General features: G+C 71.6%; 57 protein-coding genes, 2 pseudogenes and 2 riboswitches (2 of these 61 only partly in view). Of the genes and pseudogenes, 36 read left to right on the forward strand and 23 right to left on the reverse strand.

Annotation, left to right across the window (positions count from 1 at the left end):
- The 3 genes in view from D0Z08_RS23300 to D0Z08_RS23310 are tightly spaced (at most 13 nt apart) and all read right to left on the reverse strand, a layout consistent with a single transcriptional unit that may run on beyond the window.
- On the reverse strand, positions 1-35 hold the 5' portion of the coding sequence (locus D0Z08_RS23300; RefSeq protein ID WP_118927674.1) for a bifunctional RNase H/acid phosphatase. 1183 nt of this gene lie to the left of the window's left edge; 35 of the gene's 1218 nt are visible here — the first part of the coding sequence; it begins with the start codon at positions 33-35; the stop codon falls past the left edge of the window.
- A gap of 1 nt (position 36) precedes the next feature.
- Positions 37-780, reverse strand: a complete 744-nt coding sequence (locus D0Z08_RS23305) for a zinc ribbon domain-containing protein (RefSeq protein ID WP_118927675.1) — start codon at positions 778-780, stop codon at positions 37-39.
- Between the two features lie 13 nt (positions 781-793).
- Positions 794-1912, reverse strand: coding sequence for a Nif3-like dinuclear metal center hexameric protein (locus tag D0Z08_RS23310; RefSeq protein ID WP_118927676.1), 1119 nt, complete (start codon positions 1910-1912; stop codon positions 794-796).
- A 40-nt stretch (positions 1913-1952) separates the two neighbouring features.
- Positions 1953-2147, forward strand: a riboswitch (cobalamin riboswitch).
- A gap of 54 nt (positions 2148-2201) precedes the next feature.
- Between D0Z08_RS23310 and D0Z08_RS23315 the strand changes: the two genes are divergently transcribed.
- The 9 genes and pseudogenes from D0Z08_RS23315 to cobBC all read left to right on the forward strand — a co-directional run bounded on the left by D0Z08_RS23315 (position 2202) and on the right by cobBC (position 12827).
- Positions 2202-3071: a nitrite reductase gene (locus D0Z08_RS23315; protein ID WP_118927677.1), complete on the forward strand. Its 870-nt coding sequence runs from the start codon at positions 2202-2204 to the stop codon at positions 3069-3071.
- On the forward strand, positions 3050-3760 hold the full coding sequence (locus D0Z08_RS23320; protein ID WP_118927678.1) for a precorrin-8X methylmutase: 711 nt from the start codon (positions 3050-3052) through the stop codon (positions 3758-3760). The genes D0Z08_RS23315 and D0Z08_RS23320 overlap by 22 nt, the downstream gene beginning before the upstream one ends.
- Positions 3757-5307, forward strand: coding sequence for a precorrin-3B C(17)-methyltransferase (gene cobJ / locus D0Z08_RS23325; RefSeq protein ID WP_118927679.1), 1551 nt, complete (start codon positions 3757-3759; stop codon positions 5305-5307). Before D0Z08_RS23320 ends, cobJ begins: the two co-directional genes overlap by 4 nt.
- A complete protein-coding gene (cbiE, locus tag D0Z08_RS23330; protein ID WP_118927732.1) occupies positions 5304-6524 on the forward strand; it encodes a precorrin-6y C5,15-methyltransferase (decarboxylating) subunit CbiE in 1221 nt (406 codons plus the stop codon). Before cobJ ends, cbiE begins: the two co-directional genes overlap by 4 nt.
- Positions 6521-7270 carry a cobalt-precorrin-4/precorrin-4 C(11)-methyltransferase gene (locus D0Z08_RS23335; RefSeq protein WP_220454316.1) on the forward strand — a complete coding sequence of 250 codons (750 nt, stop codon included), beginning with the start codon at positions 6521-6523 and terminating at the stop codon, positions 7268-7270. Before cbiE ends, D0Z08_RS23335 begins: the two co-directional genes overlap by 4 nt.
- Positions 7267-9189, forward strand: a complete 1923-nt coding sequence (locus tag D0Z08_RS23340; protein WP_118927680.1) for a VWA domain-containing protein — start codon at positions 7267-7269, stop codon at positions 9187-9189. The genes D0Z08_RS23335 and D0Z08_RS23340 overlap by 4 nt, the downstream gene beginning before the upstream one ends.
- A complete protein-coding gene (gene bluB / locus D0Z08_RS23345; RefSeq protein ID WP_245994337.1) occupies positions 9182-9853 on the forward strand; it encodes a 5,6-dimethylbenzimidazole synthase in 672 nt (223 codons plus the stop codon). The genes D0Z08_RS23340 and bluB overlap by 8 nt, the downstream gene beginning before the upstream one ends.
- Entirely contained in the window at positions 9853-10449 is a 597-nt protein-coding gene (gene cobO / locus D0Z08_RS23350) for a cob(I)yrinic acid a,c-diamide adenosyltransferase (protein WP_118927681.1), read from the forward strand. The genes bluB and cobO overlap by 1 nt, the downstream gene beginning before the upstream one ends.
- Before the next feature lies 1 nt (position 10450).
- A pseudogene (gene cobBC / locus D0Z08_RS33830) lies at positions 10451-12827 on the forward strand (bifunctional hydrogenobyrinic acid a,c-diamide synthase/histidinol phosphate aminotransferase CobBC).
- On the opposite strand, the gene D0Z08_RS23360 reads toward cobBC, so the two are convergent.
- Positions 12811-14049, reverse strand: a complete 1239-nt coding sequence (locus D0Z08_RS23360) for an MFS transporter (RefSeq protein WP_245994343.1) — start codon at positions 14047-14049, stop codon at positions 12811-12813. The pseudogene cobBC and the gene D0Z08_RS23360 overlap by 17 nt on opposite strands.
- 71 nt (positions 14050-14120) lie before the next feature.
- Between D0Z08_RS23360 and D0Z08_RS23365 the strand changes: the two genes are divergently transcribed.
- The 6 genes from D0Z08_RS23365 to D0Z08_RS23390 all read left to right on the forward strand — a co-directional run bounded on the left by D0Z08_RS23365 (position 14121) and on the right by D0Z08_RS23390 (position 18542).
- The gene (locus D0Z08_RS23365; RefSeq protein WP_118927682.1) at positions 14121-14990 is read left to right on the forward strand and encodes a LysR family transcriptional regulator; all 870 of its coding nucleotides are present in this window, start codon (positions 14121-14123) and stop codon (positions 14988-14990) included.
- Positions 14991-15182: 192 nt separating this feature from the next.
- Entirely contained in the window at positions 15183-15401 is a 219-nt protein-coding gene (locus tag D0Z08_RS23370) for a CbtB domain-containing protein (RefSeq protein ID WP_118927683.1), read from the forward strand.
- Between the two features lie 15 nt (positions 15402-15416).
- Positions 15417-16232: a CbtA family protein gene (locus D0Z08_RS23375; protein ID WP_245994346.1), complete on the forward strand. Its 816-nt coding sequence runs from the start codon at positions 15417-15419 to the stop codon at positions 16230-16232.
- On the forward strand, positions 16229-17155 hold the full coding sequence (locus D0Z08_RS23380) for a cobalamin biosynthesis protein (RefSeq protein ID WP_245994347.1): 927 nt from the start codon (positions 16229-16231) through the stop codon (positions 17153-17155). Before D0Z08_RS23375 ends, D0Z08_RS23380 begins: the two co-directional genes overlap by 4 nt.
- An 81-nt stretch (positions 17156-17236) precedes the next feature.
- On the forward strand, positions 17237-18085 hold the full coding sequence (locus D0Z08_RS23385) for an NmrA family NAD(P)-binding protein (RefSeq protein ID WP_118927684.1): 849 nt from the start codon (positions 17237-17239) through the stop codon (positions 18083-18085).
- Between the two features lie 16 nt (positions 18086-18101).
- Positions 18102-18542: a hypothetical protein gene (locus D0Z08_RS23390; RefSeq protein ID WP_147381517.1), complete on the forward strand. Its 441-nt coding sequence runs from the start codon at positions 18102-18104 to the stop codon at positions 18540-18542.
- Between the two features lie 15 nt (positions 18543-18557).
- Here the strand turns inward: D0Z08_RS23390 and D0Z08_RS23395 are convergent, their stop codons facing one another.
- From D0Z08_RS23395 to D0Z08_RS32300, 3 genes are all read right to left on the reverse strand, one after another.
- Positions 18558-20225, reverse strand: coding sequence for a hypothetical protein (locus tag D0Z08_RS23395; protein WP_118927686.1), 1668 nt, complete (start codon positions 20223-20225; stop codon positions 18558-18560).
- Positions 20226-20271: 46 nt separating this feature from the next.
- Positions 20272-20910 (reverse strand): TetR/AcrR family transcriptional regulator, encoded by a 639-nt coding sequence (locus D0Z08_RS23400; protein WP_118927687.1) that lies wholly within the window; start codon positions 20908-20910, stop codon positions 20272-20274.
- 111 nt (positions 20911-21021) lie between these two features.
- The gene (locus D0Z08_RS32300; protein ID WP_182481450.1) at positions 21022-21195 is read right to left on the reverse strand and encodes a hypothetical protein; all 174 of its coding nucleotides are present in this window, start codon (positions 21193-21195) and stop codon (positions 21022-21024) included.
- Between the two features lie 125 nt (positions 21196-21320).
- Between D0Z08_RS32300 and D0Z08_RS23405 the strand changes: the two genes are divergently transcribed.
- The 6 genes from D0Z08_RS23405 to D0Z08_RS23430 all read left to right on the forward strand — a co-directional run bounded on the left by D0Z08_RS23405 (position 21321) and on the right by D0Z08_RS23430 (position 26396).
- On the forward strand, positions 21321-21662 hold the full coding sequence (locus D0Z08_RS23405) for an ArsR/SmtB family transcription factor (RefSeq protein ID WP_118927738.1): 342 nt from the start codon (positions 21321-21323) through the stop codon (positions 21660-21662).
- Between the two features lie 39 nt (positions 21663-21701).
- Positions 21702-22172, forward strand: a complete 471-nt coding sequence (locus tag D0Z08_RS23410; protein WP_220454318.1) for an SRPBCC family protein — start codon at positions 21702-21704, stop codon at positions 22170-22172.
- Complete coding sequence (locus D0Z08_RS23415) at positions 22172-22792, forward strand: dihydrofolate reductase family protein (protein ID WP_118927689.1); 621 nt, start codon at positions 22172-22174, stop codon at positions 22790-22792. The genes D0Z08_RS23410 and D0Z08_RS23415 overlap by 1 nt, the downstream gene beginning before the upstream one ends.
- Before the next feature lie 82 nt (positions 22793-22874).
- On the forward strand, positions 22875-24431 hold the full coding sequence (locus D0Z08_RS23420) for an HD domain-containing phosphohydrolase (RefSeq protein ID WP_182481451.1): 1557 nt from the start codon (positions 22875-22877) through the stop codon (positions 24429-24431).
- Positions 24432-24558: 127 nt separating this feature from the next.
- A complete protein-coding gene (locus tag D0Z08_RS23425) occupies positions 24559-24975 on the forward strand; it encodes a hypothetical protein (RefSeq protein ID WP_147381518.1) in 417 nt (138 codons plus the stop codon).
- Positions 24976-25124: 149 nt separating this feature from the next.
- A complete protein-coding gene (locus tag D0Z08_RS23430; protein WP_118927692.1) occupies positions 25125-26396 on the forward strand; it encodes a methyltransferase in 1272 nt (423 codons plus the stop codon).
- Positions 26397-26432: 36 nt separating this feature from the next.
- Here the strand turns inward: D0Z08_RS23430 and amrS are convergent, their stop codons facing one another.
- Positions 26433-27536 (reverse strand): AmmeMemoRadiSam system radical SAM enzyme, encoded by a 1104-nt coding sequence (amrS, locus tag D0Z08_RS23435; RefSeq protein ID WP_245994350.1) that lies wholly within the window; start codon positions 27534-27536, stop codon positions 26433-26435.
- A 52-nt stretch (positions 27537-27588) separates the two neighbouring features.
- Here amrS and D0Z08_RS23440 point away from each other — a divergent pair, with 52 nt between their 5' ends.
- Positions 27589-28281: an endonuclease V gene (locus D0Z08_RS23440; protein WP_118927693.1), complete on the forward strand. Its 693-nt coding sequence runs from the start codon at positions 27589-27591 to the stop codon at positions 28279-28281.
- Between the two features lie 58 nt (positions 28282-28339).
- Positions 28340-29023 carry a hypothetical protein gene (locus D0Z08_RS32305; protein WP_182481452.1) on the forward strand — a complete coding sequence of 228 codons (684 nt, stop codon included), beginning with the start codon at positions 28340-28342 and terminating at the stop codon, positions 29021-29023.
- On the opposite strand, the gene D0Z08_RS23450 is transcribed toward D0Z08_RS32305, so the two are convergent.
- On the reverse strand, positions 29024-29227 hold the full coding sequence (locus tag D0Z08_RS23450; protein WP_118927694.1) for a cold-shock protein: 204 nt from the start codon (positions 29225-29227) through the stop codon (positions 29024-29026).
- 194 nt (positions 29228-29421) lie between these two features.
- Positions 29422-29763 (reverse strand): cupin domain-containing protein, encoded by a 342-nt coding sequence (locus tag D0Z08_RS23455; RefSeq protein ID WP_118927695.1) that lies wholly within the window; start codon positions 29761-29763, stop codon positions 29422-29424.
- Between the two features lie 92 nt (positions 29764-29855).
- Between D0Z08_RS23455 and D0Z08_RS23460 the strand changes: the two genes are divergently transcribed.
- Complete coding sequence (locus tag D0Z08_RS23460; RefSeq protein WP_118927696.1) at positions 29856-30509, forward strand: hypothetical protein; 654 nt, start codon at positions 29856-29858, stop codon at positions 30507-30509.
- A 17-nt stretch (positions 30510-30526) separates the two neighbouring features.
- Here D0Z08_RS23460 and D0Z08_RS23465 read toward each other — a convergent pair.
- Positions 30527-31486: pseudogene (locus tag D0Z08_RS23465) on the reverse strand (acyl-ACP desaturase).
- 93 nt (positions 31487-31579) lie between these two features.
- Between D0Z08_RS23465 and D0Z08_RS23470 the strand changes: the two are divergent.
- Positions 31580-31960, forward strand: a complete 381-nt coding sequence (locus D0Z08_RS23470) for a Rieske (2Fe-2S) protein (protein ID WP_118927697.1) — start codon at positions 31580-31582, stop codon at positions 31958-31960.
- A 24-nt stretch (positions 31961-31984) separates the two neighbouring features.
- Here D0Z08_RS23470 and D0Z08_RS23475 read toward each other — a convergent pair whose 3' ends face one another.
- A complete protein-coding gene (locus D0Z08_RS23475; protein ID WP_118927698.1) occupies positions 31985-32440 on the reverse strand; it encodes a hypothetical protein in 456 nt (151 codons plus the stop codon).
- 93 nt (positions 32441-32533) lie between these two features.
- Here D0Z08_RS23475 and D0Z08_RS32715 point away from each other — a divergent pair, with 93 nt between their 5' ends.
- The gene (locus tag D0Z08_RS32715) at positions 32534-33316 is read left to right on the forward strand and encodes a DUF2510 domain-containing protein (protein WP_220454319.1); all 783 of its coding nucleotides are present in this window, start codon (positions 32534-32536) and stop codon (positions 33314-33316) included.
- Between the two features lie 16 nt (positions 33317-33332).
- Here the strand turns inward: D0Z08_RS32715 and D0Z08_RS23485 are convergent, their stop codons facing one another.
- Positions 33333-33767: an MmcQ/YjbR family DNA-binding protein gene (locus D0Z08_RS23485; protein WP_245994352.1), complete on the reverse strand. Its 435-nt coding sequence runs from the start codon at positions 33765-33767 to the stop codon at positions 33333-33335.
- A 75-nt stretch (positions 33768-33842) separates the two neighbouring features.
- On the opposite strand from D0Z08_RS23485, the gene D0Z08_RS23490 reads away from it, so the two are divergent.
- Both D0Z08_RS23490 and D0Z08_RS23495 read left to right on the forward strand, forming a co-directional pair.
- Entirely contained in the window at positions 33843-34577 is a 735-nt protein-coding gene (locus D0Z08_RS23490) for a DUF2278 family protein (RefSeq protein WP_118927699.1), read from the forward strand.
- A 52-nt stretch (positions 34578-34629) separates the two neighbouring features.
- On the forward strand, positions 34630-35025 hold the full coding sequence (locus tag D0Z08_RS23495; RefSeq protein ID WP_118927700.1) for a hypothetical protein: 396 nt from the start codon (positions 34630-34632) through the stop codon (positions 35023-35025).
- A gap of 20 nt (positions 35026-35045) precedes the next feature.
- On the opposite strand, the gene D0Z08_RS23500 is transcribed toward D0Z08_RS23495, so the two are convergent.
- Positions 35046-37130, reverse strand: coding sequence for a transglycosylase domain-containing protein (locus D0Z08_RS23500; RefSeq protein WP_147381519.1), 2085 nt, complete (start codon positions 37128-37130; stop codon positions 35046-35048).
- 73 nt (positions 37131-37203) lie between these two features.
- Between D0Z08_RS23500 and D0Z08_RS23505 the strand changes: the two genes are divergently transcribed.
- Together D0Z08_RS23505 and D0Z08_RS32315 are read left to right on the forward strand one after the other, a co-directional pair.
- A complete protein-coding gene (locus D0Z08_RS23505; protein WP_118927702.1) occupies positions 37204-37602 on the forward strand; it encodes a VOC family protein in 399 nt (132 codons plus the stop codon).
- A gap of 110 nt (positions 37603-37712) precedes the next feature.
- Positions 37713-37865: a hypothetical protein gene (locus D0Z08_RS32315; protein WP_182481453.1), complete on the forward strand. Its 153-nt coding sequence runs from the start codon at positions 37713-37715 to the stop codon at positions 37863-37865.
- Positions 37866-37896: 31 nt separating this feature from the next.
- Here D0Z08_RS32315 and D0Z08_RS23510 read toward each other — a convergent pair whose 3' ends face one another.
- Positions 37897-38217: a hypothetical protein gene (locus D0Z08_RS23510; RefSeq protein ID WP_118927703.1), complete on the reverse strand. Its 321-nt coding sequence runs from the start codon at positions 38215-38217 to the stop codon at positions 37897-37899.
- Between the two features lie 166 nt (positions 38218-38383).
- Between D0Z08_RS23510 and D0Z08_RS23515 the strand changes: the two genes are divergently transcribed.
- The gene (locus tag D0Z08_RS23515; protein ID WP_118927704.1) at positions 38384-41110 is read left to right on the forward strand and encodes an alpha/beta hydrolase; all 2727 of its coding nucleotides are present in this window, start codon (positions 38384-38386) and stop codon (positions 41108-41110) included.
- Between the two features lie 11 nt (positions 41111-41121).
- Here the strand turns inward: D0Z08_RS23515 and D0Z08_RS23520 are convergent, their stop codons facing one another.
- Entirely contained in the window at positions 41122-42192 is a 1071-nt protein-coding gene (locus tag D0Z08_RS23520; protein ID WP_118927705.1) for a class I SAM-dependent methyltransferase, read from the reverse strand.
- A 1-nt stretch (position 42193) separates the two neighbouring features.
- Positions 42194-42352: a DUF1059 domain-containing protein gene (locus tag D0Z08_RS23525; protein ID WP_118927706.1), complete on the reverse strand. Its 159-nt coding sequence runs from the start codon at positions 42350-42352 to the stop codon at positions 42194-42196.
- 95 nt (positions 42353-42447) lie between these two features.
- Here D0Z08_RS23525 and D0Z08_RS23530 point away from each other — a divergent pair, with 95 nt between their 5' ends.
- Positions 42448-43206 (forward strand): AfsR/SARP family transcriptional regulator, encoded by a 759-nt coding sequence (locus D0Z08_RS23530; protein ID WP_182481454.1) that lies wholly within the window; start codon positions 42448-42450, stop codon positions 43204-43206.
- 22 nt (positions 43207-43228) lie between these two features.
- Here D0Z08_RS23530 and D0Z08_RS23535 read toward each other — a convergent pair whose 3' ends face one another.
- The 5 genes from D0Z08_RS23535 to cobN all read right to left on the reverse strand — a co-directional run bounded on the left by D0Z08_RS23535 (position 43229) and on the right by cobN (position 50058).
- Entirely contained in the window at positions 43229-43387 is a 159-nt protein-coding gene (locus D0Z08_RS23535) for a DUF1059 domain-containing protein (protein ID WP_118927708.1), read from the reverse strand.
- Positions 43388-43432: 45 nt separating this feature from the next.
- Positions 43433-44167: a cobalt-precorrin-6A reductase gene (locus D0Z08_RS23540; protein WP_118927709.1), complete on the reverse strand. Its 735-nt coding sequence runs from the start codon at positions 44165-44167 to the stop codon at positions 43433-43435.
- Positions 44164-45543 carry a cobyric acid synthase gene (locus tag D0Z08_RS23545; RefSeq protein WP_118927710.1) on the reverse strand — a complete coding sequence of 460 codons (1380 nt, stop codon included), beginning with the start codon at positions 45541-45543 and terminating at the stop codon, positions 44164-44166. Before D0Z08_RS23545 ends, D0Z08_RS23540 begins: the two co-directional genes overlap by 4 nt.
- A gap of 109 nt (positions 45544-45652) precedes the next feature.
- The gene (cobF, locus tag D0Z08_RS23550; RefSeq protein ID WP_118927711.1) at positions 45653-46387 is read right to left on the reverse strand and encodes a precorrin-6A synthase (deacetylating); all 735 of its coding nucleotides are present in this window, start codon (positions 46385-46387) and stop codon (positions 45653-45655) included.
- A complete protein-coding gene (gene cobN, locus D0Z08_RS23555; protein ID WP_245994354.1) occupies positions 46384-50058 on the reverse strand; it encodes a cobaltochelatase subunit CobN in 3675 nt (1224 codons plus the stop codon). The genes cobF and cobN overlap by 4 nt, the downstream gene beginning before the upstream one ends.
- A riboswitch (cobalamin riboswitch) is annotated at positions 50058-50187 on the reverse strand. It overlaps the preceding gene by 1 nt.
- Here cobN and D0Z08_RS23560 point away from each other — a divergent pair.
- The gene (locus D0Z08_RS23560) at positions 50184-50570 is read left to right on the forward strand and encodes a hypothetical protein (RefSeq protein WP_147381520.1); all 387 of its coding nucleotides are present in this window, start codon (positions 50184-50186) and stop codon (positions 50568-50570) included. It overlaps the preceding riboswitch by 4 nt.
- A gap of 123 nt (positions 50571-50693) precedes the next feature.
- Here D0Z08_RS23560 and D0Z08_RS23565 read toward each other — a convergent pair whose 3' ends face one another.
- Positions 50694-52247 carry an AMP-binding protein gene (locus D0Z08_RS23565; RefSeq protein ID WP_118927713.1) on the reverse strand — a complete coding sequence of 518 codons (1554 nt, stop codon included), beginning with the start codon at positions 52245-52247 and terminating at the stop codon, positions 50694-50696.
- Between the two features lie 180 nt (positions 52248-52427).
- On the opposite strand from D0Z08_RS23565, the gene D0Z08_RS32320 reads away from it, so the two are divergent.
- The 3 genes in view from D0Z08_RS32320 to D0Z08_RS23580 are tightly spaced (each overlapping or abutting the next) and all read left to right on the forward strand, a layout consistent with a single transcriptional unit that may run on beyond the window.
- Entirely contained in the window at positions 52428-52760 is a 333-nt protein-coding gene (locus tag D0Z08_RS32320) for a hypothetical protein (RefSeq protein ID WP_182481455.1), read from the forward strand.
- On the forward strand, positions 52699-54210 hold the full coding sequence (locus D0Z08_RS23575) for a sensor histidine kinase (protein WP_245994357.1): 1512 nt from the start codon (positions 52699-52701) through the stop codon (positions 54208-54210). Before D0Z08_RS32320 ends, D0Z08_RS23575 begins: the two co-directional genes overlap by 62 nt.
- On the forward strand, positions 54195-54454 hold the 5' end (the start) of the coding sequence (locus D0Z08_RS23580) for a response regulator transcription factor (RefSeq protein ID WP_118927716.1). The gene runs 409 nt beyond the window's last position; only the first 260 of its 669 coding nucleotides appear in the window; the start codon lies at positions 54195-54197; the stop codon falls past the right edge of the window. Before D0Z08_RS23575 ends, D0Z08_RS23580 begins: the two co-directional genes overlap by 16 nt.

Here is a 54454-nt window from a genome sequence, read left to right on the forward strand (position 1 = left end):
GGACCGGTGCGGTCGCCGGTCGAGCCACCGGTCACGTCAGATTCCGCTCTCGCTGGTCCGGACCAGGATCCGCTGGCACTGCTCGCAGCGGATGACCTCGTCCTCGCCCTTGCGGCCGATGTCCGCGAGCTCGGCGGGATCGAGGCTCATCATGCAGCCGGTGCACTGACGGGCACGGAGCTCCGCCGCACCGACACCGTTCTTGTTGGTGCGCAGCCGTTCGTAGAGCGCCAGCAGGTCGGCCGGCAGCACCACGACGATCGGCTCCCGCTCACCCTCGAGCCGCTTCAGCTCGGCGTCGATGTCGGCGTACCTCTCGTCGCGGGTCGCGGTCAGGGTGGCGATCCGCTCGTCGGTCTCGTCCAGGTCGGCGCGCATGGTGGCCAGCTCGGTCTGCGCGGCCTCGAGGTCCTCCATGACCTCGAGCTCCTCGTCCTCGAGCGTCGTGATCCGGCGTTCGAGCGACTCGAGCTCGTGCTGCATGCGCTCCAGGTCCTTGGGGTTGGTGATCAGCCCCTGGTCCATCCGGTCGCGGTCGCGCTTGCGACGCGCCTTGACCTGCTCGACGTCGGCGTCGGCCTTCTCCTGCGCGGCCGTCAGGTCGTCGACGACGATCTGCTGGTCGCGGCTGCGGCCTAGCACGTCGGAACGCCGGACCGTCAGTGCGGTGATCTCGGCGTCCTCGGGCACGTTCGCCCGCTGGTGCCGCAGCTGGTCGGCGGCGGCGTCGAGCCGCTGGAGCTCGAGCAGCTTCAGCTGGGCGTCCGGGTCTGCCTTCATACAGCGCTGTCCTTCATATGCGTAGTGTCCAGGGGTCGGTGCACAGGGTGCTCACCCGGGTGTCCACGTCGTTGCCGAGCGACTCCGCCAGGCGGGCCGCGACCACCGGGAGCCAGGTCCACTCGGCCGCCCAGTGGGCGACGTCGACGAGCGCCGGGCCACCCTTCTCGATGAACTCCGCGGCCGGGTGGTGCCGCAGGTCGCTGGTGACGTAGACATCGACGTCCGAGGCCGCGACCCGGTCAAGGAGGAAGTCGCCGGCGCCACCGCAGACGGCGACCTTCTTGACGGCGCGCTCCGGGTCTCCGGCGACGCGGACGCCGTGCTGGGTGAGCGGCAGTACGGCGGCGACGGTCTCGGCGAACTCGGCGAGGGTCACGGTCGGCAGCGTGCCCACCCGGCCGATGCCGGTCGTGACCGTCCCGGGATCGGCGAGCTCGACGACGTCGTACGCCGGCTCCTCGTAGGGATGGGCGGCCAGCATCGCGGCGACCACCTCGCGGCGCAGGTGCCGGCCGAGGACCACCTCGATCCGGACCTCGGCGACGGTCTCGATCTCGCCGACCGTGCCGATCATCGGGTTGGCGCCGTCGAGCGGGCGGAACCGGCCCTCGCCGTGGCCGCTGAACGACGCGAAGTCGTAGTCCCCGATCTGGCCGGCACCCGCCTCGGCGAGCGCGGCCCGGACCGGCGGCGCGCCGTCCTCCGGCACGTAGACGGTGAGCTTGTCGACCGGCTCGCCGACTGCCGGGACCAGGGGCTCGAGATCGGTGAGGCCGAGCGCTGTGGCGAGCGCCTCCGAGACGCCGCCCGCGGCCTGGTCGGCGTTGGTGTGCGCGGTCAGCAGGGCGCAACCGGCACCGGCGAGGGTCGCCAGGGTGCGCCCCTTCGGCGTGGTCGCCGCGAACCCGTGCACCGGCTTGAGGAACAGCGGGTGGTGGACGACCAGCAGGTCGGCCTTCCACTCCGCGGCCTCCGCGGCCACCTCGGGCGACGGGTCGACGGCGAACATCACCTTCTTGACCGACTGCTCCGGGTCGCCGTACACGAGACCGACGGCGTCCCAGTCCTCCGCGGTGGCCGGTGGGTACCACCCGTGGATCAGGGACACGACCTCCTTGAGCGCTGGCATGTCCGCCAACCTACTGGGGCCGCGGACGCCCGGTCAGGGTTGGTACAGTCCTAGCGCCAGTCGACCTCCATGCATGTGGAGGTCAGGGAACCCGGTGAGAGTCCGGGACTGACGCGCAGCGGTGTGGGTGACGGGCGGAGCACATAGGTCACTGGGTCGTCTCGACGAGACCTGGGAAGACGCTCCGTTCCGGGTGATCCCGAGTCCGAAGACCTGCTGGCCCTTGCGGTAGCCGCCGCGAGGTCATCCGCGGGCGACGCGCAGAGCCCGAGACCTTGCGAGGATCTCGATGAGTGTCACGGTTTCGGGCACGACCCGGACTCGTCCTGACCGCTGTCCCGGCGTCCTCCGCCCCTGGCCGGGCGATGACGGCGCGCTGGTGCGGATCCGGGTGCCCGGCGGTCGGCTCCGCGCAGCCTCGCTGATGGCGCTGGCCGCCGTCGCCGAGGAGTACGGCGACGCGCGGGTCCACGTGACGGGTCGCGCCAACCTCCAGCTGCGCGGTCTGCCCCTCTCCGACGGCGTGCTCCCGGAGCGGGTGGTCACTGCGATCGAGGCGACCGGGCTGCTCCCGTCCCGCGCGCACGACCTGGCGCGCAACGTGCTCACCTCACCGCTGACCGGGCTGGTCGGCGGACGCGCCGACCTCCGGCAGGTCACGGCCGCGCTCGACGCGCTGCTCCTGTCCGAGCCGGCCCTCGCCGCGCTCCCCGGTCGCTTCCTCTTCACCCTCGACGACGGCCGCGGCGACCTCGCCGACCGGCACCGGGACCTCGGCCTGGTCGCTCTCGACGCCGAGACCGGTCGGCTCCGCATCGGTCAGCAGTGGGGCCGGGTCGTCCCGCTCACCGACGCGCCGACCGCGCTCGTCGGCTACGCCCTGCTCTTCCTCGACCGTCGCGGCGCCGGACCGGCTGCCGCCTGGCATGTCGATGAGCTCGAGCGCCCGCTCGTGCACGCCGAGCCCTCGCACGCCGAGCCCTCGCACGCCGAGCTTGTCGACGCGAGCGTTCCGCTCCCCTACGGCCCCGTCGCCGACCTGCCGAGCCTGACCCACTTCGCGGTGGGCGAGGACGGCATCGACCCCGCCACGGCCGTCGCCTGGGCGGCCCGGACCCCCGAGGTGGTGATCACGCCATGGCACGGCGTCCTGGTCTGAGTCCGACCCCGAGTCCGACCCTGAGTCCGAACCTGGGTCCCCCGCCGCGTCGGTACGAGTACGTCGCCGACGGGCCGGCCATCTACGTCGACTCGTTCGCGACGATCCGCCGCGAGGCGGACCTGTCCGGGATCCCGGCCGACGCCGAGAAGGTCGCCGTACGGATGATCCACGGCAGCGGCCAGACCGACCTCGCCCGCGACCTCGTCGTCCACCCCCGGCTCGGCACCGCGGGGAGGGAAGCGCTCGCGGCCGGTGCCCCGATCCTCTGCGACGCGCGGATGGTCGCGATGGGGATCACCGCCGGCCGGCTCCCGGCCGACAACGCGGTGCTCTGCTACCTCACCGACCCGGAGGTGCCCGACCTCGCCCGGGAGTGGCGGACCACCCGGACCGCCGCCGCCGTCTCGCTCTGGGAGCCCCACCTCGAGGGCGCCGTCGTCGCGATCGGCAACGCGCCGACCGCGTTGTTCCACCTGCTCGAGATGCTGATAGCGGGCGCACCTCGACCCGCCGCGATCATCGGCTGCCCGGTCGGCTTCATCGGCGCCCGCGAGTCGAAGGACGCACTCGCCGCGCTCGCCGACGAGCACGGCATCGACATCCCGTTCGTCACCGTCCGCGGCCGCCGAGGCGGCTCGGCGATGGCGTCGTCGGCGGTCAACGCACTGGCACAGGAGGCCGAATGAGCGACCAGGGCCAAGGCCGGTTCTTCGCCGTCGGCATCGGACCCGGTGACCCCGAGCTGATCACCATCAAGGCCGCGCGGGTCATCGGCGAGGCCGACGTCGTCGCGTTCCATGCGGGCGTCCGCAAGCAGTCCCACGCCCGCCGGATCGCGAGCGACCTGATCCCCGCGGACGTGATCGAGGAGGAGCTGCGCTACCCGGTCACGACCGGCACCACCGACCACCCCGGTGGCTACGTCGGCGCGCTCGCCGCCTTCTACGACGAGTGCGACGACCGGATCACCGCCCATCTCGAGGCCGGGCGGACCGTCGTACTCCTCGCCGAGGGCGACCCCCTCTTCTACGGCTCGTCCATGTACCTGGTCGACCGGATGAAGGCCCGGTTCGCGACCGAGGTCGTCCCGGGCATCCCGGCGTTCGCCGCGGCGACCGCCGGCCTCGGGCAGCCGCTCGTCCGGCAGACCGACGTCCTCACCGTGCTGGCCGGCACCCTGCCCGAGCCCGAGCTCGCGCGGCGGCTCGCCGACACCGACGGGGCGATCATCATGAAGCTCGGCCGCACCTTCCCCGCCGTCCGCTCCGCGCTCGCGCAGGCAGGGCGGCTCGAGGGTGCGATGTACGTCGAGCGCGCCTCCATGCCCGAGGAGCGCTGGCAGCCGGTCGTCGACGTCGACCCCGAGTCGGTCCCGTACTTCTCACTCATCGTCGTGCCGGGTGACTCACGCGCCGTCCCGACGGCGACACGGATGCGTGCGGTTTGGGACCAAACCGCATCGAGTTCGGCCCCAGCGGTGCGGTTGGGGACCAAACCGCAGCCCTCCGAGCTCCTCGTGGTCGGGCTCGGCCCGGGCCCGGCCGACTGGCTGACCCCCGAGGCGGCCGAGGCCCTGGCGACCGTCGACCACGTGGTGGGCTACGCGCCGTACGTCAACCGGGTCCCGCAGCGGGCCGGGCTCCAGCGGCATGCGTCGGGCAACACCGTGGAGTTGGACCGGGCCCGGTTCGCGCTCGACCTGGCGCTGGGCGGCGAGCGGGTCGCCGTGGTGTCCGGTGGGGATGCGGGCGTCTTCGGGATGGCATCGGCAGTCTACGAGGCGGCGGTGGACGAGAGGTACGCCGCCGTACCGGTCCGGGTGCTCCCCGGAGTGAGTGCCATCCAGGCCGTGGCAGCCCGGGCGGGAGCGCCGATCGGCGCGGACTTCGCCGTCCTGAGCCTCTCCGACCGGCTCAAGCCGTGGCCGGTGATCGAGCGCCGGCTCCGTGCGATCGCGGAAGCCGACCTGGTGCTCGGGATCTACAACCCGGCCTCGCGGTCGCGGCGCGACCAGGTCGTCGCCGCCCAGAAGCTGCTGCTCGAGCACCGCTCCCCCGACACCGTGGTGATCGTCGGCCGCGACGTCGGCCGCGAGGAGGAGTCCGTCGAGGTGACCACGCTGGCCGCGCTCGACGCCGACGCCATCGACATGAAGTGCCTGCTGCTCGTCGGCGCCTCGTCGACCCGGGTCACCACCGGTGGCGCGGTCTGGACACCGCGGTGGGTCGAGTGATCACCGTCGTCGGCATCGGCGCCGATGGCTGGGCCGGTCTCCCCGAGGCCGCCCGCGAGCGCGTGCTCGCGGCGGAGGTCCTGCTCGGTGGCGACCGCCATCTCGCGTACGTCCCTCCCGTCGCCGGCCAGGAGCGCCGCCCGTGGCCACGGCCGTTGGCCGGCCTGCCAGCCCTGCTCGAGGAGTACGGCGACCGCCCGCTCGTCGCGCTCGCGTCGGGTGACCCGCTGGTCAGCGGGATCGGCACCACGTTGATCGACCTGGTCGACGACGCGGTCCACATCGTTCCCGCCGTCTCCTCCGTCGCGCTGGCCCGCGCCCGGATGGGTTGGTCGGCCGAGTCGAGCGCGGTCGTCACGCTGGTCGGTCGCGACCCCGATGCGCTGCGACGCGAGCTCGCCCCGGGCCGCCGGCTGCTCGTGCTTTCCGCCGACGGGACGACGCCCGTGACCGTGGCCGACCTGCTGCAGGACGAGGGGTTCGGCCGCAGTCGGCTGGTCGTGCTCGGCGACCTCGGCTCGGCCCAGGAACGCCGGATCGAGGGCCGGGCCGACGAGGACCGCCGCTGGTCGGAGGAGATGCCGCGGCTGCACGTGCTGGCGATCGAGGTCGACGCCCATGCCGACGGTGGGGCCCGCAACTCGTGGGCGGGCGGGCTGCCCGACGACGCCTTCGCCCACGACGGTCAGCTGACCAAGCGCGACGTCCGGGCCGCCGCGCTGGCCCGGCTCCGCCCGCAGCCCGGACAGCTGCTCTGGGACGTCGGCGCCGGCGCCGGTTCGGTCGGCATCGAGTGGCTCCGGGCCCACCGGCTGTGCCAGGCGATCGCGATCGAGGCGCACCCGGAGCGGGCCGCACGGATCGTGAGCAACGCGGCAGCGCTCGGCGTCCCCTGCCTGCAGGTGGTGGAGGGCAAGGCGCCCGATGCGCTGGCGGACCTGCCGGAGCCGGACGCGGTCTTCGTCGGCGGCGGCGCGACCGCCGCGGGCCTGCTGGAGCTGTGCCGCGAGCGGCTCCGTCCCGGCGGTCGCATGGTCGTGCACGCGGTGACTCTCGAGACCGAGCAGGCGCTCCTCACGGCACACGAGGACCTCGGTGGCGAGCTGGTGCGGATCTCGGTCGAGCAGATCGAGCCGCTGGGCGGCCGGTTCCGCGGCTGGCGGCCGTCACGCGCGGTCGTCCAGTGGGCGTGGACCAAGCCCGAGGAGACCCCGTGACCGTTCACTTCGTGGGCGCCGGCCCCGGTGCCGCCGACCTGATCACGCTCCGCGCCGCAGGGCTGCTGGCCGCAGCCGACGTCGTCCTCTACCCGGGCACCTACATCGACCACGCGGTGCTCGGGCACTGCCGTCCCGGCACGCACCTGGTCGACACCCAGAAGCTCGACCTCGACCAGATCACCGCAGCCATGGTCGAGGCGCACGTGGCCGGCCGCGACGTCGTACGGATGACGTCGGGCGACCCGTCCCTCTACTCCGCCTTGCACGAGCAGGCCCGGCGGCTCGACGCCGCCGGGGTGCCGTGGGACGTCACGCCCGGGGTGCCGGCGTACGCCGCCGCCGCGGCCATCGTCGGCAACGAGCTCACCGTCCCCCTGGTCGCACAGTCGGTCGTGCTGACCCGGACCCAGGCGCGGTCGACGGCGATGCCCGAGCGCGAGTCGCTGGCCGCGTTCGCCGCCACGGGCGCCACGCTCGTGCTGCACCTCGCGATCACCCGTACCCGGGAGCTGATGGGCGAGCTCGATCCGCTCTACGGGGCCGACTGCCCGGTCGTCGTCGTGCACCGGGCGACCCAGCCCGGCGAGGTCGTGCTCCGCGGCACCGTCGGCGGCACCACCGCGATCGCCGACCTGGTCGACGAGGCCGGCCTGCGCCAGGCGGCGGTCATCCTCGTCGGCCCGGCGCTCGCCGGGACCGCCGCAGGTGAGTCGTGGCTCTACTCAACAGGAAGGCAGCGATGACCCAGCACAGGAGTTCCGCATTTCCCTTCAGCGCCGTGGTCGGCGCCGACATGGATGCGCCCGGCGGCCTCGACCCGATGGCCCTCGCCCTGATCCTGACGTCGATCTCGCCCGAGGTGGGCGGCGTCCTCGTCCGCGGCGAGAAGGGCACCGCGAAGTCGACCATCGTCCGCGCCCTGGCGGCGGTGCTGCCGCCCGTCGACGACCACCAGGCGCGGCTGGTCGAGCTGCCGATCGGCGCCACCGAGGACCGGGTGCTCGGCTCGATCGACCTCGAGAGCGCGCTTGCAGAGGGCCGCGCCGAGTACCAGCCCGGGCTGCTGGTGAAGGCGCACCGCGGGATCCTCTACGTCGACGAGGTCAACCTGCTCCACGACCACCTCGTCGACGTGCTGCTCGATGCGGCCGCGATGGGCCGGGTCACCGTCGAGCGCGACGGGGTCTCGGTCGAGCGGGACGCGCGGTTCGTCCTCGTCGGCACCATGAACCCCGAGGAGGGCGAGCTGCGCCCGCAGCTGCTCGACCGGTTCGGCCTCACCGTCGAGGTGGCCGCACCTCGCGAACCCGCGCTCCGCGCCGAGGTCGTACGACGACGCATGGCCCATGACGCCGACCCGGACCGGTTCGCCGCGGCCTACGCCGACGCCGAGGCCGCGCTGCAGGCGCGGATCGCGGACGCCCGCAAGCGGGTCGCCGAGGTCGAGCTCTCGGACCGGGCGCTGCTCCGGATCGCCGAGGTCTGCTCCGCGTTCGAGGTCGACGGTCTCCGCGCGGACATCGTCATGGCCCGAACCGCGTCGGCGCACGCCGCCTGGCAGGGCCGGGACAACGTCGTGCTCGAGGACATCGAGGTCGCCGCCCGGCTCGCGCTCCCCCACCGGCGCCGGCGCAACCCGTTCGACAGCCCCGGCCTCGACGACGACCAGCTGCAGAGCGCGCTCGGGGACGACGACCTCGACCCCGACGACGACCCCGAGCCGGATCCCGACCCCGGGCCGGGTCAGGACCCGGGGACGTCCGACGACCCGGTCCATCCGGAGCCCGCACCGCAGGACGTTGCGGACGAGGCTCCGACCGAGACTCCACGTGACCAAGGCACGACCACGACCGGCGCCGCGGCGCCGTACCGCACCCGGCTGTTCACGGTCCGCGGCACGGGCACCGGTACGGCGGGGCGGCGCAGCCGGGCCCGCACGGAGACCGGGCGTCGGGTGGCCGCCGAGCGACCCACCGGCACCGGGGGCTCCCTGCACCTGGTCGAGACGATCCGGGCTGCGGTGCCGCACCAGTACGGACGCGGCCGGGTCGAGGGCCGGCTGCTGCTGCGGGGTGAGGACCTCCGGGTTGCCGTGCGCGAGGGCCGCGAGTCGAACCTCGTCCTCTTCTGTGTCGACGCCTCCGGCTCGATGGCGGCGCGCAAGCGGATGGAGCAGGTCAAGACCGCGGTGCTGAGCCTGCTCCTCGACGCGTACCAGCGCCGCGACAAGGTCGGGCTGGTGACGTTCCGCGGCGACCGTGCCGAGCTCGCACTGCCGCCGACCAGCTCGGTGGATGTCGCCGCGGCCCGGCTCGAGGACCTGCCCGCCGGGGGCCGGACGCCGCTCGCCGAGGGCCTGCTCGAGGCCGCCAGGGTGCTGGACCTCGAGCGGATCCGCGACCCGCGCCGGCGGACTCTGCTCGTCGTGGTGACCGACGGGCGGGCGACCTCGGGTGCCGACGCGGTCGCCCGGTCGCGGACGATCGCCGCGGCGCTCGCTGCCACCGGCGTCGCCGCAGTCGTCGTCGACTGCGAGAGCGGCCCGATGCGGATGGGCCTCGCCCGCACCCTCGCCGACGACCTGGCTGCCGAGCACGTGCCGGTGGGAGAGGTCAGCGCCGAGGTGCTGGCCGACGTCGCCCGAGGAGGGTTGTGTGCCTGAGACCGCCGAACACGAGGTTCTGGGGCACACGACCCCGACCGCGAAGGCGCTCTACGACGTGATCGCCCGCCGGCGCGACGTCCGGGCCGAGTTCACGGGCGCACCGGTCGCCGACGACCGGCTGCAGCGCGTCCTCGGGGCTGCACACCGTGCGCCCAGCGTCGGCATGTCCCAGCCGTGGGACTTCGTGGTCGTCCGCGACCTCACCACGCGCCAGGCCTTCCGCGACCACGTCTCCGCCGAGCGGGACGCCTTCGCCGCATCGCTGCCGCCCGAGCGCCGCTCGACCTTCGACAAGATCAAGGTCGAGGGCATCTGCGAGTCCTCGATGGGCGTCGTCGTCACCCACGACCAGGAGCGCGGCGGCACCCACGTCCTCGGCCGGCACGCCATCGCCGACACCGGCCTGTTCTCCACGGTCCTCGCGATCCAGAACCTCTGGCTCGCCGCCACCGCCGAGGGCCTCGGCGTCGGCTGGGTCTCGTTCTACCGCGAGCCGTTCCTGCGCGGGCTGCTCGGCATCCCCGAGCAGGTGCGGCCGATCGCCTGGCTGTGCCTCGGCACCGTCTCGCACCTGGAGACCGTGCCCGACCTCGAGCGGCACGGCTGGCGCTCCCGCCGCCCGCTCGCCGACGCCATCCACCACGACACCTGGAGGGCCTGATGCCACAGGGACAGCCGATCGCCGTACCCGACGACGGGCTCACCACCCGCCAGCGCCGCAACCGGCCGCTGCTGATGGTGCACACCGGCGACGGCAAGGGGAAGTCGACTGCCGCTTTCGGCCTCGCCCTGCGCGGCTGGAACCAGGGGTGGAGCGTCGGGGTCTTCCAGTTCGTGAAGTCCGCGAAGTGGCGGCTCGGCGAGCAGACCGCCTTCGAGCAGCTCCCGCCGGGATTCGGCACGATCGAGTGGCACAAGATGGGCTCGGGCTGGTCCTGGTCGCGCAAGGCCGGTAGCGAGGACGACCACGCCCTCGCGGCTGCCGAGGGCTGGGCCGAGATCAAGCGGCGGATCGCCGCCGAGGAGCACGACCTGTACCTGCTCGACGAGTTCACCTACCCGATCAACTGGGGGTGGGTGGATCTCGACGACGTCCTGGAGACGCTCGCGAACCGGCCGGGCCGCCAGCACGTCCTGATCACGGGTCGCCGCGCCGACCCCCGGCTCGTCGAGGCCGCGGACCTGGTCACCGAGATGACGAAGGTCAAGCACCCGATGGACGCTGGCCAGAAGGGCCAGCGGGGCATCGAGTGGTGACGTGGTAGCCCTCCCCCGGCTCGTCGTCGCCGCCCCGGCCACCGGCCAGGGCAAGACCACCATCGCCACCGGGCTGATGGCGGCCCTGGCCCGCGCCGGGCACGAGGTGAGCGGTCACAAGGTCGGCCCCGACTACATCGACCCCGGCTACCACGCGTTGGCCTGCGGCCGGCCGGGCCGCAACCTGGACCCGCACCTGGTCGGCGAGGAACGCGTCGTACCGCTGCTGCTCCACGGCGCCCGCGACGCCGAGGTCGCGGTCATCGAGGGCGTGATGGGCCTGTACGACGGCCGCGTCGGCGGCCGTGGCTTCTCCTCGACCGCGCACGTGGCGGCCCTGACCCGCACGCCCGTCGTGCTCGTCGTCGACATCTCCCGGTCGTCCCGCTCGATCGGCGCGGTCGTGCACGGCATGGCCACCTGGGACCCCTCCGTCGAGGTCGCGGGCGTGATCCTCAACCAGGCCGGCTCGCCGCGCCACGCCACCGAGGTCCGCGAGTCGATCGACCTGCCGGTGCTCGGCGTCGTACCCCGCGACCCGGATCTCGCCACCCCGTCCCGCCACCTCGGCCTGGTGCCCGCCGCCGAGCGCGCTGAGGCCGCCGGCGTCGTCGACCGGCTCGCCGAGCGGATCGCCGAGACGGTCGACCTCGACGCCGTCCTCGCCCTCGCCCGCACCGCCCCCGACCTGGACGCCGCCCCCTGGACCCCCGAGTCGGCGCAAATCGCCCCCGAGATCCCACCGAGTCGGCGCATCTCAGAACGCGCCGACTCGGCGACTGTGGCGGTGGCGGGCGGGCGGGCCTTCACCTTCCGGTACGCCGAGACCGCCGAGCTGCTGGAGGCCGCCGGGTGCCGGGTCGTCACCTTCGACCCGGCGACCGACCCCGCGCTCCCGACCGGCGCGAGCGGGCTCTACCTCGGCGGCGGCTTCCCCGAGGTCCACGCTGCTGCGCTCAGCAACAACGCCTCCCTCCGGCAGGAGATCCGCGATGCCGTCCGCGACGGGCTGCCGACGGTCGCCGAGTGTGCCGGGCTCCTCTACCTGTGCCGCTCCCTCGACGGCGCGCCGATGGCCGGCGTCCTCGACGCCGACGCGGCGATGACGGAGCGGCTGACCATGCGCTACCCCGAGGCCATCGCGGTCACGGACTCGCTCCTCACCCGCGCCGGCGAGCGGGTCACCGGCCATGAGTTCCACCGCACCACGGTCACGCCCACCGCGGGTGCCAGCCCGGCCTGGACCGTCGACGACGAGCAGGTCGGCTTCGCGACCGGCACCCTGCACGCGTCGTACCTCCACACCCACTGGGCCGGCCACCCGCAGCTCGCGCAGCGGTTCGCAGCGGCGGTGCACGCCCGTGCCTGAGCTGCCCGACCCCCTCCGCCACCACGGCGACGTCGAGGTCGGTGACCTGCTCGACCTCGCGGTCAACGTGTACGACGGACCGCGGCCGGCCTGGCTCGACCACGCCCTCCGGGCGTCCCTCGATGACATCGGCGGCTACCCGTCCAGCCTCCGCGCGCGAGCCGCGGTCGCGCAGCACCACGGGCGTCCCGAGGACGAGGTGCTGGTGACCGCGGGTGCCGCCGAGGCGTTCACCCTGATCGCGCGGCTCGAACCGTGGCGGCGACCGGTGGTGGTGCATCCCCAGTTCACCGAGCCGCACGCGGCGCTGGAGCAGGCCGGACGCCGGGTGACGGAGGTCGTCCTCCCCGCCCCGTACCTCCTCGACCCCCGCCTGGTTCCCGACGACGCCGACCTGGTGGTGGTCGGCAATCCCACCAACCCGACCGGGGTCCTGCACCCACCGGAGGCGATCCAGGCGATGCTCCGCCCGGGCCGGCTGGTCGTTGTCGACGAGGCGTTCATGGACTGCGTCCCGGGCGAGCCCGCGTCCCTGGCCGGCGAGCAGGACCAGGGGCTGGTCGTCATCCGGTCGCTCACCAAGCACTGGAGCATCCCGGGCATCCGCGCGGGCTACCTGCTCGCTCCCGCCGCCGTCGTCGCCGGGCTGGAGCGCGGCCAGGTGCCGTGGTCGGTCTCGTCGCCCGCTGCCGCGGCCGTCGTGGCCTGCATGTCTCCCGAAGCCGATGAGGAGTCCCGCCGCCGGGCCGAGGAGATCGCCGACTGGCGGAAGACCCTCGAGGCCGGGCTGGCGGAGCTCGGCATCCCGTTCCTGGAGTCGGCGGCCTCGTTCGTGCTGGCCCGGGTCGGCGAAGGCGTGCACGGCCGGCTGCGCGAGGCCGGCGTCGCCGTACGCCGTGCGGACACGTTCCCCGGCCTCGACGCCTCGTGGGTGCGGATCGCCGTACGACCGCCGGAGACCATCGACCGCCTGCTCCGGGCTCTCGCGGCGGTCACCGAGCGGCGGTGACCACCAGCGCCGGCGTCCGTCGCAGCACCAGCGACAGGCTGCCCGCAGCGGTCAGCAGGACGGCCACCAGCGCGGCCGCGCCGGGCCAGCCGCCCGCCGTCCAGGCGACGCCGGCCAGGCTGCCGAACACCGACGACCCGAGGTAGTAGGCGAACAGGTAGAGCGACGCCGCCTGCGCCGTGCTCACCCCACCCGCGTGCGCCCGCGCCGGCACCCAGCCGCTGGCGACCCCATGGACGGCGAAGAACCCGATCGTGATCAGGGCCAGGCCCGCGACGACCAGCGCCAGCGAGTCCGGCAGCGTGACGACGACGCCGACGACGGCGACGAACGCACCGGCCGGCAGCACCGCCCGCCGCCCGAAGGCGTCGGCCAGCCGACCGAACAGGACCGAGCTCACGGTGCCGAGCGGGTAGACGAGGAAGACCAGGCTGGCCGCCGCCAGCCCGAGCCCGAAGGGTGGCCCCTCCAGCCGGAACCCGACGGCGTTGAACGCAGCGACCAGCGCGCCGACCGTGCACGCGCCGACGCCGTACAGCGCGAGCAGACCGGGGTCGGCCAGGGCGCGCCGGCCCATCCGCACCGCCGCTCGGACATCCGACGGACCGGCGACGAAGTTGCGAGAGGCCGGCAGCAGCAGCCGTACGGCGACCGCGCATCCGATGCCGAGCACCGCGGCTGCCACGAGCGCCCATCGCCACCCGGCGACCTCGCCCACCAGTCCGGTCACCACCCGGCCGGCCATCCCGCCGAGCGCGGTGCCGCCGATGTAGAGGCCCGCGGCGCGCGCGTGCGTCGACGGGTGCAGCTCCTCACGGAGGTAGGCGGTCGCGACCGCGGGGAGCCCGGCCAGGGCGACCCCTTCGAGGAACCGGAGGGCGAGGAACGCCTCCCAGCTCGGCGCGAGCGCGCAGGCCGCGGCGAGCACCGCGGACGTCATCAGGGACAGGTGGATCAGCTGGGTCCGCCCGATCGCGTCGGAGACCGGACCTGCGACCAGCAGGGCAACGCCGAGACCGAGGGTCGTCACCGACAGGGCCATCGTGCTGGCACCGCTCGACACCCCGAACTCCGCGACGAACTCCGGCAGCAGCGCCTGCGCGCTGTAGAGGAGCGCGAACGTCGCCAGCCCGGCCGCGAACAGGGCACCGACGACGCGTCGGTAGTCCGCGGTCCCCGGGCGGTAGCCGGGGTCCGCGCGGTCGGCGATCAGCGTGCTCACGGCACCGACTTTCCACGATCCCGACTCATACGTCCAATGCGCTCAGTTGCCCTTTTCGATACGCTGCACGCATGATGGTCCGCGACCTTTCCTGGCTTCTGGCGGTGGCCGAGCACGAGCACGTGACCGAGGCGTCGTACGCGCTCGGCGTCACCCAGCCGACGTTGTCGCGCACGCTCGCCCGGATGGAGGCAGAGCTCGGGGTCCGGGTGTTCGAGCGCGCGGCGGACGGCGTGCACGTGACCCCGACCGGCGACCTCGTCGTCGCGGCCGCCGCGGACATGGTCGCCCGTTACGACCAGCTGACCGACGACCTCGCCAGCGCCCTCGACCCGGAGGCCGGGGTGGTCCGGCTCGCGTTCCTCGACTCGATCGCCAGCTCCCTGGTGCCCCGCGTGCTGCGCGACTTCCACGAGCACGCCGAGCGGGTCCGGGTGCTGCTGAGCCAGGAGCACGCCCACAACATCACCGTCGACCTCGCCTCGGGGAACGCGGAGGTCGCGATCACCTCGAGCCAGCCGCCCGGCCCCTACGGCTGGCACCCGCTCCAGGAGGACCGGCTGGTGCTCGTCGTACCCCCGAGACACCGGCTGCGGGACCGCAAGCGGGTCCGGCTCGCCGACCTCGCCGACGAGGAGCTCGTCACCACGCCGGTCGGCTTCGGCTACCGGACCCTGGTCGACGGCCTGCTGCGCGCCGCCGACGTCGCCCCGGCCATCTCCTTCGAGAGCCAGGACCTCGGCACCATCGAGGGACTGGTCGCGGCGGGCCTCGGGGTGGCCATCGTCCCCGAGCAGTTCGCCGGTCTGTCGGGCACCGTCGGCATCCCGATCGCCAGCAGCGCGGCGCGCCGGACGATCGGCCTCACCTGGCGCACCGACCGGCCGCTCGCGGCGCCCGCCGCGCGGTTCCGGGACTTCGTCGTCGACACGCACCGCTGACGAAGCGGACAGGCTGTCGGCGTACTGCTCGGATGCCCTAGGCTTCCCCCTGCAGGCACGAGGAAGCCGGTGAGAACCCGGAACAGTCGCGCTACTGGGATGCCGCCCCCGACCAGGGGTGGACGAGTCAGACCCGAGTGCCGTGCAACTCCACCCCAACGAACAGGGACGCTGAATCCCTGAGGAGGACACATGTCGCAGTCGTCTGCCGCTCCCCTCGCCGGCCCGGTCGAGATCCCGACCGTCCCGCTCGCCAAGCTCGGCCCGTGGGTCGTCTTCTTCGGCCTGCTGGCGATGCTGGTCATCTTCTTCGTGAGCGCCGACCAGGGCGCGATCTCGCTCCCGGCCGGCAACGCCGTGCACGAGTGGGTGCACGACGCCCGCCACCTGCTCGGCTACCCCTGCCACTGAGCCGAGGCCGCACCCATGAGTGACACCACCTCGCCCTCCCCTGCCCTGACACCGGCGGCGTTCCTGGTCCGGGGCCTGCTCGTCGGCCTGGTCGCCGGGTTCCTCGCCTTCCTCGCGGGCTTCGCCTTCGGCGAGCCGTACGTCGACGACGCCATCGGTCTCGAGGAGGCCGCTGCCGCTCACCTGACCGAGGAGGAGGTCGCCGCCGAGGAGGCCGCCGCCGAAGAAGCCGGTGAGACCACCGAGGTCTCCCGTGACGCCCAGAAGACCTGGGGCCTGGCCACCGGCACGCTCGCCGTCGGCACCGCGCTCGGGGGCTTCACCGCTCTCGCCGCGGCCGCCTGCGTGGGCCGGCTCGGCTCGCTCTCGGCCCGCGGAACGACGGCCCTCGTCGCGCTCCTCGGCTTCGTTGCGGTCTCGGCCGTGCCGTTCTGGAAGTACCCCGCGACCCCGCCTGCCGTCGGCAACCCCGACTCGATCGGTAGCCGGACCACCGCCTACTTCGCGTTGCTGCTGATCTCGGTCCTCGCCGTCATCGCCGCCGTGGTGCTGGCCAACCGGCTCCGTGCCCGGTTCGACGGGTTCACCTCCGTGGTGCTCGCCGCGGCGGCGTACCTCGTCGTCGTGGTCGCGGCCGGCTACCTGCTGCCGGCGGTCGACGAGCTCGGTGCCTTCCCGGCCGACACGCTGTGGGACTTCCGCCGCGGGTCGCTGCTGACGCTGATGACCCTCTGGGCCGCGATCGGCGTGGGCCTGACCTACGCGATCGGCGCGCTCCACGACCGGGTCACCGCGGACGCCGAGCGCAAGGCCCTCGCGGCCAGCCTGTGATCCGGGCCGGCGGCCTGGCGGCCGGCTACGCCGCGGACCTGCTGCTGGCCGATCCGCGGCGCGGCCACCCGGTCGCCGGCTTCGGCCGCGCGGCGGCGGCGCTCGAACGACGGTGGTGGCGCGACGACCGACGGGCCGGCGCGGCGTACGTCGCGGTCCTCGTCGGTGGCGCCGTCGCCCTCGGTGTGGTCGCCGAGCGCACCCGTCGCCCGCTCCCCCGGGCGGCGGCGACCGCGGTCGCCGCCTGGGCCGTGCTCGGCGGCACCTCCCTCGACCGGGAGGGTGCGGCGATCCAACGACTGCTCGACGAGGGGCGCCTCGAGGACGCCCGGGTCCGGCTCACCCACCTGGTCGGTCGTGACACGGCGCAGCTGTCGGAGTCGGAGGTCGTCCGCGCGGCCGTCGAGTCGCTCGCGGAGAACACCTCCGACGCGGTCGTCGCTCCGCTCGTCTGGGGCGCGGTCGCCGGCGTGCCCGGCCTGCTGGGCTACCGCGCGGCCAACACCCTCGACGCGATGGTCGGGCATCGGTCCGCCCGCCACGAGCGGTTCGGCTGGGCAGCGGCGCGGCTCGACGACGTGCTCAACCTGCCGGGGTCCCGGCTCACTGCGGCCCTCGCCGTACTGCTCGGCGAGGACCGCGGCTCCGCCTGGCGGGCGTGGCGCCGCGACGCCTCGGGCCATCCCAGCCCGAACGCAGGCCCCGTCGAGGCCGCGTTCGCCGGCGCGCTCGGCATCCGGCTCGGCGGCAGGAACGTCTACGGCGCCGGGGCGGAGCAGCGGGTCGAGCAGCGCGCGGTCATGGGCGACGGGCGACCGCCGGTCCGTGACGACCTCGCCCGCGCCCGACGGCTGGCGCGGCGGGTCGGTCTCGCGGCAGCTGCGGCAGCCGCGGTCGGCGCCGTGGTCCGGTCCCACGCGTGACCGCAGCAGGCTGAGGCCGTCGCCCGTCACTCCCCGAGCCGACCGACTGACAGCGGACCACGCGAGCGCCATACTCCCCTCATGGCGACTGTCGCCGTCGTCGGCGCCACCGGCCGGCAGGGTTCGGCAACCGCGCGGCACCTGCTCGCTGCCGGCTGGGACGTCCGCGCGCTCACCCGGAAGCCGACCGGAAGCGCCGCGCGCGCATTGGTCTCGCTCGGTGCCGAGCCCCGCAAGGTCGAGCTCGAGGACGTCGCCTCGCTGCGATCGGCTTTCGACGGCGCCATCGGGGTCTTCAACGTGCAGAACCCGATGACGAGCAGCATCGAGGCCGAGATCCGGCAGGGACGCAACGTGGCCGAGGCCGCCGCCGGCGTCGGCGTCGCCCACGTCGTGTACGGCGCCGCCGGCGTCGGCGACGTCGAGACCGGCGTCCCGTCGTGGGACTCGAAGGTGGTCGTGGCCCGTGCGTTCCGTGAGCGGGGCCTGGCGTTGACGGTCCTGCGGCCGATGGCGTTCATGGAGCTGATGACCGACAAGGGGTTCTACCCGTCGCTGGCGGTGTGGAGTGTGATGCCGAGGCTCGCCGGGGCGTCGCGACCCATCGGCTGGCTGTCGCTCGACGACCTCGGCGCCATCGCCGCCCACGTCTTCACGGCCCCGGACCAGTGGGCGGACGCGGACCTCGCGCTCGTTGCCGACGTACGGAGCATCGACGAGTGCCGGTCGCTCTGGTACGACGAGTTCGGGCACCGGCCGCGCCGCACACCCATCCCGGCCTGGCTGTTCGAGCGCTTCGTCGGCCCCGATCTACCCACGATGTGGCGCTGGCTCCACGACCACGATTTCGACATGTCGGTCGATCCGACCCGGTCGATCCTGCCGGGAGCGCTGACCGTCCGGGAGTGGCTGGCCAGTGGCGACCGCTGACCGATCCACGTCGCGCGTGCGCCGCTCGTCCTTGCTCCTCGGCACGGCCGCGTTCGCCCTGCTCGTCGCCCCGGCCGCTCATCCCCCTGCAGTCGCTTCCTGCGCAGCGCCGTACCTCGTCGACGTCGACAGCCTGGTGCTCGCGCGCGGCGCGACCGCGACGATCGAGGGCCGGGCGTTCGCCGACGGCTGCCGCGACTCGATGAGCTGTGGGCCCGGGCTGGGCTGTGACGACTGCGAGTACGACGACCCACCCGAGAAACCGATGGAGGACGTGGCTCTGCAGCTGGTCCAACGAGGCCGGACCTGGGACCTCGGGGTGGCCGACGCCGAATCGGCCGCGGACGACCGCCTCGGGTGGGTGACGTGGACGTTCGAGGTCCCGAAGGGCGTGAAGCCCGGCCCGGCCCGGCTGGTGGCCGACGGCGCCGGCCCGACGAGGATCCGGATCGGCTGACTATTCGGAGCCCGATCAACACGCCCGAGGAGCGGTAGCCAACGGCTCGCCGGTGTCGAGAGCACCCAGCACCACGAGCGTCCGCAGCGGCCCCGGGCCACCGGCCCGTCCCCACCAGTTCCGGCGCGCGGAGACCCGGTAGCGCACGACGTTGGCCGCGAGCAGGCCGCCGCGGAGGCAGTTCTCGCCGTCGCTGGCGAGCGCGCCGCCGCCGATGTCGATGGTGTGCTGCGCCGTCGTACCGACGTCCTCGGCAGAGAAGTCCGCGACGCCCGAGCCGAGGCTCTTGCTGCGCTGGAGGTCGGTGCGCTCCATCCGGAACCGCAGGGTGCCGAGGCGGGTGAAGTTCCGGATCCCGACGTTGCCGCCGCGGTTCCCGGTGATCACGCTGTCGCGGACGTCGGCCGAGACCTCCGTCGTCGCACCCGTGCCGTTGACGACGTTGCTCCCGAGGGAGAGACCGTTGTTGGCGCAGTTGCGCAGCACACTGCGTCGTACGACGAGCCGGACGATGTTGCGCGCGCCCAGGCTGCCCGCGAGGACGCAGTCCCCGTTGTTGAACGGCAACAGGTAGGTGTTGCCGACCCCGGTCGATCGCTCGGCGACGACCCGCACCAGCCGCATCGTCATCACGGCGTCCGTGCCGAGCGCGCCGTGCTCGATGAGGTCGCCGGGCGCACCGGAGAAGGTGCTGTCGCTGACGAGGGCGCTCATCCGGGCGCCCCTCCCCATCGAGACCATCTCGAGGCCGTTGGCGGAGAAGCCACCGATGCCCTCTTCGTTCGTGTAGTCGTTCTCGGACACGACGGCGTCGAGCGTCGCCGGACCCACTGCGTTGAGGAAGACGCCCTCGGAGTCGGCGCCGGTCGTGATCAGGTTCAGGTCGTCCGCGTTGCCGAGGTCCGCCTGGACGTTGCCGTCGATCGTCGCGTGCACGACCGCCGTGTCCCGGGCCTGAACACCGATCGCGAGCAGGGACTGGAAGTCCGGCCCCTGCCGCAGCATCCGGACGTCGTTGGCGCGGATCACCACCGACCCGCGGGCGTCGCCCGAGAGCCGTACGTCGATGCCGTCCCCGCAGTCCGCGTCGTGGATCTCGTTGCCGGCGATCAGCGCGGTCACGTCCTGGCGGCGCTCGGCATCGACCTGGATCGCCGCCCACCCGTTCTGGAGGCCGTGGGAGATCGGGATCCCGACACCGGGGACGTTGGTCGGCGCATTGAACGGAGGGATCAGGAAGCCGGGGACGCAGTCAGCGTTCTGACCGGAGATGTCGTTGCCGATCACGCTCACCCCACTGACGTCGGACCCGTAGATCGCGCCGCGCCGGGTGTCCGTGATCCGTACGGCGCGCACCTGCGCGCCGTCGGCCAGCCGGACCGCGTCACCCTCGAGACGGGTCGTGGTGTTCGTGAGCCAGCCACCGACCAGGACCTGTCGGGGCTTGAGCCGGATGCCTCCGTCGAGCGGCTGCGCCGCCGGGAGTACGACGATCCGGTCCCCTGCCGCGGAGAGCTGCTCGACCTCGACCAGCGAACCCAGGGGCGCGTCCTGCGATCCGTCGCCGGACCGCGCCCCCGCCTCGACGTACCAGGTCGTCGGCTCGGCAGCCCTCGCCGGAGCGGCGAGCGCGCCGAGTCCGACGACCGCCGCGACACCAAGCGAAAGGGGGACGTTTCTCATGAGCGCGACCGTACGGTTGCGGTGCGATATCCAACAAGGGGCCTTTTCAGTTGGCGTTCACGTGGCCGACGATGAGCTCGACGGCCAGGTCGCAGAACGCCTTCTCCAGCGCCGCCGCGCCGCTGCGGCTCCGATGGATGCTCCAGTCGTGGACGATGACGTTGGCCGCCCCGACCATCGCGAGCGCCCGGAACCGTACGTCGGCGGCGCGGACGACCTCGCCCCGCTCGGCCGCAGCCTTCGTCTCGGACTCGACCAGCGCGATGATGCCGTTGCGGAACCCGAGCCGGCGCTCCTCCACCCGGGCGCTCACCCCGACGATCTCGACGAACGCGATCCGCGCCTTGCGCGGATCGGCGAGCAGCGGACGCAGGTAGGCGCCGACCGCCTCCCGCAATCGCACCGAGATCGACTCTCCCTCGTTGCGTCGCAGGGACTCGACGACGTCCTCGAGAGACGCGGTCGTGAGGGACGCGTAGAGGTCGAGCAGCATGTCCTCCTTGCTGGAGTGCAGCTGGTAGAAGTGCCGCGTCGACACCTTCGCCGCCGAGCACAGCCGGTCGATGGACACGCTCGCGTAGCCCTGGGTGCCGAACAGCTCCAGTGCCGCCTCACGAAGCCGAGTACGACGCCCGTCGTCGCGCTCGGCCGCGGACTGACCGCCGTACCGACGTGCTTCCGTCACTTCCGCACCCCTTTGCTCGCTGCGAGGATACGCAGCCGCGCAGCGGTCAGAGGTACGACCTCCGCGGATGAGTAGCGCTCCGTGAATCGCGCCAACCACTCCCTAGAGCATTCAGTCGACCGTGGCCGACGGATCCGGCTCCGGCTGCGCAGCCGCCAGCCGGGCGAGAACGGCCCGAATGACGACGGCCGTGTCGGCCTCGTCATGTCCGAAGTTGAGGAGAAAGGCCCTCATCCCGTGGCGGGCCATCTCCAGCTCCTCGTCAGTGAGATGGACGGTGTACATGCCTCCAGAGTAGGTCGCGGCTGGCCGTGCGGCACGGGCCACGGCCCCCAAGGGGACGGCGTCTTGTCGCCGCCAGCAGATGCCTCCACCTTGACGCATGCTGATATGGGCATATGATCGCGACCATGGCACGAGCGGCGACGACGTCCGACGTCTTCAACGCGATCGCCGAGCCGCAGCGGCGGGAGATTCTGGTGCTGCTGCGGGCGGGTGAGCGGCCGGTGACCGAGTTGGCCCAGGAGCTGGGGATGACCCAGCCAGGGGCGTCCAAACACCTGCGGGTGCTCCGGGAGGTCGGGCTGGTGCGGGACCGAAGGGCAGGCAAGCAGCGCCTGTACTGCCTGGACGCCCGCGGGCTGCGGCCGGTCCACGAGTGGACCGGCGGGTTCGAGCGGTTCTGGAACGAGAGCTTCGACCGGCTGGACGCATACGTGCAGGGCCTCAGACCGACAGGGAATACGGAGTAGCTGATGAGCACAGCGGAACGAGGAACGCCCGCAAGGTCCGTGACCGCCGACCGCGAGATCGTGATCTCCCGGGTCATCGACGCCCCACAGGAGCTGGTGTTCGAGGCGTTCACCGAGGTGCGTCACCTGTCGCGGTGGTGGGGACCGGAGGGGTTCACCACCACCACGCAGTCGTTCGAGTTCCGCGTCGGCGGGGAGTGGGACTTCGTGATGCACGGACCGGACGGGACGGACTACCCCGAGTGGATCACCTGGACCGAGATCGGCGCGCCGGCGCGGATCGCGTTTCTCCATGGTGAGTCCCGCGACGATCCCAACGCCTTCGAGTCGGTCCTGACGTTCGAGCCCGACGGCGCGGCGACCCGGATCCAGATGCGCACCGTGTTCCTCACCAAGGAGCTGCGCGACCAGGCGGTCGAGAAGTACCACGCGATCGAGGGTGGACATCAGACTCTGAGCAACCTGGCCGCCTACGTCACCGAGATCAGTGAGAAGGGAGTGGAGGGCTGATGGCCGGGAAGGTGTACTTCAGTGTGTCGATGTCGCTGGACGGGTACATCGCGCCCGAGTCCCTGTCGGACCTGATGGGGCAGCAGTGGATGGAGCTGCAGCAGTGGATGTTCCCGCTGCGGTTCGTCCGGGAGAACCTGAGGTTGGGCGAGGGCGGCGAGGAGGGGCGCGACAACGACATGGCGCGGGAGACGTTCGAGCGCACCGGCGCGAGCGTGATGGGCAAGCGTATGTTCGATGCCGGCGAGCGGATGTGGCCGGAGGAGGCGCCGTTCCACACGCCGGTCTTCGTCGTGACGCACGAGAAGCGTGACCCCTGGGAGCGGCCGGGCGGGACCACTTTCAAATTCGTCAACGACGGCATCGAGTCCGCGCTCGACCAGGCCCGCCGGGCCGCCGGCGACCGTGACGTCCGCATCGCGGGCGGCGGCGCGACGATCCTGGAGTACGTGAACGCCGGCTTGGTCGACGAGTTCTCGATCGCACTGTCGCCGGTGCTGTTCGGGTCAGGAGTCCGCCTGTTCGAGGGCGTGGACGCGGGCCGCGTGGCCCTGGAGCAGGTCCGAGCGGAGCACTCCCCGAGGGTCACGCACCTGACCTACGCCACCCGAGAGCGGTAGCTGCCTCGACCTCAGCGCTCCAGCCGACGTCAGCGTTGCAGAGCCTCTTATGTACGGCGAACGGGCGCGCCACAATCGAGCTGTGGCTGCCAAGCTCCGACTTGCTGACCTGCTCGCGGGTCTGTCGCTGGTCGCGGACCTGGGATACGGGCTCGTCCCGGGGCATGCGATGCGCTCGTGCCTGGTCGGGGTGGCGCTCGGGCGGAAGGTCGGCCTGTCGGAGCGTGATGTTGCCGAGACCTTCTACACGTTGCTGCTTTCCCACGTGGGCTGTGCGGCGTTCTCGCACGAGATGTCTGCGGTGTTCGGCGATGAGCTGATGGCGAACCGGGCGGCTGCCAGGACGAACTTCGCGGATCCGAAGGACATCTTCGTCACGTTGATCCCAGAGTCCACGCGCGGTCTGCCGCCGCTGGCGCGGGCGAGGACGGCAGCGTTCATCGTGGCGCGAGGACGCGAGCTGGGGCGGAGCTACTGCTCCACGGTGTGTGAGATCGCCAAGGAGACCGCGCGCCGGATCGACCTGCCTGAAGGGGTGCAGAGCGCGCTGCTCCAGGTCAAGGAGTCGTGGAACGGGTCCGGCTTCCCGCAAGGGCTACGGGGTGAGGAGATCCAGGCTCCGGCGCGGATTGCCCGCGTGGCCTCCGAAGCGGTGCTGTTCTACGACCTCGGGGGTGTCGACCTCTCCACACACGCCGTGACCCGCCGAGCGGGGTCGCTGCTGGATCCCGCGCTGGTCCACGACTTCGTCGTCAACGCCCATGGCCTGCTGGAGGAGGCTGCTGCGGGAGACCCACGTGAGGCGATCCTGGCGGCGGAACCGGAGCCGGTCGTGGAGAAGCACGAAGACGACCTCCCAGACGTCGCCTCCGCCTTCGGAGACCTGGTGGACCTGAAGACACCCTTCACCCACGGACACTCCAAGGAGGTCGCCCGACTCGCCAAGGGCGCAGCCGAGCGGCTCAGCTTCGACGGGCCGGCCACCGAGCGGCTGTACGTCGCCGCGTTCCTCCACGACGTGGGAAAGGTCGGCATCTCCGACCAGCTCTGGGAGAAGCCGGGGCCACTGACCGGACCGGAGTGGGAGCAGGTCCGCATGCACGCCTACCACACCGAGCGGATCCTGGCGACGTCGAAAGCTCTCGAACCGGTGGCCCGAATCGCGGGTATGCATCACGAGCGGCTCGACGGTTCCGGCTACCACCGCGGATGCCGCGCTGGTGAGATCCCCGAGCCCGCACGGGTGTTGGCCGCGGCGGACGCCTTCCAGACGATGACCGAGGACCGGCCCTATCGTGCCGCACTGGATCTGGAGCGTGCCGCGAAGGAGTTGGAGGCGCTCGCCGAGTCAGGGAAGCTCGACCCCGCCGCGGTCGCGGCGGTTGTCGAAACCGCCGGACAACGCGTCCATCGGCGGCGGGAGCTTCGGCCGGGTGGGCTCACCAACCGGGAGATCGAAGTTCTGCGGCTGGTCGCGAGGGCATGCTCGAACAGGGAGATCGCCGATCAGCTCCACATCTCGCAGAGAACGGCCGAGCACCACGTGCAGAACACCTACGCCAAGATCGGCGTCACGACGCGCTCGGCCGCAGCACTCTTCGCCATCAAGCACGATCTGCTCCCAAGCCTGGAGTCTTGAGGCAACCCTGCCGGACCGCCATGCCCGAAAAGATGGGTAAGTCCTACCGATGCCACGCACCCACCCGATCGTCAACCATGAGGAGGCAAGCACGGCGGAGTCCATCACTCACAAGGAGGCAAGAACAATGGGACAGCAGAGACGAGCAGCAGTCGTTGCAGGAGGCTCCCTGATCGGCGCAATGCTCCTCGCGAACGCGACACCTGCGTCAGCAGTGACCCTCTGGACCAAGGGCTTCCGCCCGACGGGCGACGTCGACGGAGCTGGACAGATCGTGCGTGAGGGCTTGCTCGGGGTCGGATGCGAGCGCGGTAACCGGCTCACGATCGAACTGACACTCACTCAGGGCGACGCCGTCGGGTCGGCCACAAGGGAGTTCCAGTGCGACGGCGAGCCCCGCGACGCAGTCATGGTCATTCATGCGACGACGGGGCTCTTCGAGGAGGGTCGCGCGCAGGTCGAGGCGACCGCGACCGAGCGGGACAAGGACGGCAACGTCATCGACACAGTGCACAAGACGCCCACGATCACCCTCCAGGACTGAACACGCTCCCGCCTCCGCCGCGGGCCGCCGCTCTCGACGGTCCGTCAGACCTCGTCCGCCTCCTCACGGACATCGGGTTCACCGAATCAGCACTCGCCACCGCGGAACGGATCGCTCCCGGGCAGCTGGACGCTGTTCGACTACCCCTCGTGCACGATGCACTCCTCGAGGAGCCTGACGATGCCGGTCGGCTTGTCCTGGCCATGCTGTGTTACGGCGCCCGGGTGGCTACCTCCCGCCCGCGGGCAGCCGCGGCGCACGCGGTCGATGCCCTCGCGAGCATCGGGCTTGTCGAGGAGGTCGCCGGGTTCTTCGTCTGCCCCTATCGCGTCACGCCGATGACGGGTCTCGTGGTCGTCGCTGACCAGCCGTCTGCCGGACCCGACGCCGTCGCACCACCGAGCAACATCACCGAGCGACTCGCCGAACTGCTCCCTCAATCGCTGGCGGGCTCGTTCGCCGACGTCGGCTGCGGATCCGGAGTGCTCGCGATGCTGGCCGCAAGGCGGGGCGCGTCCGCGACCGGAACCGATATCAGTCCGCGAGCGCTCGCCTTTGCCGAGTTCAACTGTGCCCTCAACGGAACCGCCGTCGATCTTCGCCTCGGCCATCTGGCCGAGCCACTGCATGCAGACGAGGTCGACCTCCTCGTCTCCCAACCTCCGTTCATGGCCACACCACCGTCGTCACCAGGGGTCGGGTTCTTCCATGGCGGAGCCCAGGGCGACGAGCTCGCGCTGGAGCTGACGGCCGACCTGGCGAGGGTGCTGACGGGCGAAGGGCTGGGCGTGCTCCGTTTCGACTCGCCCGGCCTGCCGGGTGAGACCCTCTCCCGCCTCACCGCATCCCTCGACGGGCTCGAGCTGTCCGCCTTCACGACCATGTCCCTCTCGGCAGACATGGCTGCCATCGTGTCCGCCGAGCTGGAAGACCCGACGCTCGGTGAGCACTACGCCGAGTGCGCACCCCACTACCGCCGCCATCTTGCGAGCCTCCATGGCGGTGGCCAGCGCAGTCAGGTCTTGCTCCTCGCCAGACGATCGACGCAGCCAGTTGTGACGGAGCTCGTCGTGGACGGGCTCCCCCGGGGATGGGAGCCACTCGCTCGTTACCGGCGAGGCGTGGAGGCCGTGATGACCTCGGACAACGAGATCGACGAGCTCACGGTTCAGCTGCACCCGGGCGCCATCGTGGTTTACGAGGAGGATCTCGCGAGCGGCGATCAGAAGACGTGGCTACGCCTGCCGCCGGGATCCTTCGGAGCGCACAGCGAACTGAGCATCGATGCGGTCGAGCTGCTCCGCGCCTTCAGTGTTCCGACTCGTGTCTCGAAGGTCGCCGAGCAGGGGCTGACGCCGATCGCAGAACTCCGCGCCTTCGTACGAACGGCAGTGCACCGTGGGCTACTCGTCCTGGCCTGACAGTGCCCACAGAGCGCCGCGACGCGCTGACCCAGGTCATCCGCCGACGAACAGCGGCAGCCGGCGCGCGCCCCAGTGGCCGGCGGGACCGTCGTACACCCCGGCGACCGGGGTGCCGCAGTTCATGCAGGCGCCGGCGTCGGTGAGCTCGTAGCGGAGCATCCGGTACCAGTCGCGCACCACCACCGCCCGCCGGCACCCGGGGCAGAACGTGCTGCCCCCGTCGGTGTCGTGAACATTCCCGGTGTAGACGTAGTGCAGCCCGTGTCGCACCGCGGTCTCGCGCGCCCGGGTGAGCGTGGCCGACGGTGTCGCCGGGACATCGGTCATCTTGTAGTCGGGGTGGAACGCGGTGAAGTGGAGCGGCACGTCCGGCCCGAGGTTGTCCAGGATCCACGCGCACTCGGCCTCGATCTCCGCGTCGCAGTCGTTGCGCCCGGGGATCAGCAGGGTGGTGATCTCGAACCAGACGTCGGTCTCGTGGCGCAGGTAGCGCAAGGTGTCGAGCACGTCGGCCAGATGAGCGGCGCAGGTGCGGTGGTAGAACTCCTCGGTGAACGCCTTGAGGTCCACGTTCGCGGCGTCCATGTGCGGGTAGAACGCCTCCCGCGGGCCGGGGTTCATGTAGCCCGCCGTCACGGCGATCGCCTTGATGCCGCGCTCGTGGCAGGCGTCGGCCACATCAGCGGCGTACTCCCAGAAGATCACGGGGTCGTTGTAGGTGAAGGCCACGCTGCGGCAACCAGCGCGCTCCGCGAGCGCCGCCAGTGTCTGGGGTGAGGCGGCGTCGGCGAGCGTGTCGATGTCGCGGGACTTGGAGATGTCCCAGTTCTGGCAGAACTTGCAGGCGAGGTTGCACCCGGCCGTGCCGAACGAGAGCACGGCGCTCCCCGGGAGGAAGTGGTTGAGCGGCTTCTTCTCGACCGGGTCGACGCAGAAGCCGCTGGATCGTCCGTACGACGTCAGCACCACCTGGTCGTCGACGCGGGCCCGGACGAAGCACAGCCCGCGTTGGCCCTCGTGCAACCGGCACGCCCGCGGGCACACGTCGCACTGGATCCGGCCGTCGTCGAGACGGTGCCACCACCTAGTGGGCACCGTGAACGGGTCGTCCAGTGTGAGCTCGAGTTCAGCGGTCACCGGTTTGATCTTCCTCCGTGCATCTCGACGGTACGCCGGTCACGATGGCCGCATGTGGCCGACCCGACCCGAGCAGCTCGTGGAGGTGCAACGCACGATCGCGATGCGGGTGACCGAGCCCTGGGTCCCGGGAGACAGCCCGCCCCGGGTGGCCGCGTGCTGGGTCTGCTTCCCGCGTGGGCTGGCGGGGCCTGGCGCGGCCGGTGACCAGGCATGGGCCGCGGTGGTCGCGATGCAGGGTGGCCGGGTGCTGGAGCGGCACACGACGGTCGGCCGGGCGGGGGCGGCCTACACGCCGGGACTGCTGGCGCTGCGGGTCGGCGCCCTGTTCGAGACGGTGGTCGGGATGCTGGTGGAGCGACCCGACGTGCTGCTCCTGGACGGTACCGGGCGCGATCATCCCCGGCGGTGCGGGCTCGCGGTCCACCTCGGCGCCGTGCTCGACCTGCCGACAGTGGGTGTCACCCACCGCCCGCTGGTGGCCAGCGGCGCTTGGCCGGCCGACGAGGACGGCGCCTCGTCGGCGCTCCGCATCGAGCGACCGGATGGCGAGGAGGTCGGCCGCTGGCTCCGCACCCGCGCCGGGACCCGGCCGGTCGCGGTGCACGCGGGATGGCGCACCCACCCCGCCACCGCAGTCGCCGTCGTGCGCACGACGGTCCGCGGCCGGCGTACTCCCGAACCGCTACGACGCTCCCGTCAACTCGCCCGCCGTGCCCGGGCTGCGGCGACACAGCCGACCTAGTCGGCCAGGAGGTTGATTGCGCCAGCGCGTCGGCGCATGCTCGCAGTAGGAGGTTGCGATGAAGCCCTCAAGCATTCCCGACGGCATCCCGGTTCTGTCCCGTGGCCGGCATCGAACGCCAAGACGCGGCGCGTGCTTCATGGAGTTCGCTTCGGTGCTCGCCGGTGAGCGGTGGAGCGATCACCCCTCCTGCACTCATCCCTTGCTCGCGTATCTGGCGAGGCTGGTGAACGACCACACCAGCGACGACGGACGCCAGAAGCTGGCGCCGCTCATCCCCTCAGTCGTGTGCCGGCGCGGGAACGACCGGACCTGGCTCACGGTCGCGGTTGCGGTAGCGGCACAGACCATCCTCGACGCCCCCGAAGCGACGCAGCGTGCGCTGGCAGCTGGCCTGCTTCAAGCTGAGCGCTTGTGTGCGGATGCCGAGCCCGATCTGGCGGCCACGCGGCGGGAGGCCCAACTCGCGATCGCGATGGTTCCTGGCGCGGTTGCCTGGGTCGATCGACTTGGGATTCGAGGCCGGATCGACGCCCACACCTTCGCCAAGCGTTGCGCACCGACGATGGTGCGATGCGCCGTCGACGGGATCGTGGCGAGCGCCAACTCCGACTGTGACCGAGAGCTGGGCGCTCTACTCGAGGCCGGCATCCGGGCTTGTCCCGCGCCAGACCCGGAGATCGCTGCACCCGCTTTCACGAAGAGCCCCGACCCCGTGTGCGGTCGGGACTCTTCACGGTGATCAGACGACGCGGACGTTCTCCGCCTGCGGACCCTTGGGGCCCTGGGCGAGGTCGAACTCGACCTTCTGGTTCTCGTCGAGCGACTTGTAGCCGCCGGACTGGATGGCGGAGAAGTGGACGAACACGTCCTCGCCGCCACCATCCTGCGCAATGAAGCCGAAGCCCTTGTCGGCGTTGAACCACTTGACGGTGCCCTGAGCCATGATCTGTTCCCTTGTTCGGTGCCGAGAGCAAGGTGCCCTCAAGCTGCTGAAGACATCCACCTGTACTGATGCCCAGCGAACCGAAGACCAGGAGTACGAGATACAAGCCGCGACATCGTGTGCGGCCAGGACGGCCGGTAGAGCCATCCCTTCAACAGGTCCACCATAGGGCACCGGCTGCGTGGTGTGCCGTGTCAGGCCGGTTTGCCCCGAACAGCGGCCGTCAGCAGGACCACGGTGTCCTCGAGCGCCTCGAAGGAGTCCCACTGGAGCGGGATCACGACGTAGTCGCCCTCAGCCAGCTCCACGGTGTCGGAGCCCGCGACGACCCGCGCGCGGCCGCGAATCAGCTGGAGCGTCACCTCGCCGGTGTTCTCGTGCTCGTCGAGCGCGTGACCGGCTGCCACCGCGATCAACGTCTGGCGCAGCGAGTGGATGTGTCCGCCATGGATGGTGACGGCGCACCGGCCGCTCGAGGCGGACCGAGCCTCCGCCGACAACCTCTCGCCAAGCGCGCCGAGCGCGACGGTCTCCATAGCAGTTCCCTTTCGACCCCCTCACCGTAGCGTGTGGACTCTGCGGCGGCCTCGCACTTGACCTGCCCTTCCCGCGGTCCAACGCTAGGGGTATGACCGGTCACCCGGCTCGCGACGACTCTCGGCTGCTCACGATCGGCGGGGTTGACCTGCTGCGGGTGCAGGTCGGCTACCGGCGCAGACCGGGCGAGTCGGCGTACCAGCAGTCGCTGCTGGACCTGCCGGTCCACGACGAGGACGAGCATGCGTTCGAGGACGACCGGGTCCTCTCCATCCTGGAGCCGGTGCTGGATGCAGGTGCCGACGCGCCGCGCGACTACGCCCTGCACCAACACCGCAGGCACAGCAGCTGGGGGATCAGTCCGAGCGAGCTGCAGATCGGCCTCGAGATCATCACCGGGGCCATGACCTCGGAGGTCCTGACGGCAGCGGACGACGCCGTGACCCGTGCGTTCCGCGACCTGGTCGTGCTGACCGGACGACCCGAGTCGGAGCCGTTGTCCCGGGACGACGCGCTCCTCCGCGCGCGTCACAGCGCTGCGGCGGCGTTCGAGGTGGACAGCGACTCGCTGTGGCCCGCCACCGAGGAGCACCATCCCGGCGACGGCTCCTGGACGGTCGGCCTGCGCACCAACGACGGTCAGCAGTACGACGTACGCATCGGCTTCGTCGACGGGTACGCCGGGTCGGCCCGTGTCGTCCACGCCCGGCCGGTCGAGGTGTCCGACTCGATCGGCTCCGCGTAGCTACCGGGTCGGGAGGTTCAGGAGGCGACGTCGGGTGTCTCGTCGCTGTCGGACCGGGCGGCGGCGCGGGCACGGTTCTCCGCGCGGCGCTCCACGAACCGGGACGCCTGGGTGTCCAGGCCCTCGAGGAAGGTGGCGAGCTCGTCCCGGGCCCGCTCGCCGTCTCCGCCGAGGTCGGTGCGCTCGAAGACGTCCCAGTGCCGCAGGATCGGCATGATCACGTCGTCGTGGTGCAGCCTCAGGTCGTAGATGCCAGCCTTGGCGATGATCATCGAGTTGCGACGGAAGCCGGCCATCGTGGCGCCCGGCATCTCGAAGCCGATGACCTCGCCGGCGATCGCGCGCATGGTCTCGTCGGGAGCGATCTCCAACGCGGCCGCCACGATGTTGCGGTAGAAGACCATGTGCAGGTTCTCGTCCTTGGAGATCCGGGCGAGCATCCGGTCGGCGACGGGGTCGTTGGTGACCTTGCCGGTGTTGCGGTGCGAGACGCGGGTGGCGAGCTCCTGGAAGGACACGTACGTCACCGCCTCCAGTGGTGTCTTGTCCCCGGAGTCGTAGCCGGACGTCATTTAGTCCATCCGGGCGCGCTCGAGCTCGACCGGATCCACCCCTCGGGTCACGACCAGGTAGTCGCGCATGGCGATGCCGTGGCGGTTCTCCTCGGCGGTCCAGCGCCCGACCCAGGTGCCCCAGGCGCCGTCGCGCCCGAACCTGGTGGCGATCTCGCGGTGGTACGACGGCAGGTTGTCCTCGGTCAGCAGGTTGGTGATCATCGCTGCCTTGGCGGTCTCGGACAGCCGTGACTGCTCGGGAGACCAGTCCTCACCGCCCAGCAGCGCGAAGTCGCGGCCCTCGCTCCACGGGATGTAGTCGTGGGGATGCCACTCCTGCGCCATGCCGAGGTGGCGGTCGAGGTTCTCGGCCACGACCGGCTCCAGCGCCTCCAGCAGATGGTTCGTATTACTCACGAGCACTCCCTCGTTCGGCTGCCAGTGAGCGTACGCCTCCGATCGTCAGCGTGATGTGCTGGTAAAACGGACCCAGGGCCTCGAGCGAGGAGACGTGACATGGCAGGTCGGGTCAGAATCGGAAGTGTCGCGGACTTCGCCGACGGAGAGCTGCACACCGTGGACGCTGCGGGCACGTCCGTCGTCGTAGGTCTGTCCGGGGACTCCTTGTGCGCCGCACGCAATCGTTGTCCTCACCTGGGCCTCTCCCTCACCAAAGGGCCGGGTGGTCTCAGGTACTCCGAGGGCCAGGTTGTCTGCCCTTGGCACAACTCCCGGTTCGACCTGGAGTCGGGCGAGAATCTCGACTGGGCGCCAGGGTTCGCCGGTCGGGACATGCCGCGGTGGTCCCGCAAGATGATCGCGCTCGGCAGGAAGCCATCGCCTTTGACGACGTACGCCGTCACGATCGAGGGCGAAGACGTCTATGTCGACCTCTGATTTGTCAGGTCTCCACGCACGCGCTCAGGGGTGACTCGTGATGGGGCTCAGCAGGCAATCGACGGCCCCGCCCAGGTCGGTGCATTCGTCGCCCGGCTGACTCGGGGGGTCGCTCGGGGTCGGCCTGGGCCCGTCCGAGTCCGGCGGATCCGACGGGCTCGGACCGGGAGAGGTGGGGTCCGGGCTCGGCTCGCCCGGTGTGCTGGGGGCATCGTCCGTCGGTTCGGCAGCGTCCGTGCTGGGCTCCGTGCTCGGCTCCTGGGTCGGATCCGCGTCGCGGGTGCGTCGTTGGCGCGCCTTCTCGACGACGATCGCGTTCCGGATGTCGTACGCCGGCGAATCTTCGGGCGACTCGGGACTGGTCACCTTCTCGCGCGACGGCGCGGAGTCACTGAGCTCCGCGAGGCCCAGTGCCCAGGCGCCCACGAGGAAGGCGATGACGGCGACGACACCGCCGCGTAGCAACCAGATCCTGCTCATGAGCGCACTCCCGTGTCCCGAGTTCAGGGCACGATCGTACGGCGTCCCGCTCGGTGCTCGTCCAGCGCATGCTCCAGGTGGTGCAATGGGCGGGTGAACGCCGTACCAGCCGGCTGGTACGCCGATCCGGAGCATCCGGCGCGGCGGCGCTACTGGGACGGGGCGCGGTGGACGGAGCACGTCCAGGAGCCGCCCGCGCAACCCGCTGGCTGGTACCCGGATCCCGGGGTCGAGGGGCAGCTGCGCTACTGGGACGGGACGGCATGGACCGACCACGTGGAGCTCATCCCGCTCTTCGACGGCGAGGTGCCGCTCCCGATCGGCATCCGTGGCAAGAAGCAGCACCTGCGCGTGACGACGGAGGGGCTCCACTGGGGTGACCTGTACATCGGCTGGGACGAGGTCTCCTTCTTCACCCAGCTGGTGAACGTGCAGACCGGCGCGGAGGTGCAGTACACGATCCGGCTGGTCCACGGCGACCTGGAGACCGCACTGCTGTTCGGCTACGGCACGAGGCCGGACCGCGCCTCTCGGCAGGCGTACGCCGTGATCATCGACCAGCTCCGACGGACGCTCGGAACGAGGGTGATCGGCGGTCTCCTCGAGATGGTGGATCGCAGGGAGCCCATCCGCACCGCCGGCCTGATCTTCTCCCCCGATGGCTTCGGCAAGGAGGAGACCGGCGAGCTGGTCCCGTGGTCCCAGTTCGCCGGCCTCGAGGTGAACAATTACGAGGGCATCTGGATCCGCCTCTTCCGCACGAAGGGCGACAAGCGCAAGCCGGCCGCGCGCATCAAGGTCACCCAGCTCCACTCCTGGGCCATCCCGCCCGTGGTCGAGGCCCACGCCCGCCGCTACGCCGCCGGCGGACGCTGACCGACGACCGCCCCGGCTACGAGCCGCCGTCCGGCAGGTGCGCCGAGAGCCAGGCCGCTTGTCGCCGCGGTGACGCCCGTGAGAGCCACGCCTCCTGGACGACCTCGGCGAGCTCGTCGTAGCTGATCTCCCCGAGGTGCCGGGCTCGGATCAGCACCGACAGGTGACCGTCGAAGTGCGGAGTGGTGAAGAACGGCGACGACTCGTCCTGGACGAGGGCGAGCTTGTCGCCCTCGCTGGGGACCCAGAGGACGATGACGTCGTCGTACCTCTCGCCCGTGTCCGGGTCGAACGCGTCAGGGCGCGGGTTCCGGAAGAAGACGAACGACTTGCCGCCCACCTGGTACACCGGCCGGTTCTGGGTGCCCGGGTAGACGGTGACATGGGGCATCCCGAGCGCGAGGTCGTGCACGTCCTCGACCCGCGCCGGCCGCGTCTCCCTTCTCGTCACGACCTCAGGCTAGGTGCCCAGGTATCACGGCGCCCGGGGTAGCGCTCCTCCTTGCGGAGGCAGGAAGGTGATGGCATGCCACTCGACCATGGGTACGGCGTCGCGATCGGCACGTTCGTATCGTTCACGCGTGAAGACCCGACCAGCTTCGGGACCTGGTACCACGGCAAGCTCCACATCGACACGCCTGCCGGCGAGTACGAGTCCGCGCTGGACGTCGACACCCCCAGCGGGGTTGGCGTGAGCTACCGCGTGGTCGACGACCTGACCGTCCAGGACATCCCTGTCCTGGCGGCTCTGGCCAACGGCTTCACGTCGCTCGCGAGCACGGACGCCTCCGGTGCGCTCGACTACGTGCGCAGCCCGATCCTCCGCGACGGGTGGGTGGTGCGTCAGCTGCGATGGCGGCTCGGCGTGCTCAGGGCCCGTCGGCACGACCAGCCGTGGGGACCGACGCCGCTCGACCTCGCGGTCGACCGACTCCACCGCTGGTTGCACCGGCTGTGGTGGTGGCGCTGGCGGTCGTTCCCCTGGGTCAGCAGCGACGGCGACAACGCGCTGGACGTCCTCGAGGCCCTGCTTCCGACCGCGTCGCGCATCTACATCTTCGGCGAGCCGTTCACGACCGGCCTCGGCGTGCACAACGTGCACCAGAACCAGGGAGATCCGCCCGGACCGCACCAGGCCGAGAACGGGATCTGGCAGGACGGCGCGGTCCTCGTCGAGCGCGCCGACGGGTCTGTCGCGATCTGGCAGGTCAAGTTCAACACCCAGTCGCTCCACACCGGGGTCGACGGCCTGCCCCTCTGACGGTCGACGGCCACCATGCCACCTTCGTGGCGGGTCACGTCATGCTGGTGCCATGCGGTTCACCGAGCACGAGCTCACTGCGGGGCTGACGGGGGCAGCGAAGTCCGTCGTGGCGGCACGCAAGGGCTTCCGGAAGGGCGGCGTCGACATCGACGCGGCCTGGGAGGCCATGGGCCGATACGAGAGGTTCCAGGTTCTCGACGCCCTTGGTCGCCAGATCCTGCCGGTGATGGTCGCCCTGCCGGACGTCGAGGTCGCGCCGGGTACTCGTCCGTCGTACACGACCGAGCAGGTGCGTGAGGTGGTTGCCGGCCTGGTCGAGGACGACATCGGCAGGCTGAGGCGCGCCGTCGTGGTCAAGGCGCGCACCGCCCTGGCGCTGACGGCGCTCGCGCACGTGCCGCCGCGGCTCGACCCCGACGCCCTCGGCATCCCGGACGACGTCTAGCCCCGTCGCCCGACCGCGGCTCACCGGACGCCGCGCGTGTACCGAGGTTCGGGCGGGGTGAAGACGGCGTCGGGCAGCCGTTCCTGGACCCCCTTCATCGCATCGCCCCAGATCGGCCCGGCGTGGGTGCTTCCGAACGCGGCCGGCACGTACTCGCCGCCGATGACCTGACGGTTCAGGGTCCTCCAGCCCCCACTCTCGTTGACGCCGGCGAGCACTGCAGCGGTGGCCAGGTTCGGGGTGTAGCCGACGAACCACACCGACCGGTTCTGCTGGCTGGTTCCGGTCTTGGCGGCCGACTGCTGGGCCAGGGTCAGGCCTGCCGAGTGGCCGAACCCACCCGGCTGCTGCACCCCGCGCAGGACGTCGCTGACCACGTCCGCGACCGCCCGTGGCAGCACCTGGCGGCAGTGGGTCGCATACTCGCGGAGTCGGTCGCCCTCGACGTCGATGACCTGCGTGATCGGCCGCGCGGTGCAGTGGCGCCCGCGAGCCGCGAAGGTGGCGTAGGCCTCGGCCATGGTGAGGGGACTGACGTCCACGACCCCGAGCGTGAAGGACGGCACCTGCTGGGAGGCCGGGTCGGTGAGGGGAATGCCCATCTTCCGGGCGAGGCGGTAGGGCTCGCAGAGCCCGGTCCGCACCTCCAGCTGCGCGTAGAAGGTGTTCACCGACTCCTGGGTGCCGGTGTAGAGGTTGAACACCCCCGAGTCGGTGGAGTTCCCCGGTGACCAGACCTCGTCGCTGCGCGGGTAGCCGTCGCAGGTGCGGTAGCGGCTGACGGGGATCGAGATCTGCGGGGGCGCGTGGATCCTGGTCTGCAACGGGATCCCCTGCCTGACCGCAGCCGCCAGCACGAAGACCTTGAACGTCGAGCCGGCGTGGAAGCCGTTGGCGTCGCCGTACTCCTCGGGAACGGCGTAGTTGATGTAGGTCTCCCCCGCCTTCGCGTCCCTGCCCATCGGTCGGGACTGCGCGACAGCCATCACGTCACCGGTGCCGGGCTCGAGCATGGCCAGCGCGCCGACCGCGCCGTCCGTGGGGAAGACGTGGCTCCGTGCCGCACTGTCGGCCGCGCGTTGGAACCGCACGTCGAGCGTGGTGTGGACGGTGAGCCCGCCGGTGCGGATCAGGTCCTCGCGCTCGGCGACGGTGCTGCCCAGGGCCCGGTCGCGGAGCAGGAACGCGCGCACGTACTCACAGAAGTACGGCGCAGCCGACCGCACGCATCCGTTCGGCACCGGCGTGACCCTGAGCCCGAGTCCGCGTGACTTGATCCGCTCCACCCGGGCCGGCTTGATCATGCTCAGCTCGGCCATCCGGTCGAGCACCAGGTTGCGGCGGGTCCAGGCCTGGGCGGGAGCGTCGAGCGGGTCGTACAGGGTCGGAAACTTCGCCAGGCCGGCGATCAGGGCTGCCTGGCGGATGGACAGGTCCGAGGCCGACCGGGAGAAGTAGCGCTCGGCCGCAGCCTCCACGCCGTACGCGCTGGCTCCGAAGTAGGCGGTGTTGAGGTAGCGCTCCAGGATCCAGTCCTTGCTGTAGGTCCGCTCCAGGTAGACGGCGAACCGCAGCTCCCGGACCTTGCGTGAGTACGTCGGCGCCGTCGCCTCCTCGCGTTCGCGCTCGGCATCGGCTTGCTCGACGAGCGTCATCTTCACCAGCTGCTGGGTGATCGAGGAGCCACCCTGCACCACGTCCGCGCTCAGCGTGTTCGTCAGCAGCGCGCGCGCCGTACCTTGGAGATCGACACCGCCGTGCTCGTAGAAGCGGCTGTCCTCGATCGCCAGCACGGCGTTCACCAGCGTCGGGTCGATCTCGTCCAGACTGACCACGACCCGGTTGCGGTCGTAGAAGGTGGCGACCAGCTGCCCATCGCGGTCCAGGACCCTGCTGCGCTGCGCCAGCGGCTCGATGGCCAGCTCGACGGGCAACCCGTCCGTCTGATCCACCACCGCGTCGAGGGCCACCCGCGTGAGCCACACGAAGGGCATCGCCATGCCCGCGACGATCAGTCCGATCGTCGCCGCCACCGCCAGCATCGAGGTCAGCTGACGTGTGGCGCGTCGGTCGTCCGCACGGCCCCCGCCGACGGATGAGCTCACATCTATTTTTTACCCAAAGATCCCCGGAACAACGGCGACGCGGACAGCGCCGACGCATGAGAGTGTGGCGAACATGGGCTTGGGCAACCATCAACTCAGACCATCGATCGCGGTCTCGGACATCCAGCAAGCCGTCGCGTTCTACGAAGGCAGACTCGGCCTGGAGCCGGTCGAGTCCGGCCCCAGTGCCCACATCGCCGACGGCAGCCGGGTCTACGCCTCTGGTGGCGGACCAGCGCTGAACGTCTACCAGTCGGAGACCGCCGGCAAGTCACCGGCAACGCTGGCGACCTGGTACGTCGACGACATCGACCAGGTCGTCGACGAGCTCACGGCGGCGGGCGTGGAGCTCACGCGGTACGACGAGTTCGAGCACGACGCCAACGGGATCGTGCCTCGCGCCGGCGGCGGGCGCATCGCCTGGTTCCAGGACCCGGACGGCAATACCTTCGCGATCGAGGCCGACGTCTGAGCGCCGAGATCGATTGATCTCGAAATTTTCTCCCGAGGTGTGTCGAAATCGGCGACTCCTCTTCGTGGACAGAGTGAGGCACCACCCACCCACGACGAGGAGGCAGGACCATGTGGAACACCGACCAGACCAGCCAGCAGCACCTCTCCCACGACCTGCCGTGCTCCGGGTGCGGCCACGCCGTGCACACCTACCTGCCGTGCAGCGACACCTGCGCGTGCACCGTCACGTCGCTGCCGGGCATGCTCCCGCTGGCAGCCTGAGCGCCGACGGTTCTCCGACGAGTCGGTCGACTCAGACCGGCGCCGGTCGCGTCCCGAGGCCGCAGGCGAGCGCCCACTCGGCCGCCCGCTCGGCGAAGACGGCGTGCGCGGCCAGGAGCGCCCGCTGCGCCGAGGTGCCGACGGTCGGTATCGCGGCGACGGCCGCCGCGCGCTGACGCAGCTCGAACAGCTGACGGGGCGAACCCTCGGGCAGCAGCTCGAGAGCGATCCTCAGGTCGATGGCGGCGGTGAGAAGGCGCTCGGTCACGACCGGGTCGGTGGTCTTCGCGGCCACGCGCTCCACCGATCGCGCGTACGACCGCGTCGCGGTGGCGATGTGCATGGTGCTCATCCGGCGCTCCTCTCGAGCCTTCATGATACGTCTCAGCGTTCGCGGCGGTCACGATGTTCCTTCCGGGCCGCGCGACGGCTTGTGAGGTCGGCCACCAGCTCGGCCACCAGCAAAGTCCTTCCGCCCCATCGGCAACCAACCGCCCCGCGGGAGCGTCTTGATAGATGTGCAGCAGCCACGCCCTCGCGCGCCCCGAGTCCGCCTTACCGTCGTCACCCTGACCGTCTGCGCCACCACCGCGCTGACGGCGACCCTGGCCGGCTCCCCCGGCCCGGCTGACGCGGCGCCGCAGGCGGTCACGACCGGCGCGCCGGACGACGCCGGCTGGCGGGTCGTCGACGTCGGCAACGGCAGCTACCAGGTCTCGTGGACCTCGCCGCGGGACCTGCCGGTCGGCTCCGACCGACCCACGATCACCGGCGAGGGGCTGTCGTTCGGCGCGCCCACGATCGCGGCGGACGGCCGGACGGTCACCGCCGTCGTCACCAGTGACAGCGCACCGCTGCCGAGCGAGCTCGACGTGGTGCTCTCGGGCGACCGGCTCGACGAGCCGGGCTTCGACCCCGCCGCCGGCACCGCACCCGTGGACCCGCCTCGGCGGATCACGACCGAGCTCGACGCACGGGACCCGGGCGCTCGCGGTCCGTACGAGACCGTCATCAGCGACTACGACTGGGAACGCATCGAGCTCCCCGGCATGCGCGAGCCGATCGAGATGGTCGGTCACGTGGTCGAGCCTGCTCCCGGGGAGGACACCGGTCCGCGCCCGCTGGTGCTGTTCATGCACGGGCGGCACAGCGTCTGCTACTACCCCGACGGCGTGGACCGCGGCGGCGACGGCGAGTGGCCCTGCCAGGCGCCGGCTGCCGAGATCCCCAGCCACCTGGGCTACCACTACCTCCAGCGGCTGCTGGCCTCCCATGGCTACGCGACCGTCTCGGTCCGGGTCAACGGCATCAACGCCCAGGACTGGAAGCTGCCCGACGGTGGCGCCGACGCCCGCGCGGCGATCGTCCAGGAGCACCTCGACCGCTGGGTCGACCTCGCCGCCGAGCACCAGGTCGACCTGGACCAGGTCGTGCTCGTCGGGCACAGCCGGGGTGGCGAGGGTGTCGATCGCGCCTCGATCCAGATCCGCCCGTCGGCGCCGTACCGGATCGCCGGGCAGGTGCTGCTCGCCCCTACCGACTTCGCGTGGCACACCGCGCCGTACGTCCCGACCGTGACGGTGCTCCCCTACTGCGACGGCGACGTCTACGACCTCCAGGGCCAGCGCTTCACCGACGTCGGCCGCGACCTCGCGCCCGGCGACAAGTCCCTGAAGAGCTCGGTGCTGGCGATGGGCACCAACCACAACTTCTTCAACACCGAGTGGACGCCGTCCATCGCGGTGGCACCCTCATGGGACGACTGGGGCGGCGACCCGGACGAGGCGTGCGGCCGTCGCGACCCGGGCCGGCTCCTGCCCAGCGAGCAGCGCGACGTCGGCAAGGCGTACGTCGCCGGCGCGGTCCACCTGTTCACCGGGGACGCGGAGTACGCGCCCCTGTACGACGGCTCGCCCGTCACCGTGCCGTCGATCGGCGACGCGGACGTGCTGAGCCACGCCATCGGCGGGGGCCGGGCGATCCGCCGACCCGGTAGCGACGCGCAGCCCACCATCGTCACCGGCCACGCCGACGCCCGGCTCTGCGCGGGCATCGCGTCCTCGAGCGGGTCGTTCGCGTTCTGCGGTCGGCGCGTCGACGACCTGGTGACCCCGCACTGGGTCTCGGGCGGCGAGCAGGCGCCGTCGCGGCGGTTCCTCGAGTTCTCGTGGCAGGAGGCAGGAGCGTCTGGGGGGCTCCGCTTCTCCGCGCCGCTCGACCTGACGACCGACCGGCTCGAGCTGCGCACCATCCTCGACCCGGCGTACGACGCCCCCGACCTGCAGGTGCGGATCTCTGACTCGGCCGGCGGGTCGGCCGTGCTCGACCCGGTGCCGGGCACCGAGCCCCCCGCGCTCCCTGTGGTCCCGTGGGCGACGAAGCTGTGGGCCTCCGCGGTCGTCGTCGACGCGAGCGACGCAACCGGGGTCGACCTCACCGACGTCACGGCGGTCGAGCTCGTCACCGAGACGGCCGAGGGCAGGATCTGGCTGGCCGACGTCGCAGCGGCGCCCACGACGCCCGCATCCCAGCAGACCCAGCGGCTCGCGCAGGTGCGCATCGGCACGGTCGAGGTGGACGAGGGCTCGGGTGGGGTGAAGCTCGCGCGCGTTCCGTTCACGATCGTCGGTGAGGTGACCCGCCCGTCCCGCTTCGTCGCCTTCACCGCCGGCCAGGAGCGGGGGCAGGTCCAGCGGCTCGTCATCGACGTCGCGCCCGGCCAGAGGACGGGATCGATCCCGGTCGAGTACGAGGCCGACGACGTCTTCGGCTACGACCAGCAGACCCAGATCGCCCTCTGGCCCCTGTACGGCGTCGTCACCGACGACTACCTCGGCGAGCTGGTGGTGCTCGACGATGACCCGCCGCCGACCGTCGACGTCGCGGTCACGCGGACCGTGCGCGAGGGCCAGCGGATCGAGTTCAAGGTCACCGTCGACGGCGAACGCGCGATCGACCTGTACGCCTGGGGCCAGGCCGTGCGCGGACGGGGCGAGAACCTCCGCGGCACCGACGTCCCCGCCGCGTGGCTGGAGCACCACGGAGACACGTCCCACCCGCGCCGCCCGCTGTGGCGCAGCCACGCCGGGGTCTTCGGCGAGATCCCGCCAGGGCGGGAGACGCTCACGCTCTCGATCCCGGTCCGCAGGGACCACGTGCGGGAGGGGACCGAGTTCCTCTACGTGCGGTTCGAGGTCGGGGACGAGCGGGCGCGGTACCGGATCAGGGTCCGCGACGCCGGCTGACCGACCGCCGGTCAGGGCCTGATCTCGTAGAGGATGTTGAACGGGTTCTCCATGGGCACCCGGCGCACGGACGAGAATCCGGCTTCCGCGCACATCCTGCGTGCCACGTCCTCGTTGAACCCGACCGTGCCCAGACCCTCGCCACCGCCGGCCAGCGAGGTCGTCATGCAGTACATGACGCTGCAGCCGTGGAAGAGCGCGCCCAGCGGTCCGACGTTCTCCTCCAGCCGGTGCGAGGCGTTGATGTCGAGGCACACGTACGCCCCGCCCGGTCGCAGCGCGGCCCGGATCTGGCGCAGCAGGCCGGCCGGGTCCACTGCGTCGTGCACGACGTCGAAGGTGAAGATCACGTCGTACTCGCCCGGGATCTCGGTCGCGGCGTCGGCGTGCACGATGGTCACCCGGTCACTGAGCCCCGCCGCCTCGACGTTGGCCCGCGCTGCGTCGATGGTGCCCTGGAACGCGTCGATCCCGACGAAGGTCGATTCCGGGTAGGCGCGCGCGAGCTTGATCAGGCCGCGACCCCGCCCACAGCCGACATCGGCGACCGAGGCGCCGGCTCGCAGGGCGGTATCCACGTCCGGGAGTGCCGGCATCCACTCCGGGATCAGGTGGTTCTCGAACCAGCCGGCAGTGAATCGCTCCATCCCGTCCCACATGTCCGGGTGGTATGCCTCCTGCTTCACGCCTCCCCCGGTCCGGAAGACCTCCAGCAGCTCGTCGTGGACGCTCGCCATCCCGCGCAGCATCTGGAACGTGCCCCCGAAGAACACCGGTCCACCCTCGTCGGCGAGCACGGGAACGTGCTCCAGCGGGAGGGTCCACCGGCCGGCCTCCGGGGCGTACTCCAGGTAGCCGGCCGTCGCCATGCCGCCGAGCCACTCACGGGCGTAGCGCTCGACGATGTCGGCACGCTCCGCGAGCTCGCCACTCGTCAGCGGCCCGTGGTCGGCCAGCACTCGCCACAGTCCGAGCCGGTCCCCGATGCCGGCCAGGATCGTCGTGGAGAACCCGCTGGTGTCCGTCAGCGCCTTGCCGACGAACTCCTCGGCCCGGGCGTCGTCGAAGTCGGTGGTGGTCATCTCAGACCGCCCGGGCCTGGCTGAGCAGCTCGTCCCGGCTCACCTTGCCGACGAGGTCGGGGTGCGCCTCGCGGAGGTGCGCCTCGGCGTTGGCCAGCAGCTCGTCGTGGGTCTCTCCGCGAACGGTCACACCGTCGGGGCAGTTGATGATGTACGACATGGCTTCCTCCTTGGATACTGGGAGCCGATTGCTCCCTCGCCGGCAGGATGCAGCCGCGCCGTTGGCGCAACCGTGGCGGAAAGGTTGGCGAAACCTTGGCGTGGTCCCTGCGAGTGCAGCTCTGCGGCCACCTCGCGATCAGTCGCGACGGCGTCCGGGTCGAAGCGCGCCTCCCGGGAAAGCAGGGCGCCCGCCTGCTCGGCTACCTGGCCGTGAACCTGGACCGCTGGGTCACCCGGGACGAGCTCGTCGACGCGGTGTGGGGCGACAGCCCTCCGCCGGACGCGGGCGGAGCGCTGGCTCCGCTGCTCTCGAAGGTACGACGGGTCGTGGGAACCGAAAGGATCGACGGGCGCACCTCACTGCGGTTCGTCGCGGCCGACGAAGCACTCGTCGACGTGCACTGGGCCGTCGACGCGCTGCACCGGGCCGAGTCGGCCGCGGCGGCCGGCGACTGGCGCGGAGCCTTCCAGCCAGCACACACGGCCCATCTCATCGGATCCCGGACCTTCATGCTCGGCCACGAGGCGCCCTGGATCGACGCCTGGCGGCCGCGGCTGACCGAGGTCGGCCTGCGTGGACTGGAGATCCACGCCCGGTGCCTGCTCGAGCTGCCGTCGGAGTCGCGTGCGGAGACGGAACGGCTCGCCCGCGACCTGGTCCACGAGGCACCGTTCCGCGAGAGCGGCTACCGACTGCTGATGGAGGCCCTGGAGCGCACCGGCAACCGAGCCGAGGCACTGCGTGTCTACGAGGGCCTGCGTCAGCTGCTCGCCGAGGAGCTCGGCACCAGCCCGGACCCTCAGACGACGGCCATCCACGAGCGGCTGCTCCGCCTGGACAGCCGGGCCTGACGGCCGCAGCGCCGGTCGTAGGTCAGACCAGCTCGGCCTGGGCGAGGATGTCCTCGCGCTGGACCATGCCGATCATCTCGGGGTGACTGTCCTTGATATGGGCCTGGGCCTTGATCCACAGCGCGTCGTCGTCCTCCGCGCGGAAGGTGTAGCCGCAGGTGCAGCAGATCTGTAGGGCCATGGCAGCCTCCAGGGGCCGGGATTCCTGGCCTCAGCGTACGCCCGATCAGGCTCGTCGAGCGGCCACCCAGGCAGTTGCCCGTGCGACCTCGGTGACCGTCTCCACGCCCACCGGGCCGGGCGCCCGTCGTACGACGACGACCGGGACGCCGAGCGTGGCCGCGGCCTCGAGCTTCGGCCAGGTGTAGGACCCGCCGGAGTCCTTCGTGACCAGCACGTCGGTCCGGTGGTCCCGCATCAGGGCCAGCTCGCCGTCGAGCAGGTACGGGCCGCGCGAGGTCAGCAGCGTCCAGGCGGGCGGGAGCTCGATCGCAGGTACGTCGACGACCCGGGCCAGTGCCGCCCGCTCCCCCAGCGCCGGGACGAAGCGGCCCAGCTCCTGGCGGCCGACCGTCAGGAACGGGCGAGCGCCGAGGTCGCGCGCGGCGGTCGCCGCCTCCTCGTGGGTGTCGACCCAGGTCCAGGACGGCCCGGAACGGTCCGCCCAGCCGGGCCGTTCGAGGCGGAGCAGCGGGACGCCCTCGGCCGGGCAGGCGGCCGCGGCGTTGGCCGTCATCCCGGCCGCGAACGGGTGCGTCGCGTCGACGACGACGTCGTACTCACCGAGCGCCGCGCGCAGGCCCTCGACTCCCCCGAACCCGCCGATCCGCACCGCACCGACCGGCAGCCGGGGTTCCGCGACCCGTCCCGCGAGCGACGTGACCACGTCGACCCCGGCGTCGACCAGCGCGGCGGCGAGCTCGCGCGCCTCCGACGTACCGCCGAGGATCAGCACCTTCACCGGGCCAGCTCCAGCAAGGCATCGACGTCGAGGTGCTCCTCGACCAGGTCACCGAGGACGTCGAGACGGCGCTCGCGCGCTTTCGGGAACGATGCGGCCGACTCGACGTCCAGCGCCTCGCGGAGGTACGACGACCGGACCGCGTCGTCCTCGAGCGACCCGTGCACCATCGTCCCGACGACGGTGCCGGAGCGGGTCTCGCCCGACACCCGGCCGTGGTGGATCTCGTAGCCGGAAGGCTCCTGCAGGCGCAGCACCTTCTCCGCGCCGAACGTCGTGGTCAGCTCCAACAGGCCGAGCCCCTCGACCTCGGCACCGGCCACGCCCTCGACGCCCTCCGGGTCGGCGATCGTGCGCCCGAGCATCTGGCAGCCACCGCAGATCCCCAGGACCGGCCGTCCCGAACGGGCGTGCTCGACGATGGCCCGGTCCAGCCCCCGCGACCGCAGCCACGCCAGGTCGGCCGTCGTCGACCGGGTGCCGGGCAGCACGACGAGGTCGGCCTCGGCCAGCCGCGCCGGGTCGGACACGAACACCACGTCCAGCCCGGGCTCCAGCCCCAGCGCGTCGACGTCGGTGAAGTTGCTGATCCGCGGCAGCCGCACGACGGCCACCTTCCGAGCGCCTTCGGCGGAGCGGCGACCCTCGAGATCGAGCGCGTCCTCGGAGTCGAGCCAGAGATCGGGGTGCCACGGGAGGACGCCGTACGTCGGCCGGCCCGTCCGCTCCTCGAGGTCCGCGAGCCCCGGCCGCAGCAGGTCGACGTCGCCGCGGAACTTGTTGACGACGAACCCCTTGATGAGCGCCCGGTCGGCCTCGTCGAGGAGCATGACCGTCCCGTACGCCGACGCGAACCACCCGCCGCGGTCGATGTCGCCCACCACGATGGTCGGGACGTCGCCGTGCTGCGCGAGCCCCATGTTCACGTAGTCCGACGCCCGCAGGTTGATCTCCGCCGGGCTGCCGGCGCCCTCGGCCACCACCAGGTCGAACCGCGACCGCAGGTCGTCGAACGCCGCGAACGCCGACGCCGCCAGCCGCTCGCGGCCGGAGGTGAAGTCGCGCGCGGAGATCTCGCCGTCCGGCTGCCCCATCCGTACGACGTGGCTGCGGCGGTCGCTGCCCGGCTTCAGCAGGACCGGGTTCATCGCGACCTCGGGGGTGACGCCGGCCGCGAGCGCCTGGACCCACTGGGCACGGCCGATCTCCCCCGCGACGCCGTCCTCACCGACGACGACCATCGAGTTGTTCGACATGTTCTGCGCCTTGAACGGCGCCACGTCGATCCCGCGCCGGGCGAGCGCCCGGCACAGCCCGGTCACCACGACGCTCTTGCCGGCGTCGGAGGTCATGCCGGCGACGAGGAGGGCGGTCATTGCAGGAATCCCCGGTCGACCGGTGATTCCTGCACTTGTCGGCCGTTGCAACACCCAACAAGTGACAGAACTGCCTGCCCGATGTGACCCATGGGGCTGTAGATGACCATCACCCGGCGGCCCTCCGCACCACGAAGATGTCGAGCACCCACCCTGCCGCGCCCCGGATCCGCTCCCGCGCCATGGCGATCTCCTCGAGCACGTCACCCACCCGCCCCGCCACCAGCTCCTCCTCGGGCCGGCCCAGGTTGCCACCCCACCAGATCGTCCAGTCCTCGAGCCCGTCGAGCTCGACGGAGCGGTTCAGCATGACCGCGATGTTCGTCTGCCCGGCCGACACCGCGTCGGCCAGCAGCCGGCCGGTGGTGACGTGCAACGGCTGCCCGATGTCGTGCAGCACGATCCGGTGGCGCGCGGCCAGCAGCTGGAGCGCACTGATCCCGGGCACGACGTCGTACTCCACCTCGACCGAGCCCCGCTCCGCGATCGCCTCCACGATCCGGATCGTGGAGTCGTAGAACGCCGGGTCGCCCCAGACCAGGAACGCGGCCGTGCCCGGCCGCTCCGCGAGCACCGCCTCGTAGGCCGCCACCCGGGCGGCGTGCCAGCCGGCGACGGCGCCGACGTACCCGCCGTCGCCCGTCGGTTCCCGGTCCCGCGCCGGATCGGGAACCACCACGACCGGCACGCCGTACGCGTCGGCGATCTCGCGCCGGATCGCGAGCAGCGCATCGCCGTCACGCTTCTCCGCGGCGATCACGTAGTCGGCGTCGCGGAGCGCGTCAGCGGCCTCGGGGGTGACCTGGTGCGGCCCCATCCCGATGCCGATGATGCGGACCCTCATCTGTCCTCCAGCTCGCCCTCGACCTCGAGGTAGACCGCCTGCAGCGCGGCCATCACCTCCGGGTCCGGCTCCTCCCACAGGCCGCGCTCGGCGGCCTCGTGCAGGCGCTCCACCATCCCCCGCAGCGCCCACGGGTTGGAGCGGCGCAGGAACTCCTGGTTGGTCTCGTCGAGGACGTACTCCTTCGCCAGCGCCTGGTACATCCAGTCGTGGACGACCCCCGCGGTGGCGTCGAACCCGAACAGGTAGTCCACGGTCGCCGCCTGCTCGAACGCGCCCTTGTAGCCGTGCCGCTGCATCGCGCCGATCCACCGCGGGTTCACGACCCGGGCACGGAAGACCCGGTTGGTCTCCTCCTGCAGGGTCCGGGTGCGGATCGCGTCGGGCGAGGTCGAGTCGCCGACGTACGCCTTCGGGTCCGCACCGGACAGCGCACGAACGGTGGCGACCATGCCGCCGTGGTACTGGAAGTAGTCGTCGCTGTCGGCGATGTCGTGCTCGCGGCTGTCGACGTTCTTGGCCGCCACCTTGATCCGGCGGTAGTTCGTGCGCATGTCGTCGGCAGCCGGTACGCCGTCCAGCCCACGCCCGTAGGCGAAGCCGCCCCACGCCGTGTAGACCTCGGCGAGGTCCTTGTCGTCGCGCCACGACCCTGCCTCGATCGCCTGGAGCAGCCCGGCGCCGTACGCCCCCGGCTTGGAGCCGAAGATCCGCGTCGTCGCGCGCCGCTGGTCGCCGTGCGCCGCGAGGTCGGCCTGGGCGTGGGCGCGGACGAAGTTCTGGTCGGCCGGCTCGTCGAGCCCTGCGACCAGCTGGACCGCGTCGTCGAGGAGCGCGACCACGTGCGGGAACGCGTCGCGGAAGAAGCCGGAGATCCGCACCGTGACGTCGATCCGCGGCCGACCCAGCTCGTCCAGGGGTACGACGGCGAGCTCCCGAACCCGGCGCGACGCCTCGTCCCACTCGGGCCGGACGCCGAGCAGCGCGAGCACCTCGGCGATGTCGTCGCCGGACGTCCGCATCGCGCTGGTGCCCCACACCGACAGGCCCACGGACTCCGGGTAGGAGCCCTCGTCGTCGAGGTACCGCTGCAGCAGCGAGTCCGCCATCGCCTGGCCGGTCTGCCAGGCGAGGCGGGACGGGACCGCGCGCGGGTCGACCGTGTAGAAGTTCCGCCCGGTCGGGAGCACGTTGACCAGGCCGCGCAGCGGGGATCCCGACGGTCCGGGATGCACGAACCCGCCGTCCAGCGCGTGCAGCACGGCGTCGAGCTCGTCGGTCGTCCGGTCGAGCCGGGGCACCACCTCGGTCGCGGCGAATGCGAGCACGCGCTGCACCTCCGGGTCGTCGTGCAGGTCGGCCGCGGCTCGCGGGTCCCACCCGGACCGCTCCATCGCCTCGACCAGGGCCCGCGCCTGCGCCTCGATGGCGTCGACGGCCGTGGTCGCCTCCCCCTCCTTGAGGCCGAGCGCGGCCCGCAGGCCGGGCACCGCCTGCGCCTGGCCGCCCCACACCTGCGCCGCCCGCAGGATCGCGAGCACCAGGTTGACCCGCGCCTCGCCGGCCGGCGCACCGCCGAGCACGTGCAGGCCGTCGCGGATCTGCGCGTCCTTGATCTCGCACAGCCAGCCGTCGACGTGGAGCAGGAAGTCGTCGAAGTCGTCGTCCTCGGGGCGCTCGTCGAGCCCGAGGTCGCGGTGCATCTCGGCGGTCTTCATGAGCTGCCAGATCTCGCCCCGGATGGCCGGCAGCTTGGCCGGGTCCATCGTGGCGATGTTGCCGTACTCGTCGAGCAGCTGCTCGAGCCGCGCGATGTCGCCGTACGACTCCGCCCGCGCCATCGGCGGGATCAGGTGGTCCACGATCGTGGCGTGTGCGCGCCGCTTGGCCTGGGCGCCCTCACCGGGGTCGTTGACCAGGAACGGGTAGATCAGCGGCAGGTTGCCGATCGCCGCGTCGGTCGCGCAGGACGCGGACAGCGCGGCGTTCTTGCCCGGCAGCCACTCCATCGACCCGTGCTTGCCGAGGTGGACGACGGCGTGGGCTCCGAAGCCTCGCTCCACCCAGCGGTACGCCGCCAGGTAGTGGTGGCTCGGCGGCAGCTCGGGATCGTGGTAGATCGCGACCGGGTTCTCGCCGAAGCCCCGCGGCGGCTGGATCATCAGGACCACGTTGCCCGCGCGCAGGGTCGCGAGCACGATCTCGTTCAGCCCGTTCACGAACAGCCGACCCGGCGCCTCGCCCCACGCCTCGACCATGCTCGAGCGCAGGTCGTCGGGCAGGTCCTCGGTCCACGCCTGGTAATCGGCGGCGGTGACCCGCACGTGCGCCTCGGTGAGCTGCGCGTGGGTCAGCCACTCCTCGTCCTGCCCACCCGCCGCGATCAGCGCGTGGATCAGCGCGTCGCCGGCCTCGGTGTCGTCGTCACCGTCGATGATCCGGGTGATGTCGTTGTCGCCCCCCAGGTCGTAGCCCGCGTCCCGCAGCCGGCGCAGCATCCGGACTGCCGAGACCGGGGTGTCGAGGCCGACGGCGTTGCCGATCCGGGCGTGCTTGGTGGGGTACGCCGACAGCATCAGCGCGAGCCGTCGCTCGGCCGGCGGCGTACGCCGCAGTCGGGCGTGGTTGACCGCGATCCCGGCGACCCGGGCGCAGCGCTCGGGGTCGGCGACGTACCGCGGCAGCGCCTCCGGGTCCTCCGGGTCGGTCTCCTTGAACGAGAACGGCGCCGTGATGATCCGCCCGTCGAACTCCGGGATCGCGACCTGGCTGGCCGAGTCGAGCGGGCTGACGCCGTCATCGGACGCCTCCCACTCCGCGCGGCTGCTGGTGAGGCAGAGCCCCTGCAGCACCGGGATGTCGAGGGCCGCGATCCGCTCGACGTCCCAGCTCTCGTCATCACCCCCGGCGCTCGCCTCGGCCGGGACGGTGCCGCCAGCCGCGAGCACGGTCACGATCAGCGCATCCAGCGTGCCGAGCGCCTCGAACAGGTCGTCCGGCGCCGACCGGAGCGACCCCGCGAAGATCGGTACGGCGACCGCGTCGCCCGTCGCGTCCACGGCGTCGGCAAGGGCGTGCACGAACGCGGTGTTCCCACTCATCTGGTGCGCGCGGTAGTAGAGGATCCCGACGCGGGATACTCCCTGACGTTTCTGTCGTGAATTCGGCCAGGTAACGACAGAAACGTCAGGGACTATCGCGATTTCGGGGGTCGAGCGCTCCAGCACCCCCCACACCGGGACGACCTGAGGCGGTTCGAAGCCCTCGCCTGTCAGCAGGACCGTGTCGGAGAGGAACGCATGGAGCTGGGCCAGGTTCCCAGGGCCGCCCTCGACCAGGTAGCGGTGCGCGTCGGCTGCGATCCCGACGGGCACCGTCGAGACCGCCATCAGCGCCGCGTCGGGGGTCTGCTCGCCGCCGAGCACGACCACCGGACGACCGGCGCTCTTCACCGCGGCGAGCTCTGCGTCGTACTCCTGCGGCGAGCCGAGGAGCCGCACGATCGTGAGGTCCGCATCACCGGCGAGCCGCGCGAGGTCCGCAACGTCGGCGCGGGCCGGGTTTCCCAGCAAGTAGTCGGCGCCACTCGCGCGCGCGGACAGCAGGTCGGTGTCGGACGTGGACAGCAGCGCGAAGCGCATCGGGTCCTCCTCGGGGTTCTCGCCCCTCATCGGTCGGCAGCCCCGTGGCCAGTGTCTGGCTGTCCCTCATCGGGATCACAGTGGCGGAACCGCCCCGGACTCACACCGGGTTCCTGCTCCACGGGACCTGTTCTGCAGACCCTACGGTTAGGTCCGTGTCGTCCGACCAGCAGCCCACTCCTCGACCAGTGGTGCTGGTCGACGGCCTGACCCGGGAACAGCTGCTCGCGATCGTCGGCGATGCCCGCATGGCCACCGACGCCCCGCTCGACCTCGAGGGACACGGCAGCTCCGGCGTCGCCGTACTCAGCCTCGCCCTGCACCAGCGCCGCCTCGGTCTCGAGCTCGCCCACGTCGCCTGCATCGACGCCCGCGGCGAGGAGGACCCGGTGAGCGGCCGGCCCCTCGTCGTACCGACGCCACCGAGGGCCCCCACCGCGATCACGTTCGTGGCCGGCCGCGACGATGCGTCGGTGGCCTGGACCACCGAAACCGCCGCCGCCTTCCGCTCCGCCGGCTGGGCGGTCACATCCCTGGGCTGACGCCCGCGCCGCCGCCACTCCGGCCCCATTGATCACATCGCCCAGGCAAAACTGGCGCCTGTCGGCCGTTGCATTGGCCGATAAGCGCAGGAATCACCGGCGGACCGGTGATTCCTGCAGCCGTCAGTTGACCTGCCGGTCCCGCCCTTCCCAGTACGGCGCCCGCAGCTTGAACTTCTGCAGCTTGCCCGTCGCGGTGCGGGCGAGCTCGGAGCGGAACTCCACCGAGGTCGGCGCCTTGTAGCCGGCCAGTCGCTCCTTGCACCAGGCGATCAGGTCGGCCTCCATGTCGGGGCCGCCCTCCGCGCCCGAGGCCAGGACGACGAGCGCCTTGATCGTCTCGCCCCACTTCTCGCTCGGGACGCCGATCACGGCGACCTCGGCGACGGCCGGATGGGAGAAGAGGGTGTCCTCGACCTCGATCGAGGAGACGTTCTCGCCACCGGTGATGATCACGTCCTTCTTGCGGTCGGCGATCGTGAGGTAGCCGTCGTCGCCGAGGATGCCGCCGTCGCCGGTGTGGAACCAGCCGTCCTTCAGCGCGGCCTCGGTCTCCTCCGGCTTCTCCCAGTAGCCCTCGAGCACCACGTTCGACCGGGCGAGCACCTCGCCCGAGCCCTCCTCGGACTCGTCGATCCTGAGCGTGACGCCGATCGCCGGCGCCCCGGCCCGGGTGAGCTTCTGCGCCCGCTCCTCCGGCTCGAGGTCGTCCCACTCAGCACGCCGGCGGTTGATCGTCAGCAGCGGCGAGGTCTCGGTGAGCCCGTAGATCTGGATGAACTCCCAGCCCAGCTCCTGCTCGACCCGCGCGACAGTCTTCGTCGGCGGCGGTGCGCCGGCCATGATGATCCGCACCCGGTCGCGGCCGGGGATCTCGCCCTCCCAGTCCGGCAGTGCGTCCAGCACCGCCGCCGCGACGGCCGGCGCAGCGCACATGACGGTGACGCCGTGGTCGCGCACCCGGCGCAGGATCTCGACGCCGTCGACCTTGCGCAGGACGATGTGCTGCGCGCCGACGCCGGTCATCGCGAACGGCATGCCCCAGCCGTTGGCGTGGAACATCGGCAGCGTGTGCAGGTAGACGTCGCGGTCGCTGATCGTCGTGTGCAGGCCGAACGTGATCGCGTTGGTCCAGATGTTGCGGTGCGTGATCTGGACGCCCTTGGGCCGCGCCGTCGTGCCCGACGTGTAGTTGATCGTCGCGGTCGCGTTCTCGTCGTGCTCCCACGGCTCGGGCTCGACGCCCGGCTCCGCGTAGAGGTCGGAGTCGGTGCCGAGGACGAACTTGTGCTCGCAGTCGACGCCCTTCAACGACTCCTCCAGCTCCGGGTCGACGTAGAGAACCCGGGACCCGGACTGCTCCACGATGTACTGCACCTCGTCGGGACGCAGCCGGAAGTTCACCGGCACCAGCACCCGGCCCCAGCCCGACACACCGAAGAACGACGTCAGCAGCCGGCTGCTGTTGTGGCTGACGACCGCGACCCGCTCGCCCGGCGCGATGCCGAGCTGGTCGAGGCGCGCGGCCTGCCGGCGCGCGAGGTCGCCGAGCTGTGCGTACGTCAGCTCTCCCTGGCTCGCTGCGGGCTGCATCGGCTCGTCGACGACGCCGACCCGGTCGCCGTACACGGTGACGGCACGGTCGAGGAAGTCACGGACGCTGAACGGTACGAACATCGGTCCCTCCGGCTGCGGTGAGGTGGTGACGAGCGCCACTCTATGGCCGGCAGGGGTTGCGAGGGCGTTGCCGGACTACGTCGTACGACGAACGGGCGCCGGCCTGCGACGAGCGGATGATGAGAGTCCTCTCACCCGGCCCACACGTTCCTGCCACCATCCGTCAGGATCGTAGGTGTCATGAGCCCGCTGCTGAAGTACCTGCTCCCCCTCGCCGTCGTGCTGCCCCTCGGTGGCTTCGTGGCGGGCTCGCTGGTGAGCGCTGCCCAGGACGACCCTGCCCCCCGGACCCCGATCGTGCTGCGTGACGACGAGTCCTCGACGACGCCGACCACCGACCCGCCGACCGGGCAGCCCACGGACCCGAGCCGACCGTCGGAGGACGACGACCCGGAGTCCGACGACGATGACGATGACGACCATGTCGTCAGGCCCTCGCCGGTCGAGGAGGATGACGACAACGATCAAGGCGGGGACGACGATGACGGCGGGGATGACGGGGACGACGACTGATCCGCCGCGCCACCGGGTCGGCTTGTCGGTCCGGATCCGGATCACCGCTGCGGTCGCCCTGCTGGTCACGGTGGCGCTGGCCGGCGCGGGCCTGATCGTCTACGTCGTGGAGCTCGGCCGCATCGACGGCTCCGTGCAGCGCGAGGTCGAGCAGGAGCTCGACGAGTTCGGCAGGCTCGAGGACAACGGGATCGACCCCGACACCCGGCGCCCGTTCGACTCCGTCGACGCGCTTCTCCGTACGTTCCTCGAGCGCAACGTCCCGGACGACGACGAGCTGCTCGTCGGGTGGATCGACGACCAGCCCGAGGTCTGGTGGCCGGACGACTCCCTCGTCGACGACCCGGTCTTCCTCGAGGCCGCGCAGCCGCTCGCCGCCGAGGGCGGCACGGTTCGCCTGGACACCGACGCCGGCGAGATCCGGATCACCAGCCAACCGGTCCGCCAGGGCGACACCACCGGCGCCCTGCTCGTGGTCGCATATCTCGACGAGGACCGCGCCGAGCTCGCCTCGACGATGCGGACCTACACGATCGTTGCCCTGCTCTCGCTCTTCATCATCACCTGGGTGGCGTGGTGGCAGTCGGGGCGGCTGCTCGCCCCGCTCCGCACGCTGCGCCGTACCGCCGACGAGATCAGCGCCACCGACCTGTCGCGCCGGGTGCCGACCACCGGCAACGACGACATCACCGCGCTCACCCGCACCGTCAACGTGATGCTCGACCGGCTGGAGGCGGCCTTCGTCGGCCAGCGGCAGTTCCTCGACGACGCCGGGCACGAGCTGAAGACGCCCCTCACCGTCCTGCGCGGACATCTCGAGCTCCTCGACACGGCGAGCCCGGACGAGATCGCCGAGACCCGTGAGCTCCTGCTGGACGAGGTCGACCGGATGTCCCGGCTCGTCGGCGACCTGATCCTGCTGGCGAAGAGCGACCGACCCGACTTCCTGAGCCCGGTCGAGGTCGACCTCGGAGACCTCGGCGCCACCGTGATCGCCAAGGCACGGGCTCTCGGCGACCGCCGGTGGGTCCTCGACACGACGTACGACGCCGCGAGGGAGCTCGTCGTGCTCGACGAGCAGCGGCTCACGCAGGCGCTGCTCCAGCTTGCCGACAACGCGGTGAAGCACACCGACACCGGCGCCGAGATCGGGATCGGCACGGCGGTCGTCGACGGAGTCGTCCGCTGCTGGGTGCGCGACACCGGGCACGGGGTCGAACCCGCCGACCGGGAGCGGATCTTCGAGCGCTTCGGCCGCAGCGCCGTCCAGGCCGACGACGAGGGCTTCGGGCTCGGCCTGTCCATCGTCGCGGCCATCGCGGCCGCTCACGGCGGCCGCGCGTACGTCACCGACCCACCGACCGACCACCCGCGGGGCGCGATGTTCGTCATCGAGATGCCGGCGGTCCGCCCGATCCGAGAGGACGAAGCCGCATGGCTCGGATCCTGATCGTCGAGGACGAGCACCGCATCGCGTCCTTCATCGGCAAGGGCCTGCGCGCGGAGGGGCACACCGCGGTGGCGGTCGCGGACGGCCCGACCGGTCTCGACCACGCCCTCAGCGGCGACTTCGACCTGGTCGTCCTCGACATCGGCCTGCCGCGGATGGACGGGTTCGAGCTGCTCGACCAGCTCCGGTCGCAGGGATCGCGGGTGCCCGTGATCGTGCTGACCGCCCGCGACTCCGTCGGCGA

The sequence above is a fragment of the Nocardioides immobilis genome, from assembly GCF_003515065.1.
Lineage (GTDB): Bacteria > Actinomycetota > Actinomycetes > Propionibacteriales > Nocardioidaceae > Nocardioides > Nocardioides immobilis.

Coding starts and splice junctions, on each gene's coding strand:
- D0Z08_RS23305 (WP_118927675.1), bottom strand. CDS start 780: ATGAAGGCAGACCCGGACGCCCAGCTGAAGCTGCTCGAGCTCCAGCGG.
- D0Z08_RS23310 (WP_118927676.1), bottom strand. CDS start 1,912: ATGCCAGCGCTCAAGGAGGTCGTGTCCCTGATCCACGGGTGGTACCCA.
- D0Z08_RS23315 (WP_118927677.1), top strand. CDS start 2,202: ATGAGTGTCACGGTTTCGGGCACGACCCGGACTCGTCCTGACCGCTGT.
- D0Z08_RS23320 (WP_118927678.1), top strand. CDS start 3,050: ATGGCACGGCGTCCTGGTCTGAGTCCGACCCCGAGTCCGACCCTGAGT.
- cobJ (WP_118927679.1), top strand. CDS start 3,757: ATGAGCGACCAGGGCCAAGGCCGGTTCTTCGCCGTCGGCATCGGACCC.
- D0Z08_RS23340 (WP_118927680.1), top strand. CDS start 7,267: ATGACCCAGCACAGGAGTTCCGCATTTCCCTTCAGCGCCGTGGTCGGC.
- cobO (WP_118927681.1), top strand. CDS start 9,853: ATGCCACAGGGACAGCCGATCGCCGTACCCGACGACGGGCTCACCACC.
- D0Z08_RS23365 (WP_118927682.1), top strand. CDS start 14,121: ATGATGGTCCGCGACCTTTCCTGGCTTCTGGCGGTGGCCGAGCACGAG.
- D0Z08_RS23370 (WP_118927683.1), top strand. CDS start 15,183: ATGTCGCAGTCGTCTGCCGCTCCCCTCGCCGGCCCGGTCGAGATCCCG.
- D0Z08_RS23375 (WP_245994346.1), top strand. CDS start 15,417: ATGAGTGACACCACCTCGCCCTCCCCTGCCCTGACACCGGCGGCGTTC.
- D0Z08_RS23385 (WP_118927684.1), top strand. CDS start 17,237: ATGGCGACTGTCGCCGTCGTCGGCGCCACCGGCCGGCAGGGTTCGGCA.
- D0Z08_RS23395 (WP_118927686.1), bottom strand. CDS start 20,225: ATGAGAAACGTCCCCCTTTCGCTTGGTGTCGCGGCGGTCGTCGGACTC.
- D0Z08_RS32300 (WP_182481450.1), bottom strand. CDS start 21,195: ATGTACACCGTCCATCTCACTGACGAGGAGCTGGAGATGGCCCGCCAC.
- D0Z08_RS23405 (WP_118927738.1), top strand. CDS start 21,321: ATGGCACGAGCGGCGACGACGTCCGACGTCTTCAACGCGATCGCCGAG.
- D0Z08_RS23415 (WP_118927689.1), top strand. CDS start 22,172: ATGGCCGGGAAGGTGTACTTCAGTGTGTCGATGTCGCTGGACGGGTAC.
- D0Z08_RS23425 (WP_147381518.1), top strand. CDS start 24,559: ATGGGACAGCAGAGACGAGCAGCAGTCGTTGCAGGAGGCTCCCTGATC.
- D0Z08_RS23440 (WP_118927693.1), top strand. CDS start 27,589: ATGTGGCCGACCCGACCCGAGCAGCTCGTGGAGGTGCAACGCACGATC.
- D0Z08_RS32305 (WP_182481452.1), top strand. CDS start 28,340: ATGAAGCCCTCAAGCATTCCCGACGGCATCCCGGTTCTGTCCCGTGGC.
- D0Z08_RS23450 (WP_118927694.1), bottom strand. CDS start 29,227: ATGGCTCAGGGCACCGTCAAGTGGTTCAACGCCGACAAGGGCTTCGGC.
- D0Z08_RS23455 (WP_118927695.1), bottom strand. CDS start 29,763: ATGGAGACCGTCGCGCTCGGCGCGCTTGGCGAGAGGTTGTCGGCGGAG.
- D0Z08_RS23460 (WP_118927696.1), top strand. CDS start 29,856: ATGACCGGTCACCCGGCTCGCGACGACTCTCGGCTGCTCACGATCGGC.
- D0Z08_RS23470 (WP_118927697.1), top strand. CDS start 31,580: ATGGCAGGTCGGGTCAGAATCGGAAGTGTCGCGGACTTCGCCGACGGA.
- D0Z08_RS23475 (WP_118927698.1), bottom strand. CDS start 32,440: ATGAGCAGGATCTGGTTGCTACGCGGCGGTGTCGTCGCCGTCATCGCC.
- D0Z08_RS23490 (WP_118927699.1), top strand. CDS start 33,843: ATGCCACTCGACCATGGGTACGGCGTCGCGATCGGCACGTTCGTATCG.
- D0Z08_RS23495 (WP_118927700.1), top strand. CDS start 34,630: ATGCGGTTCACCGAGCACGAGCTCACTGCGGGGCTGACGGGGGCAGCG.
- D0Z08_RS23505 (WP_118927702.1), top strand. CDS start 37,204: ATGGGCTTGGGCAACCATCAACTCAGACCATCGATCGCGGTCTCGGAC.
- D0Z08_RS32315 (WP_182481453.1), top strand. CDS start 37,713: ATGTGGAACACCGACCAGACCAGCCAGCAGCACCTCTCCCACGACCTG.
- D0Z08_RS23510 (WP_118927703.1), bottom strand. CDS start 38,217: ATGAGCACCATGCACATCGCCACCGCGACGCGGTCGTACGCGCGATCG.
- D0Z08_RS23520 (WP_118927705.1), bottom strand. CDS start 42,192: ATGACCACCACCGACTTCGACGACGCCCGGGCCGAGGAGTTCGTCGGC.
- D0Z08_RS23525 (WP_118927706.1), bottom strand. CDS start 42,352: ATGTCGTACATCATCAACTGCCCCGACGGTGTGACCGTTCGCGGAGAG.
- D0Z08_RS23535 (WP_118927708.1), bottom strand. CDS start 43,387: ATGGCCCTACAGATCTGCTGCACCTGCGGCTACACCTTCCGCGCGGAG.
- D0Z08_RS23545 (WP_118927710.1), bottom strand. CDS start 45,543: ATGACCGCCCTCCTCGTCGCCGGCATGACCTCCGACGCCGGCAAGAGC.
- cobF (WP_118927711.1), bottom strand. CDS start 46,387: ATGAGGGTCCGCATCATCGGCATCGGGATGGGGCCGCACCAGGTCACC.
- cobN (WP_245994354.1), bottom strand. CDS start 50,058: ATGAGGGGCGAGAACCCCGAGGAGGACCCGATGCGCTTCGCGCTGCTG.
- D0Z08_RS23565 (WP_118927713.1), bottom strand. CDS start 52,247: ATGTTCGTACCGTTCAGCGTCCGTGACTTCCTCGACCGTGCCGTCACC.
- D0Z08_RS32320 (WP_182481455.1), top strand. CDS start 52,428: ATGAGCCCGCTGCTGAAGTACCTGCTCCCCCTCGCCGTCGTGCTGCCC.
- D0Z08_RS23575 (WP_245994357.1), top strand. CDS start 52,699: ATGACGACAACGATCAAGGCGGGGACGACGATGACGGCGGGGATGACG.